The 56,570-nt window shown below is 75.0% G+C and carries 47 protein-coding genes and 1 pseudogene (2 of these 48 running past the window's edge); 24 read left to right on the forward strand and 24 right to left on the reverse strand.

Going from position 1 to position 56,570, the window contains the following annotated elements:
• A protein-coding gene (locus tag ACIF6F_RS08455) for a thiamine pyrophosphate-dependent enzyme (RefSeq protein WP_399943075.1) crosses the window boundary here: on the forward strand, positions 1-1,299 show its 3' portion. The gene continues 414 nt to the left of window position 1, outside the view; 1,299 of the gene's 1,713 nt are visible here — the last part of the coding sequence; the start codon falls outside the window, past its left edge; it ends in the stop codon at positions 1,297-1,299.
• 85 nt (positions 1,300-1,384) lie between these two features.
• Here the strand turns inward: ACIF6F_RS08455 and ACIF6F_RS08460 are convergent, their stop codons facing one another.
• Positions 1,385-2,116, reverse strand: a complete 732-nt coding sequence (locus tag ACIF6F_RS08460; RefSeq protein ID WP_399943078.1) for a hypothetical protein — start codon at positions 2,114-2,116, stop codon at positions 1,385-1,387.
• A 179-nt stretch (positions 2,117-2,295) separates the two neighbouring features.
• Complete coding sequence (locus tag ACIF6F_RS08465; protein ID WP_399943081.1) at positions 2,296-3,891, reverse strand: lipase family alpha/beta hydrolase; 1,596 nt, start codon at positions 3,889-3,891, stop codon at positions 2,296-2,298.
• Positions 3,892-4,200: 309 nt separating this feature from the next.
• On the opposite strand from ACIF6F_RS08465, the gene ACIF6F_RS08470 reads away from it, so the two are divergent.
• The 3 genes from ACIF6F_RS08470 (at position 4,201) to ACIF6F_RS08480 (ending at position 7,180) form a co-directional block, all read left to right on the forward strand.
• Complete coding sequence (locus tag ACIF6F_RS08470) at positions 4,201-5,478, forward strand: chloride channel protein (RefSeq protein WP_399943083.1); 1,278 nt, start codon at positions 4,201-4,203, stop codon at positions 5,476-5,478.
• A 116-nt stretch (positions 5,479-5,594) separates the two neighbouring features.
• The gene (locus tag ACIF6F_RS08475) at positions 5,595-6,002 is read left to right on the forward strand and encodes a YciI family protein (protein ID WP_399943086.1); all 408 of its coding nucleotides are present in this window, start codon (positions 5,595-5,597) and stop codon (positions 6,000-6,002) included.
• A gap of 8 nt (positions 6,003-6,010) precedes the next feature.
• On the forward strand, positions 6,011-7,180 hold the full coding sequence (locus ACIF6F_RS08480) for an RNA polymerase sigma factor (RefSeq protein ID WP_399943477.1): 1,170 nt from the start codon (positions 6,011-6,013) through the stop codon (positions 7,178-7,180).
• Positions 7,181-7,193: 13 nt separating this feature from the next.
• Here the strand turns inward: ACIF6F_RS08480 and ACIF6F_RS08485 are convergent, their stop codons facing one another.
• The 4 genes from ACIF6F_RS08485 to ACIF6F_RS08500 all read right to left on the reverse strand — a co-directional run bounded on the left by ACIF6F_RS08485 (position 7,194) and on the right by ACIF6F_RS08500 (position 11,121).
• Positions 7,194-9,002, reverse strand: coding sequence for a methyltransferase (locus ACIF6F_RS08485; RefSeq protein ID WP_399943089.1), 1,809 nt, complete (start codon positions 9,000-9,002; stop codon positions 7,194-7,196).
• 172 nt (positions 9,003-9,174) lie between these two features.
• On the reverse strand, positions 9,175-10,386 hold the full coding sequence (locus ACIF6F_RS08490; RefSeq protein ID WP_399943091.1) for a 4-hydroxybenzoate 3-monooxygenase: 1,212 nt from the start codon (positions 10,384-10,386) through the stop codon (positions 9,175-9,177).
• Positions 10,387-10,480: 94 nt separating this feature from the next.
• The gene (locus ACIF6F_RS08495) at positions 10,481-10,795 is read right to left on the reverse strand and encodes a calcium-binding protein (RefSeq protein ID WP_399943094.1); all 315 of its coding nucleotides are present in this window, start codon (positions 10,793-10,795) and stop codon (positions 10,481-10,483) included.
• Entirely contained in the window at positions 10,792-11,121 is a 330-nt protein-coding gene (locus tag ACIF6F_RS08500) for a hypothetical protein (protein ID WP_399943096.1), read from the reverse strand. Before ACIF6F_RS08500 ends, ACIF6F_RS08495 begins: the two co-directional genes overlap by 4 nt.
• A 256-nt stretch (positions 11,122-11,377) precedes the next feature.
• Here ACIF6F_RS08500 and ACIF6F_RS08505 point away from each other — a divergent pair, with 256 nt between their 5' ends.
• On the forward strand, positions 11,378-11,770 hold the full coding sequence (locus ACIF6F_RS08505) for an amphi-Trp domain-containing protein (protein WP_399943098.1): 393 nt from the start codon (positions 11,378-11,380) through the stop codon (positions 11,768-11,770).
• Positions 11,771-11,811: 41 nt separating this feature from the next.
• Here the strand turns inward: ACIF6F_RS08505 and ACIF6F_RS08510 are convergent, their stop codons facing one another.
• Entirely contained in the window at positions 11,812-12,651 is an 840-nt protein-coding gene (locus tag ACIF6F_RS08510; protein WP_399943101.1) for a class II glutamine amidotransferase, read from the reverse strand.
• Between the two features lie 195 nt (positions 12,652-12,846).
• A complete protein-coding gene (locus ACIF6F_RS08515; RefSeq protein ID WP_399943103.1) occupies positions 12,847-13,578 on the reverse strand; it encodes an SDR family NAD(P)-dependent oxidoreductase in 732 nt (243 codons plus the stop codon).
• 245 nt (positions 13,579-13,823) lie between these two features.
• On the opposite strand from ACIF6F_RS08515, the gene ACIF6F_RS08520 reads away from it, so the two are divergent.
• Positions 13,824-14,468, forward strand: a complete 645-nt coding sequence (locus ACIF6F_RS08520; protein ID WP_399943105.1) for a dihydrofolate reductase family protein — start codon at positions 13,824-13,826, stop codon at positions 14,466-14,468.
• A 76-nt stretch (positions 14,469-14,544) separates the two neighbouring features.
• On the opposite strand, the gene ACIF6F_RS08525 is transcribed toward ACIF6F_RS08520, so the two are convergent.
• Positions 14,545-16,857, reverse strand: coding sequence for a bifunctional serine/threonine-protein kinase/ABC transporter substrate-binding protein (locus ACIF6F_RS08525; RefSeq protein WP_399943107.1), 2,313 nt, complete (start codon positions 16,855-16,857; stop codon positions 14,545-14,547).
• A gap of 228 nt (positions 16,858-17,085) precedes the next feature.
• Here ACIF6F_RS08525 and ACIF6F_RS08530 point away from each other — a divergent pair, with 228 nt between their 5' ends.
• The 3 genes from ACIF6F_RS08530 to ACIF6F_RS08540 all read left to right on the forward strand — a co-directional run bounded on the left by ACIF6F_RS08530 (position 17,086) and on the right by ACIF6F_RS08540 (position 19,566).
• Positions 17,086-17,430 (forward strand): hypothetical protein, encoded by a 345-nt coding sequence (locus ACIF6F_RS08530; protein ID WP_399943109.1) that lies wholly within the window; start codon positions 17,086-17,088, stop codon positions 17,428-17,430.
• A gap of 106 nt (positions 17,431-17,536) precedes the next feature.
• The gene (locus tag ACIF6F_RS08535; RefSeq protein WP_399943112.1) at positions 17,537-18,514 is read left to right on the forward strand and encodes an MBL fold metallo-hydrolase; all 978 of its coding nucleotides are present in this window, start codon (positions 17,537-17,539) and stop codon (positions 18,512-18,514) included.
• Positions 18,511-19,566 carry an RNA ligase family protein gene (locus ACIF6F_RS08540; RefSeq protein ID WP_399943114.1) on the forward strand — a complete coding sequence of 352 codons (1,056 nt, stop codon included), beginning with the start codon at positions 18,511-18,513 and terminating at the stop codon, positions 19,564-19,566. Before ACIF6F_RS08535 ends, ACIF6F_RS08540 begins: the two co-directional genes overlap by 4 nt.
• A gap of 93 nt (positions 19,567-19,659) precedes the next feature.
• Here the strand turns inward: ACIF6F_RS08540 and ACIF6F_RS08545 are convergent, their stop codons facing one another.
• Positions 19,660-20,751, reverse strand: coding sequence for a PP2C family protein-serine/threonine phosphatase (locus ACIF6F_RS08545; protein ID WP_399943117.1), 1,092 nt, complete (start codon positions 20,749-20,751; stop codon positions 19,660-19,662).
• A gap of 413 nt (positions 20,752-21,164) precedes the next feature.
• Between ACIF6F_RS08545 and ACIF6F_RS08550 the strand changes: the two genes are divergently transcribed.
• Positions 21,165-21,770: a chorismate pyruvate-lyase family protein gene (locus ACIF6F_RS08550; protein WP_399943120.1), complete on the forward strand. Its 606-nt coding sequence runs from the start codon at positions 21,165-21,167 to the stop codon at positions 21,768-21,770.
• Positions 21,767-22,984: an FAD-dependent monooxygenase gene (locus tag ACIF6F_RS08555; protein WP_399943122.1), complete on the forward strand. Its 1,218-nt coding sequence runs from the start codon at positions 21,767-21,769 to the stop codon at positions 22,982-22,984. Before ACIF6F_RS08550 ends, ACIF6F_RS08555 begins: the two co-directional genes overlap by 4 nt.
• 173 nt (positions 22,985-23,157) lie before the next feature.
• On the opposite strand, the gene ACIF6F_RS08560 is transcribed toward ACIF6F_RS08555, so the two are convergent.
• On the reverse strand, positions 23,158-23,595 hold the full coding sequence (locus ACIF6F_RS08560) for an OsmC family protein (protein WP_399943125.1): 438 nt from the start codon (positions 23,593-23,595) through the stop codon (positions 23,158-23,160).
• A gap of 326 nt (positions 23,596-23,921) precedes the next feature.
• Between ACIF6F_RS08560 and ACIF6F_RS08565 the strand changes: the two genes are divergently transcribed.
• Positions 23,922-24,761: a hypothetical protein gene (locus ACIF6F_RS08565; RefSeq protein WP_399943127.1), complete on the forward strand. Its 840-nt coding sequence runs from the start codon at positions 23,922-23,924 to the stop codon at positions 24,759-24,761.
• 7 nt (positions 24,762-24,768) lie between these two features.
• On the opposite strand, the gene ACIF6F_RS08570 is transcribed toward ACIF6F_RS08565, so the two are convergent.
• From ACIF6F_RS08570 to ACIF6F_RS08580, 3 genes are all read right to left on the reverse strand, one after another.
• Positions 24,769-26,304 carry an AMP-binding protein gene (locus ACIF6F_RS08570; RefSeq protein WP_399943130.1) on the reverse strand — a complete coding sequence of 512 codons (1,536 nt, stop codon included), beginning with the start codon at positions 26,302-26,304 and terminating at the stop codon, positions 24,769-24,771.
• Positions 26,305-26,639: 335 nt separating this feature from the next.
• Positions 26,640-29,093, reverse strand: coding sequence for a PIG-L family deacetylase (locus tag ACIF6F_RS08575; RefSeq protein WP_399943132.1), 2,454 nt, complete (start codon positions 29,091-29,093; stop codon positions 26,640-26,642).
• Positions 29,094-29,270: 177 nt separating this feature from the next.
• Positions 29,271-29,447 carry a hypothetical protein gene (locus ACIF6F_RS08580; protein WP_399943135.1) on the reverse strand — a complete coding sequence of 59 codons (177 nt, stop codon included), beginning with the start codon at positions 29,445-29,447 and terminating at the stop codon, positions 29,271-29,273.
• Positions 29,448-30,131: 684 nt separating this feature from the next.
• Between ACIF6F_RS08580 and ACIF6F_RS08585 the strand changes: the two genes are divergently transcribed.
• Positions 30,132-30,635, forward strand: coding sequence for a YbaK/EbsC family protein (locus tag ACIF6F_RS08585; protein WP_399943136.1), 504 nt, complete (start codon positions 30,132-30,134; stop codon positions 30,633-30,635).
• A gap of 5 nt (positions 30,636-30,640) precedes the next feature.
• Here the strand turns inward: ACIF6F_RS08585 and ACIF6F_RS08590 are convergent, their stop codons facing one another.
• The 3 genes from ACIF6F_RS08590 to ACIF6F_RS08600 form a co-directional block, all read right to left on the reverse strand.
• Positions 30,641-30,730, reverse strand: coding sequence for a hypothetical protein (locus ACIF6F_RS08590; protein WP_399943139.1), 90 nt, complete (start codon positions 30,728-30,730; stop codon positions 30,641-30,643).
• Positions 30,731-30,836: 106 nt separating this feature from the next.
• A complete protein-coding gene (locus tag ACIF6F_RS08595) occupies positions 30,837-31,796 on the reverse strand; it encodes a helix-turn-helix transcriptional regulator (RefSeq protein ID WP_399943142.1) in 960 nt (319 codons plus the stop codon).
• A 138-nt stretch (positions 31,797-31,934) separates the two neighbouring features.
• On the reverse strand, positions 31,935-33,065 hold the full coding sequence (locus tag ACIF6F_RS08600) for an NADH:flavin oxidoreductase (RefSeq protein WP_399943145.1): 1,131 nt from the start codon (positions 33,063-33,065) through the stop codon (positions 31,935-31,937).
• A gap of 178 nt (positions 33,066-33,243) precedes the next feature.
• Here ACIF6F_RS08600 and ACIF6F_RS08605 point away from each other — a divergent pair, with 178 nt between their 5' ends.
• Positions 33,244-33,723, forward strand: a complete 480-nt coding sequence (locus ACIF6F_RS08605) for a MarR family winged helix-turn-helix transcriptional regulator (protein WP_399943480.1) — start codon at positions 33,244-33,246, stop codon at positions 33,721-33,723.
• A gap of 229 nt (positions 33,724-33,952) precedes the next feature.
• Positions 33,953-34,471, forward strand: a complete 519-nt coding sequence (locus ACIF6F_RS08610) for a pyridoxamine 5'-phosphate oxidase family protein (RefSeq protein ID WP_399943147.1) — start codon at positions 33,953-33,955, stop codon at positions 34,469-34,471.
• A gap of 30 nt (positions 34,472-34,501) precedes the next feature.
• Here ACIF6F_RS08610 and ACIF6F_RS08615 read toward each other — a convergent pair whose 3' ends face one another.
• Positions 34,502-35,134, reverse strand: a complete 633-nt coding sequence (locus ACIF6F_RS08615; RefSeq protein WP_399943150.1) for a hypothetical protein — start codon at positions 35,132-35,134, stop codon at positions 34,502-34,504.
• Between the two features lie 80 nt (positions 35,135-35,214).
• Complete coding sequence (locus tag ACIF6F_RS08620) at positions 35,215-36,783, reverse strand: carboxylesterase/lipase family protein (RefSeq protein WP_399943152.1); 1,569 nt, start codon at positions 36,781-36,783, stop codon at positions 35,215-35,217.
• A 261-nt stretch (positions 36,784-37,044) separates the two neighbouring features.
• Here ACIF6F_RS08620 and ACIF6F_RS08625 point away from each other — a divergent pair, with 261 nt between their 5' ends.
• On the forward strand, positions 37,045-37,266 hold the full coding sequence (locus tag ACIF6F_RS08625; protein ID WP_399943154.1) for a hypothetical protein: 222 nt from the start codon (positions 37,045-37,047) through the stop codon (positions 37,264-37,266).
• 22 nt (positions 37,267-37,288) lie between these two features.
• Here the strand turns inward: ACIF6F_RS08625 and ACIF6F_RS08630 are convergent, their stop codons facing one another.
• Both ACIF6F_RS08630 and ACIF6F_RS08635 read right to left on the reverse strand, forming a co-directional pair.
• Positions 37,289-37,870 carry an NAD(P)H-dependent oxidoreductase gene (locus ACIF6F_RS08630; RefSeq protein WP_399943157.1) on the reverse strand — a complete coding sequence of 194 codons (582 nt, stop codon included), beginning with the start codon at positions 37,868-37,870 and terminating at the stop codon, positions 37,289-37,291.
• A gap of 2 nt (positions 37,871-37,872) precedes the next feature.
• On the reverse strand, positions 37,873-38,883 hold the full coding sequence (locus tag ACIF6F_RS08635; RefSeq protein ID WP_399943160.1) for an alpha/beta hydrolase fold domain-containing protein: 1,011 nt from the start codon (positions 38,881-38,883) through the stop codon (positions 37,873-37,875).
• Positions 38,884-39,167: 284 nt separating this feature from the next.
• Between ACIF6F_RS08635 and ACIF6F_RS08640 the strand changes: the two genes are divergently transcribed.
• Positions 39,168-39,587 (forward strand): VOC family protein, encoded by a 420-nt coding sequence (locus tag ACIF6F_RS08640; protein WP_399943162.1) that lies wholly within the window; start codon positions 39,168-39,170, stop codon positions 39,585-39,587.
• 138 nt (positions 39,588-39,725) lie between these two features.
• Complete coding sequence (locus ACIF6F_RS08645; RefSeq protein WP_399943165.1) at positions 39,726-40,376, forward strand: hypothetical protein; 651 nt, start codon at positions 39,726-39,728, stop codon at positions 40,374-40,376.
• A 181-nt stretch (positions 40,377-40,557) separates the two neighbouring features.
• Here ACIF6F_RS08645 and ACIF6F_RS08650 read toward each other — a convergent pair whose 3' ends face one another.
• Complete coding sequence (locus ACIF6F_RS08650; protein ID WP_399943168.1) at positions 40,558-44,121, reverse strand: S8 family serine peptidase; 3,564 nt, start codon at positions 44,119-44,121, stop codon at positions 40,558-40,560.
• A 167-nt stretch (positions 44,122-44,288) separates the two neighbouring features.
• On the opposite strand from ACIF6F_RS08650, the gene ACIF6F_RS08655 reads away from it, so the two are divergent.
• Together ACIF6F_RS08655 and ACIF6F_RS08660 are read left to right on the forward strand one after the other, a co-directional pair.
• A complete protein-coding gene (locus ACIF6F_RS08655; protein ID WP_399943170.1) occupies positions 44,289-44,954 on the forward strand; it encodes a hypothetical protein in 666 nt (221 codons plus the stop codon).
• A gap of 388 nt (positions 44,955-45,342) precedes the next feature.
• Positions 45,343-48,465: an FG-GAP-like repeat-containing protein gene (locus tag ACIF6F_RS08660; protein ID WP_399943173.1), complete on the forward strand. Its 3,123-nt coding sequence runs from the start codon at positions 45,343-45,345 to the stop codon at positions 48,463-48,465.
• A gap of 105 nt (positions 48,466-48,570) precedes the next feature.
• Here ACIF6F_RS08660 and ACIF6F_RS08665 read toward each other — a convergent pair.
• Positions 48,571-49,375: pseudogene (locus ACIF6F_RS08665) on the reverse strand (PP2C family protein-serine/threonine phosphatase); the annotation flags it as partial.
• A 153-nt stretch (positions 49,376-49,528) separates the two neighbouring features.
• Here ACIF6F_RS08665 and ACIF6F_RS08670 point away from each other — a divergent pair.
• The 4 genes from ACIF6F_RS08670 to ACIF6F_RS08685 all read left to right on the forward strand — a co-directional run bounded on the left by ACIF6F_RS08670 (position 49,529) and on the right by ACIF6F_RS08685 (position 54,370).
• On the forward strand, positions 49,529-50,986 hold the full coding sequence (locus tag ACIF6F_RS08670) for a hypothetical protein (protein ID WP_399943175.1): 1,458 nt from the start codon (positions 49,529-49,531) through the stop codon (positions 50,984-50,986).
• A gap of 199 nt (positions 50,987-51,185) precedes the next feature.
• Entirely contained in the window at positions 51,186-52,463 is a 1,278-nt protein-coding gene (locus ACIF6F_RS08675) for an AAA family ATPase (protein WP_399943177.1), read from the forward strand.
• A 185-nt stretch (positions 52,464-52,648) separates the two neighbouring features.
• Positions 52,649-53,854, forward strand: coding sequence for a VWA-like domain-containing protein (locus tag ACIF6F_RS08680; RefSeq protein WP_399943483.1), 1,206 nt, complete (start codon positions 52,649-52,651; stop codon positions 53,852-53,854).
• 165 nt (positions 53,855-54,019) lie between these two features.
• Entirely contained in the window at positions 54,020-54,370 is a 351-nt protein-coding gene (locus ACIF6F_RS08685; protein ID WP_399943486.1) for a DUF2255 family protein, read from the forward strand.
• On the opposite strand, the gene ACIF6F_RS08690 is transcribed toward ACIF6F_RS08685, so the two are convergent.
• Positions 54,367-56,570, reverse strand: partial view of an ATP-binding protein gene (locus ACIF6F_RS08690; RefSeq protein WP_399943180.1) — the 3' portion only. Its footprint extends 487 nt past the window's final position; 2,204 of the gene's 2,691 nt are visible here — the last part of the coding sequence; its start codon lies off the right edge, out of view — the gene reads right to left on this strand; it ends in the stop codon at positions 54,367-54,369. The genes ACIF6F_RS08685 and ACIF6F_RS08690 overlap by 4 nt on opposite strands.

A 56,570-nucleotide genomic window follows, 5' to 3' on the forward strand; every position in this document is an offset into this window, starting at 1 on the left:
CGGGCGCTCGAAGCCGCCGTGCGCGCGGCCGTCACCCGCGGCGGCGTGGCCGTCCTGACCGTGCCCGGCGACATGGGCGGCCAGGAGGTACCGGAGGACCGGCCGCCCCGCTTCGCGCTCGACCGGGCCGTCACCCGGCCCGACGACGCCTCCCTCGCCCGCGCCGCAGCCCTGCTGAACTCGGCCTCGCGCGTGACGCTGCTCGTCGGCGCCGGTGCCCGGGGCGCCCGTACGGAGGTCCTGGACGCGGCCGACCGGCTGGCGGCGCCCATGGTGCTCACCCTGAAGGCCAAGGAGGGCTTCGAGGGCGACAACCCCCACCAGGTCGGCCAGACCGGCCTCATCGGCAACCCGGCAGCCGTCCACGCCCTCGACGCCGCCGACGCGGTCCTGATGCTGGGCACCGACTTCCCGTACCGCGACTGGTACCCGAAGGACGTCCGCGTCGTCCAGGTCGACGCGCGCGAGGAGCACCTCGGCCGCCGCACTCCCGTGGACGTGGGCCTGGCCGGCGACGTGCGCGTCACCCTGGAGGCCCTGCTGCCGCTGCTCGACCGGGTCGCCGACCGGAAGCACCTGGAGGACGCCCGCGAACGCTTCGCACGGTGGCAGGAGCGGCAGGCCCGGCTGGCCGACCCCGCCGCCGACCGCCGGCCGGCCCGGCGGCTGCGGGCTTCCCTGGACAACCCCGGCCACGCGGTCCGCCCCGAGGCGCTGGCCGCCGCCGTGGCCGATTTCGCCGCGGACGACGCCGTGTTCACCTCCGACACCGGCATGGCCACCGTCTGGCTGTCCCGCCACGTCCCCATGCGCGGGACCCGGCGCCTGATCGGTTCCTACAACCTCGGCTCCATGGCCAACGCCATGCCCCAGGCGCTCGGCGCCCAGCTGTGGGCGCCCGACCGGCAGGTCATCGCGTTCTGCGGCGACGGCGGCCTGAGCATGCTGCTGGGCGACCTGCTGACGATCCGCACGTACGGGCTGCCCGTGAAACTGGTGGTGTTCGACAACCGGAGCCTCGGCATGGTCAAGCTGGAGCAGGAGCAGACGGGGCTGCCCGCGTTCGGCACCCGGCTCGACAATCCCGACTTCGCGGCCGTCGCCACCGCCGTCGGCCTGACGGGCATCCGGGTCACCGACCCCGCCGACCTCCGCGACGGCGTGCAACGCGCCCTCGAAACGCCCGGCCCGGTGCTCCTGGACGTGCTCACCAACCCGGACGAGGTCGCCGTTCCGGCGAAGCCCACCCTGGCCCAGGGCTGGGGGTTCGTGCGGGCCAAGGCCAGGGAGCTGCTCTGACCACGGGGGCTTTCCGGCCGCCGGTCCACCGGGCCACGGCGCGGGTGACCCCGCCCGGGACCCGGCGCTGCGGGCCCATCCGGCGTCAGCCGCTCGCCTCCCAGGCCGAGGTCAGCCCGTCCAGCCACGCCGGCGGCAGCTCCGCGGCGTCCCACTCCTCGCGCAACGCGGGCTCCGCGACGGCGAGCCGCTCCAGTACGGCCACGCTGGTCGCGGAGTGGACGAGGGAGTACCGGCCGTGGACCGCCACGGCGCCGCCGGGCCCGTACGCCGCGTACAGCCGCTCCAGACGGGCCCGGTGCCGCGCGGCGAAGTCCTCCAGGCGGCCGGCGTACGTCGCCCGCTGCCGGGTGTCCATGGTGCCGAGGGCGGCGGTGAGCACCTCCTGGGTGACCTCCGGGTCGAGGTCGGAGGCGGTGGTGAACGAGAGATAGAGGGCTGTGACGGCCACCTGCGTCCGCTCCACCTCCATCTTCCGTACGGGAGGGAGCCGGTCCGGGTCGGCCTCGGCGAGGCTCGTGGCCAGCGCCCGGCGCAGGGCCGTTTCGGCCAGCTCCCCGAGGGCGTCCGCGGCGGCCCCCGCCCCGTCGAGCCAGCCGTGCGCGTACAGCTCGCCCTTGTCCTGCGGGGCGTCCGGGGTGCCGCCGAGGATCTCCTCGTGCGCGAGGGCCAGGGAGCCGGCCTCGACGAGACCGATCAGCTCCTCCGCGTCGCCGGGGACGACGCCGGCCCTGGCGAGGAGCATCAGCAGGGTCCTCCTGGCGTTGACGACGCTGGCCGCGTCCAGCTGCTGCCGTCCCTCTTCGGCGGCGTTCATCAGGTTCATCCTCCTCGCGTGGCAGGTGGCGCCCCACGAACGTATGCGATGACCCCCTCCCGGCGGATCATCAGGGGGCCCTCAAGCCGCCTCGCGCCCCTCTTCACGCCCGTACGCCCTCTCCGCGACGCCGCGACGGGGACCCGGGTGACGACACCGCCGCGCACCACCTTCCCCGGCTACGCCTCCCGCTCCAGGGACACCTCCAGATCGGCCTCGAACCCGGTGCCCGCGACGTGGAACGTCCACGTGCCGGGCGCGCCCCCGGCGCCCGGCGCCATCCGCTGCACCTCCGCGCCCTCCGCCGCCGCGGCGGCGGCCACCATCGCGGGCGTGATGTCGGGACCGAGGAACGTCTCGCCGGTGTGGAGGTAGAGCGACGGCGTCCCGTCGGCCTCGGACACGGCCTGCACGTAGTACTGCTTGCCGAAGACCAGGTTGTCGGAGAAGCCCACTCCGAACGAGTCCCGCTCGCCGACGTACACCTCCAGGCGCAGCACCAGGCTGTGGTCCAGGGCGCCCGCCGGCTTGGCGGAGGCGTCCACCCACCCCTCCCAGACCAGCCGGCCGGGACCGGCCCAGCCGGTCGTGGCGTCACCGGACTCCGACAGCGGGCGGGACAGCTCCGTGGCGAGGTCGGGGAGCGGGTCGGAGAAGTCGTCGGTGTGGAACGGGCCGTAGCAGTTCTCGGCCTCCTTGCTCTGGTGGAACAGCTCGAAGTCGACGTACCGGGGCTTGATCGAGACCCCGAAGAAGAACTCGCTCTTCCCGAAGATGTCGTGTCCGCGTTTCACCTCGGCCCGCGCCAGCCGCAGCCGGACGCGGTGTGTGCCGTGGAAGAAGCGCATCGCGATCTCGTACGCCTCGCGCGAGGTGACGAGCGAGTCCTGGCCGCCGTGGCACTTGTTGACGAACGTGCGCGGCGCCCCCGGGATCTGCGCGGAGGCGTGCTTGACCAGTCCGTCACTGCGGTTGTAGGCCAGGGTGCCCTCGTCGATCAGGGTGGAGAGCCGGTTGCCCAGATTCGCGAACCCGTTGGCGTACTGCTCGTAGTTGGTGCCGACCACGGTCAGGATCCGGTGCGCGGGAAAGGGGATGCCGAGGATGTCCGTGCGGCGCGGGTCGAACGCGGCGATCTCGTCGGCGACGCCGAGCGGCAGGCTCCGGGCCAGGGCCGCGGGCAGGAGCTGGAAGGCGATGCCCCGGTGCGGCGTGCCCAGGGTGACGATCCGGTGGATGAGGTCCTCGCTCCGCCCGCCCAGCCGGGTCAGCGCCGCGCGGAGCACCAGCCCGCCCATGCTGTGCGCGACGACGTCCACGCCGGTGAACTCCTCGCCGGCCCGGCGCGCGCCCTCCTCGATGATCTTCAGCAGCTTGACGAGTCCCTCGCCGTAGCGCTCCAGCGTCCGGGGGACCAGGTCGTAGAAGCGGTACACCCACATGGTCCCGGCGACCCCCTGCGCGAGGACCGAGCGCGCCATGGGCACGTCGACGATCACGCTGCCGCGCAGCAGGTCCTCGGGCCAGCCCTCGGTGTCAGGGAACGGCTTCTGCTCCTGCTTGTAGTAGCCGACGACGTTGGTGGCGTCCCGGTACGGGTGCCGGGCCGACTTGAGGCACCGCAGCACGAAGCCCTCGTAGAGGTAGCTCTCGCCGCGGCGGCCGGGATAGCAAGTGCCGTCGTTGAAGCCCTGGTAGACGTTCCTCTGCTCGTCCTGCAGGTCCGGGCCTCCGAAGCCGCGGATCAGGATCAGTGGGCGAGGACGGTTTGTCATCGGGACCACCCCGGGTGTTCGGTGCACGCGTGGCGCGGCCGCCGGCCGCACGGACGGGCATCACTGTGCGCGAGCCTCCCGGGAGGGCCGGGGCATTATCGTTTCCACAGGCGTGTCGCGTCGCGGCCCGTGCCCTCGTGCCGCCGGATGCCGCCACTGCCACCCGGCGCCACCCCTTCCCGCCTTCACCCGCTCGGGGCGCCTGTGCCCTTCCCTCGGTGAGGCGCGCCGCCCCGGGCCCCCGCCGGGTCCAGGCTCGGGGCCTGGCCGTCCCGGACCGGGGCCCGCACGGAACGCAGGAGGCGATGGATGCCCGGACGGCGGATCGGTGCCCGTGCCTTCGTCGTCGCGGCCCTCGGCGGCGTCCTCGTCGGGCTGGTCGGCGGCGCCTTCCGCTGGTGCCTCGGGCACGCCGACGCGCTGCGCGCCGACCTCCTGGAGTCCGGTGCCGGTCTCGGCCCCGCGGGCCGGCTGCTGCCCGTCCTGGTCACCGCCGCCGGCGCCGCCCTCGCCTGTGGGATCGCCCGGCGCGTCCCGTATGCCGCCGGCAGCGGCATCCAGCACGTCGAGGCCGTCTGGCGCCGGCAGTCCGACGCACCCGCCCTGTGGCTGCTGCCCGCCAAGTTCGCCGGCGGCGTCGTCGCCATCGGCTCCGGACTCGTCCTCGGCCGCGAAGGGCCGATCGTCCACATGGGCGCCGCCGTCGGCGCCCTCGCGGGCCACCACACCCGCCAGGACCCCGAGGACACCCGGATCCTGCACACCGCCCTCGCCGGCGCGGGCCTGGCCGCCGCGTTCACGGCACCGCTGGGCGGCCTGCTGTTCGTCTGCGAGGAGGTCACCCGCAGCGTGCGGCCCCGCCTGGTGCTGCTCACCATGGTCGGCACCGTCGCGGCCGCGCTCGGCTGCCGGCTGGTGGTCGGCGACGCCCCCGTCCTGCCGATGCCGGACCTGGCCCTCCCGCCCATCTGGAGCATGCCGCTCTTCCTCCTGCTCGGGGTCGCCGCCGGGGTGCTCGGCCCCGCGTACAGCGCCCTCGTGGTGCGCGCGCTGGAGGCCGTCGAAGGGGTCACCCGGATCCCTCCCGTCGCCAAGGCCGCCGCGATCGGAGCCGTGGTGGGCGCGCTGATGACCGTGGAGCCGCTGCTCGGGGGCGGTGGGGACGAACTGAGCGAGCGGCTGCTCACCGGCCACCTCCCCGCCGTCGGCGCCCTGGTCCTCTACTTCGCCGTACGCTTCGTGGCCGGGCCCCTGAGCTACGCCGCCGGCACCCCCGGCGGACTCTTCGCCCCGCTGCTGGCCCTCGGCGCCCTCCTGGGCACCCTGACCCAGTCGCTGGCCGCCCCCGTACTCCCGGCCGGGGCGCCAGGACCGGCCGCGTTCGCCGCCGTCGGCATGGCCGCGCTGTTCACCGGCGTCGTCCGCGCCCCGCTGACCGGCGTCGTCCTCGTCCTGGAGATGACCGGGTCCGCCCCGCTGCTCATCCCCCTGCTGCTGGCCTGCTTCGCGGCCGCCCTCACGGCGACCCGGCTGGACAGCACCCCCCTCTACGACACCCTGCGCCACCGCATGCTGCAACGCCCCTGACGTCTTCCGGAGCGAAACCCGGAAGAGAATCCCGCCGGAGATGTCGAGAACCCGTGACCGGCTCCGTCCCCGGTGTGAACGCGACCAGAATGGTCGTACCAGCGAGGAGAACCACGATGGCCAAGTACCTGCTGCTCAAGCACTACCGCGGCGCCCCGGCGGCGGTCAACGACGTGCCGATGGACCGGTGGACGCCCGAGGAGATCTCGGACCACATCGCGTACATGAGGGACTTCGCCGCCCGGCTCGAGGCGACCGGCGAGTTCGTCGACGGCCAGGCCCTCGCCCCCGAGGGGACCTGGGTCCGCTACGACGGGGAGGGCCGCCCGCCGGTGACCGACGGGCCGTTCGCCGAGACCAAGGACCTCATCGCCGGCTGGATGGTGATCGACGTCGACAGCCACGAGCGCGCCGTCGAGCTGGCCGGAGAGCTGTCGGCCGCGCCCGGCGCCGGCGGGAAGCCGATCCACGAGTGGCTCGAACTGCGTCCGTTCCTGGCCGAGCCCCCCACCATCACCGAGTGACGCCCCCGATGGACGAGGTCCTGCTCCGCAGCCTCACGCCGGGCGTGCTCGCCGTCCTCGTCCGCCGCGGAGCCGACTTCGCGGCGGCCGAGGACGCCGTCCAGGACGCCCTCGTCGAGGCGCTGCGCGTCTGGCCGGCCGACCCTCCGCGCGACGCGAAGGGCTGGCTGGTCACCGTGGCCTGGCGCCGGTACCTCGACGCCGTGCGGGCGGACGCCGCTCGCCGCCGGCGCGAGGACCTCGTCGACGAGGAGCCGGAGCCCGGACCCGCCTCCGCGGTGGACGACACGCTCGCGCTCTACTTCCTGTGCGCCCATCCGTCGCTCACGCCGTCGTCCGCCGTCGCGCTCACCCTCCGGGCCGTCGGCGGACTGACCACGCGCCAGATCGCCCGGGCCTACCTGGTGCCCGAGGCGACCATGGCGCAGCGCATCAGCCGGGCCAAGCGCACGGTGGCCGGCGTGCGCCTCGACCGGCCCGGTGACGTCGCCACCGTGCTGCGCGTCCTCTACCTGGTCTTCAACGAGGGCTACTCCGGCGACGTCGACCTCGCCGCCGAGGCCATCCGGCTCACCCGGCAGCTCACGGCCGCGGTCGACCACCCCGAGGTGGCGGGGCTGCTCGCCCTCATGCTGCTCCACCACGCCCGGCGCGCAGCCCGGACCGCACCCGACGGCAGCCTGGTGCCGCTCGCCGAGCAGGACCGCGGGCTGTGGGACACCGCGCTGATCGCCGAGGGCATCGGCATCCTCCGCAGGGCCCTCGCCCGCGACCGGCTGGGGGAGTTCCAGGCCCAGGCCGCCGTTGCGGCGCTGCACGCCGACGCGCCCACCGCCGAGGAGACCGACTGGGTGCAGATCGTCGAGTGGTACGACGAACTCGCGCGCCTGACCGACAGCCCGGTCGTACGGCTCAACCGGGCGGTCGCCGTGGGGGAGGCCGGCGGACCGCGGGCCGGCCTGGCGGCGCTCGCGGCGCTGGACGCGTCCCTGCCCCGCCACGCCGCCGTGGCGGCGTACCTCCACGAGCGCGACGGCGACCTGGTGACGGCGGCCCGGCTGTACGCCGAGGCGGCCCGCAGGGCGCCGAACCTCGCCGAGCGCGACCACCTGAACCGCCAGGCCGCCCGGCTCAACGTACGGCTCGACGCCCGTCACGACCGCGGCCGTGACAGCTGACGGCCCCTGCTCCCTAAGCCCTGCGGGCGTGGAGCGTGTGCGCGCCGAGGGGCAGCGGGGTGTGGCCGACGAGTTCGAGGCCGGATTCGCCGAGCAGCCGGGCGTAGTGGCCTGCGGTGCGCTCCCTCCCACCGGTGTTGCACAGCATGTGCAGGTCCCACGCGGTGGCGAGGGACGGGGTGCCGTCCTCCGGCAGGAGTCGTTCGACCACGAGGAGGTCCGCGTGCTCGGGCATGGCCTGGGCACAGTGGCGCAGGATGCTGCGGCACCGGTCGTCGTCCCAGTCGTGCAGGACGCGGGAGAGGACGTATACGTCGCCGCCCGCGGGTACGTCGGCGAACGTGCCCGCACGGAAGGCGCAGCGCCCCGCGGCGGTGGTGCCCGCCAGGCCCGCCCGGGCGGCCTCGGGGCGCTCCAGCAGGATCCCGTGCAGGGAGGGGTGGGCGGTGAGGATGCGGCCGAGGAGTTCGCCCGTCCCGCCCGCGACGTCGACGACGGTACGGGGGGTGCCGGCGGCGGCCGCGTCCGCGGCGGCGGTGAGGACGGGGTGGTCGGGCAGGGGCTCGAAGATGGCGGCGCTCGACGCCATGGACCGGTCGAAGAGGGCGGCCAGTTCGGGATGGCGGGCGAAGTAGTCGAAGTGGTTCTCGCCGTAGAGGTGGTCGAAGCCGGGGCGGCCGGTGCGCACGCTGTGGGCCAGGTGCGCGAACGACTGGTAGAAGGCGCCGCCGTACATCAGGGCCAGCGGCCGCATCGAGGCGGGCGCCGCCGTGTCCAGCAGCGCGCCGACGGGGGTGAGCCGGAAGCCGTCCTGGTCCTCGGACACCACGCCCAGCATGGCGAGGTACCGCAGCAGTGTCGCCAGGCTCTGCGGGTGGGCGCCGACGGTGCGCGCCAACTCCGCCGTGCCGGTGGCGGTGTCGAGGTCCATCGCCTCGGGCAGCCGGAGCCGCGCGCAGGTGGCCAGGGCCTGCGTGGTCCAGGCGCCGGTGAGCAGCCGCAGCAGCGTTTCGGCGGGCTGGGAAACGTCCGGTTGCCTCGCGGCGGGCCCGGCGGCCGGGCGGTGGGCCCGCCCGGCCGCCGGCTCGCCGGACCGTCCGCCCGGCAGTGCCGCGTACCGCCCGGCGAGGTGCTCGGACAGCACGTCGCGGTGGTCGCCGCCCGCGTAGAGCTCCACCCGCCGGTACGTCGTCTTCGTGCCGGCGGGAGCGGTGAAGTAGAACACCGTCCCGTCCTCGTGCGGGTTGTAGCCGCCACCGTCGGCCGCGGCCCCGTGCCGTACGAAGCTGGCGAGCAGCCCGCGCAGCACCAGCGGGTCGGGCCGGGTGACGTCGAAGGCCAGGTGCGCCTCGTGGTCCGCGCCGCGCTCGTGGGCGGCGACGCCGGACAGGCCCGAACCGGTCGGCGTGGTCAGCGCGAAGACCTCGACCGCCCGCCGCTCGCCCGCCGGACCGTGGACGACCGGGCGGAGAATCCTTACGTCAAGATCGGCGGCGTCGAGGCGGTGACGGGCGGCCAGTCGTTGGCGGACGACGACGCTCGGCTGCGGCCTGGCGTCCGGCGCCAGGCCGCACGCGGTCAACTGCGCCCGCAGCGCGGGCTCGTCCGGCGGGAAGACGAGCACGGCGGCGTGCGCGAAGGAGCACTGGTCGGTCAGCGCCCGGAGTTCGGGTCCGTCGAGGCCGGGCAGTACCCGCGACAGCAGGGCGGAGGTGTCCTGCTCCCGGACGAATCCGGCCGTCGCGCGCAGCCGCGCCGCGTCGTCGCCGGCGCTCGCCGTCGACGACGGCGCGGGAATCGTGGAGGTATCCATGGAACGCATTCACCGTCCGTATAGGGAGGAAAAGGGGACAAGCCGTGTAAGGAGGAAAATGGGGTGCGGGAGAACAGCGCGGGCCGCCGGGCAGGCAGCGGTGAGCGGCCACGGCGCGCTCCGCGAGGTGCGGGGACGCCGGGCGGCGAGAAAGGAGGGGACGGGTCGGCGGGGGAGGGGCTCAGACCCCGACGTAGTGCTCCGCGAACCAGTCCTGCCGGCTGCGCGAGTCGCGCAGCGAGGCGATGCGGGAGCGCCGCAGACGCTCCAGGAAGGGCGAGGACGCGTCGGCGTCCGGACCTTCGTGCAGCAGGCCGATCATCCAGTGGGAGAACTCCTGCGCCCGCCAGATGTGCGCCAGGCACCGGCCCGAATAGCGGCCCAGCGGCTCGGGATCGCCCTGGAGAAGGGCGGCGGTGAGGGCCTGGGCGAGGATCTCCGCCTCCAGTACCGCGAGGTTCGCGCCCTTGGCGGCGGACGGGCTGATCAGGGCTGCGGCGTCACCGACGAGGAAGAGGGAGCCGTGCCGCAGCGGTTCGAGCACGTCGGACTCGTGGTGGACGACGGCGCGCTGCGCGACGGGGCCGCGCAGCAGCGGACCGTACTCGTCCGCTCGCATGCGCAGGGCGAGTTCGTCCCAGATGCGGTCGTCGCCCCAGTCGTCGGGGCGGGCGTCGCGGGGGACCTGGAGGTAGTAGCGGGTGACCTCGGCGGAGCGGGCCATGTGCCCGGCGAAGCCGCGGGGGTGGACCGCGTACCCGACGGCGTCGATGCTCGGCGGGGCCTCGGCGAGCAGGCCGAGCCAGGACACGCCGTGGTCGCGGTGGTGGCGGCGCACGGTGCCCGGCGGGAGAGAACGCCGGCCCGCGCCGTGGCGGCCGTCGCAGGCGGCGACGTACCGGCCGCGCCACCGCTCCGGGCGCCCGTCCTCGCCGCGTACCGTGACGGACGGGGCGGGACCGTCCGCGTCGGACACGGCGACGGCCTCCGCCCCGAAGCGGATCCGGCCGCCGGCGCCGACGTAGGACGACAGCAGATCGGTGACCAGTTCGTGCTGGGGGTACACGGTGTGCGGCTCGCCGCTGCCGAGCCGGCGGTAGTCCAGGCGGAACCTGCCGTCCTCGGTGCGGAACTCGCAGACGCCGTGCTGCCGTCCGCGTAACCGCAGTCCCTCGTCGAGGCCGTTGCGTTCCAGGACGCGCACCGTGTGGGGAGCGAGGAAGCCGGCCCGCGCGCGGGCCTGGATCTGCTCGCGCCCGGCGCGCTCCAGGACCACGCAGTCGAGCCCGGCCCCAAGTAAGAGGTTCCCCAGCACCAGCCCCGCGGGCCCGGCCCCGAGGATGACCACATCTGCCGAGTCCTGGGCGACCCGGTCGTACTGACTCTCTGTCACAACAGTGGATCATAGGCAGCGAATCCCACCCACCCAGACCAAGATCACCCGTATGCCCCACAGCAAGAGAAAAGGATTCTTCCACCAGGGACGGCTACGGAACTCCCGTGACGGTTTCGCAGGCGACGGCCTTGTCGCCCGCTCCGCCGTCGCAGGCGTCGTACTCCGGCCCGCCGTCGAGGAGGTCGTTCCCGGGGCCGGCATGCAGCGCGTCGCTCCCGGTGCCGCCCGAGAGCCGGTCGTGTCCACCGGCCGTGCCCGCGGGCGCCGCGCCGGTGGGGTCGACGTTGTCCCCGAACAGCGTGTCGTTCCCGCCGAGCCCGGTGATCCGGTCGTTCCCGGCCCCGAGCGAGGTGCCCGCCCAGTTGTCACCGACGAGGCGGTCGCCACCGGTGCCGCCGCGGATCACGTCGTTGCCCGCGCCGCGTCGATCCAGTCGTTCCCGGTGCCGCCCTGGAGGACGTCGCCCCCCGCAAGACCGCAGATGAGGTCGTTGCCGCCGAGGCCGTCGATGGTGTCGGAGCCCGGAGAGCCGATGATGACGTCGTTCCCGGGGGTGCCCGTGAGGACGCCGGCTCCGGTGATCGTGGCGGGCACGCCGAAACAGGCGGGGGCGGCTGCCCGGGCCGGTGTACAGGGCACGGTCAGTACCAGGAGGGCGGCCGCCGTGAGCAGGGGCCGCAGTGGACGGCCGGTACGGGGCCCGGCCGGGCGAACGGAGCGGGCGGACTTCATCTGGCTCCCGAGGGCCGTCCCAGAGGCGGGTCTCGAAGCGAGCATCCGCACAGGTCGTGCCGCCCGGGCGCGATGCCCGTCGTGTGTCGGAGGCCTTTCCACCGGATGGCCCACCGCGTCCGGGCTGCGCGGGGCGCGGGACCCCGTCGACGGCGGAGCCCGACCGCGCGGCCACGGTGTGCGGAACGGCGGCGGGGGGCAGAGCATGGCAGGGGTCGCCCGTCGGTCAGATGCTCCCGCGCCCTGGAGGAACCCCATGTCGGACCTCAAGTTCGAGCAGAAGCGCTCGCTGTCCCGTGTCGAAGCCGCCGACCAGCTCGCGGCGCTCGCCCAGGCGCTCCGGGAGGGCGGGAAGACCGACGTCCCGATCGGCTCGGGCGTGCTGAGCCTCCGCGTCCCCGACGAACTCCGCAGCGAGGTGGAGATCGAGGTGGACGGCGACGAGATCGAGCTCGAGATCGAGCTGAAGTGGAGCACCGGCCGGCCCCGGACCTCCGCAGCCGCCCCGGCGGCGGACAAGGCCGAGGAGCCGGCGTCCGACGCCGCCCCCGCGAAGCAGAAGCAGACACCGACGCAGACCGGCGCCGCCAGGACCAAGAAGGCCACCGCGCCGTCCAGGGCCAGGCGCTCCGCGGCGAAGCGCACCTGAGAGGGACGCCCGAGGAGCGCACCGCAAGAAGGCCCGGTGCGTCAGACCGGGAGCGGTGCGAAGCGGTGGAGCGAGTCGGCGCCCGGGTGCACCACGCCGTAGCTGTGCTCGGGCACCTCGTTCCACGCCCCGGGAAGGTCGCCGAGCGGCTCCGACACCACGAGCCGGGTCTCGTCGGACACCTCCTGGAGGAAGGTGAGGTCGGGGTGCAGCGCACGCAGGGAATCCACCCGCGTGCTGTAGTAAAGCGACCTCGCCTTGCCCGCGCTGGCGTAGCGGAACGCCCAGACCGTCGTGCCGTCCGTCACGGCCACGGTCATCTGCATCGGGCTCTCCACGCCGTGCGCCCGGCCGGTCTTCTCCACCAGCCCGACCATCCGGGCCACCGCGCCCGGCGGGTCCTCCTCCAGGCCGAAGGTCAGGGCGAGGTAGAACATCGCCTCGGAGTCGGTGGTCCCCTCCATCTCCAGGTAGAGGGCCGGGTCGACCGCCATGTTGAGTTCCCTGCGCATGCCGTGGAAGCCGGCGATGGAGCCGTTGTGCATCCACATCCACCGGCCGTGCCGGAAGGGGTGGCAGTTGGTCTGCTGCACCGCCGTGCCCGTCGACGCCCGGATGTGGGCGAACATGAGGGGGGACTTCACGTGCTGCGCGATCTCCCGCAGGTTCCGGTTGTTCCAGGCCGGGCCGACATCCCGGAGGATCGCGGGTGTGTCCAGCTCCGCTTCCCGGGCGTACCAGCCGATGCCGAACCCGTCCCCGTTGGTCGTCTCGACGCCGAGCCGCGAGTGGAGGCTCTGGTCGATCAGGGAGTGCGCGGGTTTGTAGAGGATGGTGTCGAGGAGGACGGGCGTACCCGAGTAGGCCAGCCATCGGCACATGGGCGATCACCTCTTCCTGGCACGTTGCGCCGCGCGGGCAGGAGCTCCCCTGCCGTGTACGTCACCCATCGAGCGTAACCGCCGGCGCCGGGGCCGGCTCGCTGCGCGGTCGGGGCGCCGGTGTGTGGGCCGGGGCGCCGCAGTGCGGGCGAGCGAGCCCGCACCCGCCACCCGCCACCCGGACCGGCACCGTGGTCAGACCTGGCGGGCGCCGCCGTCCACGAAGAGCTCGGTGCCGGTGACGTAGCTGCTTTCCGACGAGGCGAGGAACAGCGCGGCGGCCGCGACCTCCTCGGGCCGGCCGGGGCGGCCGAGCGGGACCCGGCGCGTCGCCTCCTCGACGGCCCCCGCGGGGGCCCGTTCCAGGGACGGGGTGAGGATCGGACCGGGGCTGAGGGTGTTGACCCGGATGCCGCGGCCGGCCAGCTCCAGGGCCAGGCTGCGGGCCAGGGACCGTACGGCGGCCTTCGCGGCGGCGTAGGCGCCGAAGCGCGCGGACCCGCCGGAGCCGGCCGCCGAGCCCAGCAGGACGATCGAGGCGCCGTCCGCGAGGAGGGGCAGCGCACCCTGGACGGTGAACAGGGTCGCCTTGAGGTTCAGGTCCGTCGTCGCGTCGAACCCGTCGCGGGTGACGTCGGTGAGCGCGGCCGGACGGCCCCCACCCGCGTTCGCCACCAGGACGTCGAGGCCGCCTCCCGCAGCCTCCACCACCCCGTAGAGGCGGGCGAGGTCGGACTCCCGGGTCACGTCCCCCGGGACGGCTGTCACGGCGCCGCCCAACTCGTCGGCAGCTTTGCGGAGTTCGGCCTCGCGGCGCCCGCAGGCGAAGACCCGGGCCCCTTCCCGGACGAAGCGCCGGGCTATCGCCAGACCGATGCCGGCCGAAGCACCCGTGACCACCGCGACCTTGCCGTCGAGCTGACCCATGCCTGCCTCGTCCTCCGCGTCGTGTGGGCCCCCGGCACAGCGGGCCGGGCGGGTGCGCCGAGGGTCGGGCAGCGGCCCGGCGAAGTCAAGGAACACGCAGCACCCGCGCCCGGCGGGCCCGCAGCCGGGCAGCCGGGGCTCTTCCGGCCGACCGGGTGAAGCCGGGAGGCGGCGCGGCGATGAGTTCGCCCGCCCCCGTCGGTCTACGCCTTGATGGAGGACGACCAACGTCTCGGGAGCACACCATGGGCCTCATCCACATCGCGCTGTTCGCGACCCTCGACCTCGTCGGGCAGGCACCCGGCGGCCCCGACGAGGACCCCGACGGGTTCCCGTTCGGCGGCTGGCAGGCGCCCCTGCTGGACGAGGTGTCCGGCGCGCAGATCGCCGCCGCGTACGAAGGCACGGACGCCCTCCTGCTCGGGCGGCGTACGTACGACATCTTCGCCTCCTACTGGCCGCACCAGGAGGGCGGCGAGGACGACGAGTTCGCCAGGCTCTTCAACCGGATCCCCAAGTACGTCGCCTCCCGCGGCCGCCCCGGCCTGAGCTGGGCCGGGTCCGTGCAGCTCGGGCCGGACCTGGCGGGCTCGGTGCGCGAGATCCGTGACCGGCACGAGCACGTGAAGGTCGTCGGCAGCCTGGACCTGGTGCAGAGCCTGCTGCGCGAGAAGCTCTTCGACCGCCTCGACCTCTGGGTGCACCCGATCGTGCTGGGCGTCGGGAAGAAGGTCTTCGACGGCGGCGAGGTGCCGACGAACCTCACCCTCCTCGAACCCCCGGCGGCCGGCCCGAAGGGCGCCGTGCACCTCCGCTACGGGCTCGCCGAGGGGACGCCCGCGACGGGGGACATGAGCGCACCGGACCGCGGGCTCGGGGGCGGCGCCTGAGGCACCGGCAGGGACGCCGGCCGCCTCACCGGCACCGGCGCGGGGCACGGTCGTCGGTGGGCCGCAAGCGGGGGCCTCAGCCGGCGGCCGGTCCGCTCGTCACGTGCGTCCAGCGGCTGCCGCTCACCGCGTACACGGTCAGCCGGCGGTTGACCGTGTCTCCGCTCGCATCGAAGGCCACGGGGCCCGTGACGCCGTCGAACCGCAGCCGTGCCACGGCCGGGGGCAGCTTCGCACGGGCGTCCTCCGGAAGGGTGCCGCCGTGGGCCGCCACGACCGACTTCACCGCCTCGATGAGGGCCCAGGCCGCGTCGTAGGCGTACGGCCCGTACCAGCCGGCCCCCTCCGCGTAACCGGCCTTCCGGTACCGGGCGAGGAAGTCCTGCCCGGCCGTCGATTCCTCGGGGGCCACGCCGATGTTCGTCGCGAGGTCGCCGTCCGCCGCCGGGTTCAGGGTGAGGTACTGCTGGTCGTAGATGCCGTCGCCGCCCATGAAGGGGACGCGTACGCCCGCCTGCTTGAGCTGCCGGGAGAGCGCGGCAGCCGTGTCGTAGTAGCCGCCGAAGTAGACCGCGTCGGCCCCCGAGGAGCGCACCTTCGAGGCGAGGCCGGCGAAGTCGCGTTCCGCGGGGTCCACGTGCTCGGCGCCGACCACGCGCCCGCCCAGCCTGGTGAGCTCGGCGGTGAGGCCGGAGGTGAGGGCGGTGCCGTGCGCGCTCCCGTCGTCCACCGCGTACACCTTGGACTTCTTCGCCTCGCCGTGCAGGTACCGGGCGGCGAACGGCCCCTGGTCCACGTCCGTGGCGACCGTGCGGAAGTACGAGGAATGGGGACGCGACGTGGTGCCGGCCGCCCAGTCGGGCCCCAGCGTCAGCACGGGGTCGGTGTTGCCGGGTGACACGACGGCCAGGTTCGCGCGCACGAGCGGCGCCACCATGGTCTTGGCGACGCTGGAGTTGAGCGGGCCGACCACCCCCAGCACCTTCTCGTCGTCCACGAGGAGGGCGGCGTTGGACGCGCCCTTGGCGGGGTCGGCCCCGTCGTCCAGGGCCTTGATCTCGAACGTCACACCGGGGACGTGCCGGGTCTCGTTGGCGGTCCTGGCCGCCAGCTCCGCCGAGTTCCTGATCCCGACGCCCATGGCGGACATCCCACCGCTCAGCGGCGCGTCCACGCCGAGCACCACCGTGGCGGAGGAGGCCGGCGCGCCCTTGCCGGCGGCTCCGCCCCCGCGGGGCGAGTCCCCGTCACCGTTGAGGGTCCACGCCAGGACGGAGCCGGTGGCGAGCGTGGCCAGCACCGCGGCCGTCGCCACGGCGCGCCGGGCGAGGGGCCGCCGCGGGGCGGAGGCCCGCCCGCCGTCCGTCATCCGCCGGGTCGCCTTGAGCGTGACCGGCTCCTCGGCCGGGGGCACGGTCACGGGCGGGACGGTCGGCCGGCCGGGCACGGGGAGCTCCGGCGCACCCGCGTCGGCTGCGCCGGGGTCCAGGACCGTCGGCGTACGCGAAGGAACCGGCCCGTCCTCGGCGGGGGCGTCAGGGCCGGGCGGGGCGGGCTCGGACGTGGCGGCACGCAGCACCGCCGCCAGCATCTCGGCCGCCTCCGCGGCCCCGACGCGCTGCGCCGGGTCCTTGGTGAGCAGCGCGTCCAGTACGGGCGCCAGCGGGCCGGCGTGGACGGCCGGCCGGTGCGGCCGGGTGAAGACCGCCACGGCGAGGGCGTGCAGGCCCTCCGCGTCGAACGGCGGGTGCCCCTCGACCGCGTGGTAGAGCGTCGCTCCCAGCGCCCACAGGTCGTTGGCGGGGGTGGGGCGCTTCCCCTCCAGCTGCTCGGGCGGCATGTAGTGCGGCGTGCCGATGACGCTGCCGCTGTGGCTCAACCGGGTCGTGGCGTCCGCGAGGTGGGCGATGCCGAAGTCGGTCAGGACGACGCGGTCCCTGGTCAGCAGCACGTTGTCCGGCTTGATGTCGCGGTGGACGATCCCCGCCGCGTGCGCCTCGGCCAGTGCGTCGAGCACGGCGGCACCGATCTCGGCCACCCGCCGGACCGGGAGCCGGCCGCCGGCGCGGACGGCGGCGGCCAGGGACTCGCCGCGGACCAGCTCCATCACGATGACAGGGGCACCGTCGTGCTCCACCACGTCATGGATGGTGATGATTCCGGGATGGCTGAGCGTGACCGCCGCGCGGGCCTCGCCGACGAACCGGCGGACCAGCGCGGCGCGGTCGTCGTCGTCCATGCCCGGCGGGAAAAGGATCTCCTTGACCGCGACCTCGCGTCCGAACAGGTGCCGGTCGAGGCCGCGCCACACCCGGCCCATTCCGCCCTGTCCGATGCGTTCCACCAGCTCGTACCGGCCGGCGACGAGTTCGGGATTCTGCTCGCTCACGCGCACACTCTAGGTCCTGCTGGCCCGATCGGGTGACGGGAGCCTGGCTTGAACACGCCTACGGGTCCAGGCCTCGGGCGGCCCGCGGCGACCCGTTCCGATCCCGGCGACGCCGCAGCCGCGACCCACCGGGAAATCCGGCCCCCGGGCCGGGCAACCCGCACCTGGAGGCCGGCGTCCTCCCCCCTGCCGGACACGAACACAACAGGGGCAGGGGAGCGGCGGACGATGCGGGACAGGGTGGCCGACGAGAGCGCGCCGGTGGGACGGAACGACGCAGGAGACGGGACCGGACCGGCCCGGCCCGCCCGCGAGCCGTCCCTCGGCGGCAACACCTGGCCGGTCCTGTTCCTGGCGCCCGCCCTGGCGCTGCTCCGCTTCTTCGGCGAGCAGTCCTGGGCGTACTGGAGCGCCGTCGCCCTCGCCGCTGTGGGGGTGCCGGCCGCCGCGGTCGGCGTCGCCGTCACCGTCCGGGCCCTGTCGCGCGGGCGGCAGCCGCTCGTGGCGCTGTGGGTCATCGGCCTGCTGGCCGGCGGGTCCTGGGTCCTGCTCCACCGGCTCGTCACGGTCTGACCGGCCCGCCCGAGGCCTCCGTGACGGGGCGAAAACGGCACGCCGTCGAGGGCGCCGCCCGCTAGCATCGGCACCCACCCGATCACCCGGTCCGACGGAGGCACCGATGACCCAGGCCCCGTCGCGGCCCCCCGCCCACCCGGCTCACCCCGAACTCCTCGACGCCGGGCACCCCTTCCGGCAGTGGAAGACCTGGCGGATGCCCGGCACCGGGCTCACGCTCACCGGGTACTCGCGGGCCAACGACAAAACGTTCTTCCACATACCGGAACTGCGCTGCGCGCTCGACGCCGGACTGGCCGAGGGCCGCCGGCCGGAGACCGTCTTCCTCACGCACACCCACCACGACCACGCCAAGGACCTCGACTACCTCGCCGCCCGGCCCGGCGGAGTCGACGTCCACCTGCCCACGGCCGCCGTGCCCTACGTGGAGGCCTTCCTCAAGGCCTCGGCCGAGCTGAACCACGGCCCCGGCTACGACCCGGGCCTGGCCGCCGGTTGCCGGCTCCACGGGGTGCGCGGCGGCGACGAGTTCACCTTCGGCCGCAACGGGCACCACGTCCGCGTGGTCGACTGCGTCCACAAGGTGCCGTGCGTGGGCTACGCGTTCTCCGAGCGGCGCAAGGCACTGCTGCCCGAATACGAGGAACTCCGCCGCTCGCTCGTCGCGCAGGGGAGGGGCGGGGAGTTCGGCCGCCTCGTCGCCCAGCGCCGCGCGGAGGGAGCCGAGACCGAACGCGAGGTCCGCAGACCGCTGTTCGCCTTCCTCGGCGACACCCACGTCAGCGTCTTCGAGGACAACCCCTGGCTCTTCGACTACCCGGTGATCGTCACCGAGTGCACGTACCTGGACGACGCCGAGGCGGAGCGGGCCGACCGCGTCGGGCACACCGTCTGGAACCGGCTGCGGCCCGTGGTCGAGTCCCACCCGGAGACCCTCTTCGTCCTCACCCACTTCAGCCTGCGCCACTCGGACCGGGACGTCCTCGACTTCTTCGGCGACGACCGGCCCGCCAACGTCCTGCTGTGGGCCCACCCCGAGAGCCGGCTGCCCGAACAGCACCAGCACGGCGGCCCCAGGTGAGCGGCGGGCACGGCCGGTGGCAGCCGTACCCGAAGATCCCCTCCCGCGTCCGCCTGGCCGAGTCGGCAGGGGTACGGGAGTGGGTCGCGCTGGAGAAGGTCCACGGCGCCAACTTCGCCGTCGTCTGCGACGGGACCGGCGTACGCCCCGCCAAGCGCCGCGAACTGCTCGGCGAGGGCGCCCTCGACGACTTCTTCGGCGTGGCCCGGATCTGGCCCGCCCTGGCCGTCGCCGCCGGCCGCTGCGCCGACGCCCTGCGCCGCGGGTACGGTGCGGACCCCGCCGCACCGGTCACGGTCTACGGCGAACTGGCGGGCGGCCGCTACCCGCACCCCGACGTACCGCCGGAGCCGGCGGCGGAGCCGGTGCAGACCGGCGTCTGGTACGCACCGGACCTGCTCTGGCTGCCCTTCGACGCCGCGGTCACGGGCGCCTCGGACGCCCCGGACGGTGTGCTCTGGGCCGGCGACCGCGACCTGCGGCACGCCGCCGCGGCGGCCGGCCTGCACTGCGCCCCGCTGCTCGGGCGGGGGCGGCTCGGCCGGCTCCAGGAGGAGAACCCGGAGTTCCCGACCCGGGTACCGGCGCTGCTGGGGCTGCCCGAGCTGTCGGGCAACCTTGCGGAGGGCCTCGTGATCAAGCCGGCCGAGGCGTGGTCACCCGCCCCCGGCACCTCCGCTCCCGCGGCCCGGCCCGTGGCCAAGCTCAAGCACCCCGCCTTCGCCGAAGACGCACGCTACGACGGTGCCCGCCCCTACCGCGCCCCGTCCGGCGGTGCGGCGGGCGTGCCGGGCTGGCTCCTCGGCGAGGTCACCGCGCTCCTCACCCCGAACCGCGCGGCGGCCGCCGTGAGCAAACTCGGCCCGCGCGTCCCCGCCGAGCAGCTGGCCGCCGAGATCGCGCAGGACGTGGTCGAGGAGATCACGGCGGCCCTCGGCGGCCTGGAGGACGGCCTGGCCCCGGCACTGCACGAGGCCGTCCGGGCCGGAGCCCTGGCACTCGCCCGCTTCGAACTGGCCGACCGCCGCACCCCCGCCCGCCGCAACCGCTGACCTGCCACCCGGCCGGGGCGCACTCACGGCGGCCGGTCCGGCTGCGCAGCACCGTGCGGGCCTGCGCGGCCGAGACGGACCCGGGAAGGGAGATCAGTGTTCGTCCAGGCGGACGGCCAGGGCGGCGATGTCGTCGTCCAGACGGCCCCGGCTGTAGCGGAGGAGGTCGCGGTGGAGGGCCGCGAGGAGTTCGCGCGGCGGCGTCGGGGGCTGCCTGCCCATCCAGGCCGCCAGCGGGAAGAACTCCCCGTCGCGGGCGCGGGCCTCGGCGATCCCGTCCGTGTAGAGCAGCAGTACGTCGCCGGGACAGAAGTCGAAGGAGTCGACGTTGTAGTGATCGCCTATCAGCTCCGCGAGGCTCAGCAGCGGGGAGGGGGTGGCGGACTGGAGGATGCGGACCCCGCCGGGACGCAGGAGCAGCGGCGGGGGATGGCCGCAGTTGAGGATGTCGATGCGCCCGCCCCCGTGCGGGATCTCGGCGAGCAGGGCGGTGGCGAAGCGCTCCATCGGCCCCTCGGGAGGAAAGGCGGAGTTGTAGCGCATGCTGCTGGCGTCCAGCCTGCGCGCGACGTCGACCATGCCGGCCTCGCCGAAAGCCGCTTCCCGGAAGGCGTTGACGATCGCCGCCGCGGCCCCCACCGCGGGCAGGCCCTTGCCCCGCACGTCGCCGATGAGCAGCCGTACCCCGTACGGCGTGTCGACCACCTCGTAGAAGTCCCCGCCGATCCGCGCCTCCGCCGCGGCGGCGAGGTACAGCGACTCGATCTCGACGTTCCCGATCCGGCGCGGCATCGGGCTCAGCACCACCTGCTGCGCCGCGTCCGCGACGAGCCGCACCTGGAACAGGGTGCGCTCGCGCTGGAGCCGTACGTGGCTGCCGTACGCCGCTGCCACGGTGACCGCGATGATCCCCGCGGCCGTCCACCACGTGCCCAGGTCCGGGAAGACCAGGCTGAGTCCGATCATCAGGAGGAGGCAGACCGTTCCGAGCAGCACGGTCGGCAGGACCGGCCACATGGAGGCGGCCAGGGCCGGCGCCGCGGGCAGGAGGCGGCTGAAGGCCATTTCCGGCGGCGTGGTGTACGCCAGGCTGGCGATGACGACGGTCAGGATCACCGGCGACAGCCGCACGAGCGTTCCCGGGCCGGGGTGCCGACGGTGCCGCGGCCGTCCGGACTCGATCACATGTCACAGAATATCCAGGTAATCGGGTCATAGCGCCCCGACGCCTGCGCACACCCCGCCCCTCGGGCCTCTGACCAGCGACGATCTCCGCCGAACCCCTCGTTGGTCAAACATGCGATCGAAATCCGGGTCGTCCTGACCCACCGGGCCGTGCACCGGACCGCCCGGCGGGTCCCTCCCCGAGGGGCGGGACCCGGCCGGCGGCACCCTGGTTCTCCGAGTCCGGCCGCCGTGCCGCAGCCGACGGGACTTGACGACCTCCGGCAGGGCCGTTCCTTCCGGGAACCACACTGCCTTTAACCTGCGTGTTCACAAGGGCTTTGAGGGGGAGCGCGGCCGGGTGCGGCTGTGTCGGGTTCCCCGTCACACCTGACTCTCACGTCTCTCCCGTCCTCTAGACCCACGAGGTGTTCATGTTTCCGCCGACGTCGCGTTCCGCTCCGCATCCGGTACCCACACCGGACGGCACCGCCGTCCCGGGCGCCGGGACGGGCCGCGGGAGACTCGACGGTTTCGCCGATCCCGCCACGCGGCTGCTCCTGTGCAGCGACGGCCTCACCACCCCCCTCCTGGAGGCCTGGGTCGGCGCCGGCGTCTCGGTGCGCGAGATGAGCACCCGCCTGGTCCGGGCGGACGAGGCTCCGACGGAGTCGGTGGAGCTGCTGGCGGCCGACCCCGGCGAAGTCCTGCTGGAACGCCGCTCCGTTCTGGCCTCGTCGGCCGGCGTGGACCTCTCCCGGAACGTGGTGCTGGCCCGGTGCGGGCTGACCGACGCCGTGGAACGCTGCCTCACCGACGGTTCGGCGACCATAGGCCGGCTGCTCCGCGAGGCCGGGACCGGCCACCGCCGCACCATAGTCGAGGCCGGACTGGGCAGCTGGGGCGGTGAACCCGCGGCCTTCAAGACGTACGTCCTGTGGCACGGCGACCAGCCCCTCGCCACCGTGACCGAGCTGTTCAACCCCGAGGTCGTGCCCGCCGCCCTCCGGTCCGTCCCGGCCCTGGCAGGCCGGTCGTGAGCGCCCCCCGCCGCCGCGTACGGGTGGCCGTCGTCGGCGCCGGCCCAGCCGGACTCGTCCTGGCCAACGTGCTGCACCGGGCCGGGATCTCGGTCGAGGTGCGCGAACGCCTCGGCCGGGCCGAGCTGGAGCAGCAGGCCCGCGCGGGCCTCATCGAGCACCGCGTCGTCGACTACCTGCGTGAACAGGGCCTCGCCGACCGTCTGCTGGCCGAGGGCGGCCGCCACGGATGGTGCGAGTTCACCGTCTCGGGCGAGCGGATCCACATCCCGTACGGCGAGCTGTCCGGCGGCGCCGGGCACTGGGTGTACCCGCAGCAGCTGCTGGTCCGCGACCTGATCGCCTCGTACGAGAAGGCGGGCGGCGCCCTGCGGTTCGAGTGCCCCGTCCTCGACGTGGACACCTCCGGCCCGGTCGCGCTCGTCCGGTGCGAGGACGACGTCCTGGAGGCCGAGCACGTCGTGGGCTGTGACGGGCCGCGCAGCACCGTCGCCCGCGCGTTCCCCGCCGAGCTGGACGGCGCGCTCGAACGCCGTTACCCCTACGACTGGTTGACCGTGCTCGCCGAGGTGGACCGGCCGGTCGAGGGCATCCGGTACGCCCTCCACGAGGCGGGCTTCGCGGGGATGATGCCGCGGACGTCCCGGCTGGCGCGCTTCTACCTCCAGGTGCCCGCCGACGCGGACCCGGCGCAGTGGCCCGAGTCGCGGATCCGCGAACAGCTGGCGCTCCGGCTGGGGCTGCAGGCCGAGGCGGGGGACCCGGAGTTGGGCGCGCTGACCGAGGTCGGCATGCTACGGCTGCGCGGCCGCGTCCGGCACCACGTACAGGCCGGCCCGCTGCTGCTGGCGGGCGACGCGGCCCATGTCCTGACCCCCTCGGGCGCCAAGGGACTCAACCTCGCGGTGGCCGACGTCGCCGACCTCGCCGACAGCCTGCTGCGGTACCACCTCGACGGCGACGCGCAGACGCTCGCGGGCTACCAGGCGCGTCGCCACGAGGCCGCCTGGACGACGCAGGAGTTCTCCGACCGGCTGCTGGACCTGATGCACCTCCCGCCGGGCGGTGCGGCGGAGTCCGCCTTCGGCCTGAGGCTGCGCCGGGAGCGGCTCACCCGCCTGGCCGCGCCCGGCCCGGAGGGCGAGACGTTCGCCCGCGCCTACGGCGGCGCGGGCCGCCTGCACACGGGGCCGGCACCCGCGGCAGCCCCGTAGGACGGCCGCCCGCAGTGCCGGAGCCCGGGGAGAACGGGGGCTCCGGCACGCGGGCCGCACCGGCCGGGACGCGCACCGTACGAGCGTGTGCGTCCGGCCGGACGCACACCGTACGTGCGCGCGCGTCAGGCCCGGCCACGCGCCACGCGAGCACGCGTCCGGCCCGGCCGCGCTCAGTCCGTGTCGACGACCTTCACGGAGACCGGCGTCCCCGCCTCCACGGTCCGGCTCACCGTGCAGAGCCTGTCGTGCGAGGTCTTCACGGCGCGCGGCAGGATCGCCCGGGCACGGTCGCCGCCCTCGCCCTCGGGGAAGGCGACCGCGAACGCGACCTCCAGGTCCGTCATGGCGTTGCCGCCGTCGTCCTGGACCTTGTGGCCGCTGGCGACGAGCGAGAACGTGCTGGGTTCCGCATGCCGGCCGGTCGCGGCGTCCACGTCCGCAGCGGAACATCCGGCGATCGCCGCGAGGAAGAGCTCCACCGGGGTGAAGCCGTCTCCGGAGCCGGTGCCGAAGGTGAGCTTTTCGCCGCGCGAGTTGGTCGCGGTGAACCGGCCGGGGCCGGTCCGCTCGACGGTCACGGAGCGGAGGGATTCGGAGTCGGTAGTCATGGACCTGACGTTAACCCGCCCCCCGCCTCCGCGCCCGCCCCTGCCGCCCCGCGTCACGGCCCGCGCGAGTCCCGCGCCGACCGGCCGCCCGGCAGGCGCAGTGCATGTGCGGACGGCCTGCCGGGCTGCCGGGCTCCGCGGTGCGGAGGCAGAGAGCCCGGTCGGGGCCATCGGGCACCCTCCACGTGCCACACCGGCGGCGGAGCCCGTCACCGGACCGGACACCGCGGCTTCCCAGAGGACCGGCGCGGTGGGAGCATGTGTCCACCGGCGGCACCCGCCAACGTGGGGGTGTGCCCGCCCGGAGTCACCGTCCTGGAGTCCCCGTGAACCTTCGGCTCCGGCCCACCCGTCCCCTCCACCTCCTCGTGGCCGCCGCCGCGGCGGCCGGGCTGCTGCTCACCGGCTGCGGCGGCACCCCGGAGACCCCGGCGCCGACCAGCGCGCCCCCCGCCACCCCGCGTACCCCCTCCGGACCCGGTACGGCAACCCCACCGCCGGCCAGCCCCTCCCACGCCCCCGCCACGGCGGCGCCCGGGGCCGCCGAACCGGCCCTGGGACCGGGGCTGCAACCGGTCTGGCCGTTCACCACGCTCGCGCAGGCGCAGGGCTGGCAGCGCTCCCACCGCGAGGGCGGCCACCAGCCCTGGCACCTGGACGCCGAACAGACCGCCCTCTCCTTCGTCCGGGGCTACCTGGGCTTCCGGGAGATCGACCGCGTCTCCTCACGCTCCGTCAGCGGCCGGCACGCCCGGATCGGCGTGGGCCTGGGAAACCCCGAGGAGGCGCGCCGCGGCACCGCCGCGGTCATCCACCTGGTGCGGTACGGCACCGGGGCGGACGCCCCCTGGGAGGTCGTCGGCACCGACGACACCACGTTCTCCCTGACCCTGCCCGCGTACGGCTCCCGGGCGTCCTCCCCGCTCAGGGCGGGCGGACGGATCACGGGAGTGGACGAGAGCATCAGGGTGGAGGTGCGCCAGCCGTCGTCGCCGCGTCCCCTCGGCACCGCCTGCTGCACCCCCGCCGGGGGCTCCGGCACCCCGTGGAACGCCACCGTCTCCTACACCCGCCCGACCGATCCGGTCCTGACCGTGGTGGCCTCGACCGGCGGCCACCTCGCGGAGGTCGAGCGCTTCACCATCACCGCCGTACGCACCCGCTGACCCGGGATCAGCCGGCCGCGGCGCCTCCCGCCAGTTCCTCGCGGAGCCGGTTCCTGTCGGGTTTGCCCGCCGGCGTGAGGGGGAGGCGGGGGACGGCGTGCAGGAACGCGGGGGCGTGCACCGCGCCCGTGCGCTCGGCGACGAACTGCCGCAGTTCCGCGGGATCGGCCCGAGGGCCCGGGGCGAGGACGACGGCGGCGTGCACGTGCTCCGCCTCGTCCGCGTCGCGGGCACCGAACACCGCGCACTGGGCCACGGAGGGGTGGGCCAGGAGTACCTCCTCCACCTCGGACGGGTACACGTGCCCGCCGGGCACGATGATCACGTCCGAGAGCCGGTCGACGAGGTACAGGTAGCCGTCGTCGTCGAGGTACCCGACGTCCCCGGTGCGCAGCCAGCCGTCGCGCAGGACCCGGGCGGTCAGCTCCGGCTGCTTCCAGTAGCCGCGCATGACGCCCGCCGAGCGCACCTGGATCTCGCCCTCCCGGCCGGGCGGCAGGTCCTGGCCGGCCGGGTCGCGGATGGCGATCTCGACGCCGGGCAGGGCCCGGCCCACGGTGATCCGGCCGCCCGCCCCGGTGTGCGTGTGCTCGTGCGGGGCGAGCGCGGTGATGCTCTGCGCCTCCGACTGCCCGTACCCGCCCGTCAGGACGGGACCGAAGACCTCCAGCGCCTCGCGCAGCCGGCGCGCCGAGGCGGTGCACCCGCCGTACAGGATCCGGCGCAGGCTGGACACGTCCGTCCCGGCCAGGGAGGGATGGTCGAGGAGCTGGTGGAGCAGCGGCGGCAGCAGCCAGGTGTGGGTGATCCGCTCGCGTTCGACGGCCGCGAGGACATCGCCCGCCTCGAAGCCGTTCCGCAGCACGACCGAACCGCCCCGGTACAGGTGGAGGTCGGCGTAGAAGCCGGCGAGGTGGGCCAGCGGCGTACAGGCCAGGAAGCGGGACGGGCCGTCCTCGGCGAGCGGCGAGTCCAGGGCCCTCCGGTACGGCCCGTGCAGGCTGAGGATCCCCTTGGGCAGGCCCGTGGTGCCGCCCGTGTGGCGGATGGCGAGGTCGTCGTCGGGACCGATCCGCACCTCCGGGATCCCGGCCGGCTGCCGGGCGGAGGCGGCCAGCACGTCCGGGCCCGCCGGCCCCGGGCCCAGCCCCAGCACGGCCGACACGTCGACCAGCGGCAGCAACCGCCGGGCGGCTTCCTGCCGCCCCGCGTCGACGAGCAGCATCCGGGTCTCCGCGCCGCGCACGACGGCGGCCATCGCCTGCGGGCCCATGCCGTCGTGAAGGCCGACGACCCGGGCACCGGTGAGGCTCGCGGCGTAGCGGGCACTGAGCCCCTCGGGCGTGTTGCCGGTCAGCAGGGTCACGGTCAGGCCCCGCCCGGCGCCGTGCGCGGCGAGCTCCCCGGCCAGCCGGCAGGTGGTCCCGTGGAACTCGCGCGCCGTGATGCGCCTTCCGTCGGCCGCCGTCAGCACGGTGCGCTCCGGCGTCGCCGACAGCCTCTCCAGTACGGCCGCGGCGTACGGCGTGAACCCGGGGGTCACCGCCCGCACCCCGCCGCCGCACCGGCCGGGACCGCCGGCCGGGTCACCGGTCGTCCGGACAAGCCCTGCGCCGCCTCCGGCGCGGTGTGCCGCGGCACGGATACCTCCACGCAACCCTCCCACGGGAACGAGCGAGCCTGCGGGCCCGGCCGGAAGCGTCCGCCGGGTCCTTGAGTCGCCTTCACCATGCCCAGCGCGACGGCGCCCCCAACCCGGGGGCGTGGACCGGCCGCCGCTCGCCGGCCGTGTCGAGCCGGCCCGTCGGGCGTGCGCCGCCGTTCCGGCCGTACGCGGGCGGCGGGCCCGCCGTACGTGCGCGGCGGTCCGGCCGTACGTCAGCGGTCGAGCGGCCCCACCGGACGCCACGGGGACAGGGCCGCGCCGGGACCGGGGGAGGCGGTGGCCCAGTACAGCCGCGCGTCGGGGCCGACGGCGGCCACGCCCACCGAGCGGTCCGCGCCCAGGGCGGCGGACGGCGAGCCGTCGAACAGCACCACCACCGGCGCCTGCCGCCAGGGCAGGCCCGCGCCCAGGGAGGCGCCGAGACCGCCGCCGGACGAACGCCCGGCCACCACGTCGCCGGCCGCGGTGACCGGCCCGTAGCCGCCCGCGCTGCCGGCCACGTCCGTGACCGGCGAGAGCGCCAGGATCCTCTCCACGACCGAGGCCACCGCGGTACGGACCGTCCCCGAGCCGGGTTTGCGGAACCACAGCCGCACCCCGGAGGCGTCGGGCACCGCCGTCAGCGGCAGGGTCGTCGCCGGCAGGCCGGTCGCCCCGGGCCCGGCGAGCCGCCCCGACTCCCCGTCCGAGACCCAGCCCAGCACCGTCGCAGGGGTGTTGACGAACACGTAGCTCCGGCCGTCCGCGCCCACCGCGGCGGCCGGGTTGCCCTGGAGGCCCTCGCCGCCCAGGTGCTCCCAGGGACCCCACGTCCCGTCCGGGGCCTCGGTGGCCGCGCGCAGCGTGTGGGCCCCGTCGCGCACGTACACCGTCGGCCGGCCCGAGGCGTCGAGCGTGACCGCGGGGGCGCTGATGTCGGAGGTCCACTTCGCGTCGTCCGGCTCCGGCGACCCCAGGGACCGCCAGTCCCCGAACGTCCCGCCGGGCGCGGTCTGCACGGCGGTCACCACCTCGCGCCGGTAGTCGGCCCCGGTGAGCCCGAGGACCGTACGCGTCCCGAACACCGCGATCCGCCCGTCGGGGAGCCGTACCGCCGTCGCGCCCTGGTCCATCCCGGCGCCGGGGAGGAACGACGGACCAGCCCAGCGGTCGCTCGCGTCCGCGGAGTCGGGGCGCTGCCAGACGGCCATGCGCCCGTCGAGGACGGCGAAGGCCGTGGCGGACCGGCCGGGCCCGGGGACCAGCCAGCCGGTTCCGTTGTCGCGCGCGTAACGGATGGTCTCCGCCCAGCGGCTGCCGCCCGGACGCGCGGCGACGTTCAGGTCCCCGCAGCCCGAGGGGCTGTGGCAGTAGTTGCGCCGGTCCATCCAGGCGTACGTCTTGAGGACGTCCAGCTTGCTCCGGTGCAGCTCGGGGGCGAGCGCGCCGGGCAGGGAGCCCGTGAGGTAGCCGAGGTAGTTCTGCACCGTGAAGTGGGTGCGCCGCCCGGCGGCCGCCGCGTAGCGGGCCAGCGCCGCCTGCAGGAAGCGCGCCCCGTACATGTGGTCCTGGTGGTCTGTGAGGCGCCCGGTGTCCGGGTGGCGGCCCGGGGTGGGGTCCTGGGAGCGGACGAGGGTGGGCCGGAACCGTTCCAGGAGGCCGACCAGCGTGCTGACGACCTGGTCCTTGGTGTACGAGAAGGTGCCGGTCACCGGGGTGCCGGCGGAGAGCTGCGTGCCGAGCGAGCCGGTCGTGCCGTCCCAGAGGCCGGTGAGGCTCTCCGGCTTCGGCAGGTACGGGTCGCCGGCCTCGCGTATCTGGAGCCACACCAGCTGGACCGTGGGCTTCGCGGTGAGGACGTCCAGCTCGGCCTGTCCGCCCCCCGCGGTGGGGATGACGGTACGGGTCCAGCGCGCGGCGCGGTCGCCGGTGGCCATACGGGCGTAGGCGGCGCGTATGCCGTTCTGGCGGGCCTCGGCGTACGCGGCCTTGTCGGCGGCGGGCCGGACCGCGACGGCCCCGCCGGTCTGCCGGGCGCCTCGGGCACCCGCCTGGCGGGGTATGCCGGCGGCGCGTCCGCCCTCCTGCGTGCGGGCGGCTCGGGCATCGGGCTGCGCGGAAGCCTGGGGCTGGGCGGGGACGGAAGCCTGGGGCTGGGCGGGGACGGAAGCCTCGCGCTGCGGGGGGACGGAAACCCCCGCCTCCCCGGAACCGGCGGCGTCCGCAGCGCCGGCGTCCCCGGAACCGGCGTGTCCGGAGCCGCCGTCCCCGGACCCGGCCGCTCCGGTCCCCGCGTCCCCGGCACCGGCCTCCGCGGCGTCGGCCGGCGGCCTGCCCGTCTCGCCCGCATGCCCGTTGATCCCGTCCGACTCGCCCGCGGTCAGGAACACGGTGGTCAGCGCGTGGCCGGCGTCGATCGAGCGCTCGATGTCCGGGTTCATGAAGTACAGGTCGTCGTCGGGGTGGGCGACGACCTGGAGCACGGTCCCGGTGCCGGGTATGCCGTCGGGGGAGTCCTGCGCGGCGCGGGCGTCGGCGCCCGCCGCGGTGTCCGCCGCCCCGAGACCACCGGTGGCCGAGGCGACCACCATCGCGGCCGCCCCCACGCAGGCGGCGGCAGTCAGCGCGGCGGTTCGCGTGATGCGCTTGCGCCGGTCGGCGGCGGCGCGCTCGCGCCCTGTGGTCATGACGGGTCTCTCCTTGCGGCCGACGGGACCTGTTCCGTCTCCTGGCACCGCAGAGGGCGCACCGGTATGGGCGTCACACCATATGTGATGTTCGGAACCGGTCATTCCGGCCGCAGGGCGGGCGGACCGGACCTCCCCGGTCAGCACTGGCCCCCGGCCCGGACCGTGTGACCGCTTTCACGCGCCGACCGCCCCGCGCGGGGGTTCCTGTGACGCGCGGGCGACGGCCGTCAGGGAGTCGCGTGCGGGCTGCCCGACGTACGGCGGCCGCCCGGTCGACGGCATCGCGGACGGTGTCGCGGAGGCGGCGGTCAGCGCATACAGGCAGTACGCGGCGAGGTCCGCGGCCGGCACGTCGCCGCCTCCGCGCGGACCCGCGCGGGCAGCGCACGAACGTCCGCGACCTGAGGGCCCGCCGCGCCACGGCGACGCGGGGTTCCCCTCCAGGCCACCGGCCGCCGTGGGCGCCGTCCGGCGACTCTGCTCGCGGTCATGGCGGGCGGCATCACGCCTCAGGCCGGCACCCACCGCGGCGGGTGCCCGGGGTCGGTCGGGCCGGTGAAGACGTGCAGGTCCCGTTCCCGGTCCCGGCCGAAGCGGAGCCTCGTCGGTCGGACGACGGACGAGCGTCGTCTCGGCGAGCCCCGCGAACGGCACCCGTCCGCCCCTTCGCCGGGCCACGGCCGACTCCGCGGAGGCCCGCCGGCAGCCCGGGCCCGGGGTACAGGCGCGTCGTCCGGCCGCGGTGGGCGGCCCGTTCGGGGGAAACGGCCTGCGGGCACCTGCCTGGCCGGCGTGGTCCTGGTCATCCGCAGGCCGTACGCGGGCGGCCGATCAGCACGCGATCGCGTTCCCGCGCCGCCCCTCGGCACGGCCCGCCCGGAACTCCGGAGGACAACCGTCCCCCGTACGCGGCACGATCGGGCATGATCGGCAGACGGCTCGCCCCCCCGCACCGAGGTGAGCCGCTCCGCCGGAACAGCCTCAACTGCCCCCGGCGACGCCCGACCCGCCCGGCCTCAACCGCCAAGGAGCCCCATGGAGTCCGAGCCGTACACGCCCGCCCCGCTGCCCGCCCGAAGCCGGGAGGTGGCGCGCGCCCTGGCGGCTGCGGGCATCCCCGGTGAGGTACGGGAACTCGCCGAGTCCGCCCGTACCGCGGCGGAGGCCGCCTCGGCCCTGCAGTGCGAGGTCGGGGCCATCGCCAACAGCCTGGTGTTCCTCTCGGGCGACCAGCCCGTCCTGGTCCTCACCAGCGGCCGCCACAAGGTGGACACCACCGCCCTCGCCGCCCGCTGGGAACGCCCCGCACTCCGCCGCGCCACACCCGAACAGGTCCGTGACGCCACGGGCCAGGCCATCGGAGGCGTCGCCCCCGTCGGCCACCCCCGCCAACTCCCCACGGTCGTGGACCAAGCCCTCACGGAGTACCCCCGCGTCTGGGCGGCGGCGGGCACCCCGCACACCGTGTTCCCCACCACCGCCGAGGAACTCCTCCACCTCACGGGCGGCCTCCTGCTCCCGGTGGGCCCGGACAACTGACCCGTCTACAGGTCGACGAGCTCGACGGTCACCGTCGCGATGTCGCCGATGTCAAGGGATTCGGCCCTGCGCACGGCACGCGTGACCGGCAGCACGAAACACCCGCGCGCTGTCCGGAAACACGGACGTCAGCCAGGTGCTCCCCCCGACCGTGACGCGGGCCGGGGACCGCGTCAGGTGAGTGACCCCGAGGCCGGTGTATCAGCCGGTGGCGCGTAGGGCGCGTTGGGCCGACTCGCGGAGGTGGTCGAGTACGTCGGGGTCGGCGTCCAGGGTGTAGTCGGCGGGGAGGCCGGCCAGGGTGCGGGCGATGCGGGGGAGCGAGTCGTCCGAGGCGTCGACCAGGCAGGTGGTCCCGTCGAGCGGGCGGATGCGGGTGGCCGGGTGGCGGGCGTGGGCGCGTACGTCGTCGGCCGGCGCCCGGACGGTGGCGACGGCCCGGTGACGGGTGGGGGCCGCGGCCAGCCGGGCGGCGACGAAGGCGCCGGGGTCGGCGCCGGGCAGCTCGCGGGCGGGGACGCGGTGGCCGGTGGCCGCGACGCCGGCGGCGCGGTCCAGGCGGAAGACGCGCCAGTCCTCCCGGCCGGTGTCGTGCGCCAGGAGGTACCACAGGCCGCCGGAGGCCACGAGGTGCTGCGGTTCGACGCGGCGCGGCGAGGTCGCGCCGGTGCGGGTCGTGTAGTCGAAGGTGACGATCTCGTGGTCGCGGCAGGCGACGGCGAGGGCGGCCAGGAGGGCCGGATCGGCGCGGGGGCCGCCGGTCGTCCACGCGATGCCGGTGACCCCTCGCTGGAGCGCGGTGACCTGGCCGCGCAGGCGGCGGGGCAGGACCTGTTCGAGCTTGGCCAGGGCGCGCAGCGCCGTCTCCTCGATGCCGGTCAGGCCGCCGGCGGCGGTCCGCAGGGCGACCGCGACGGCGAAGGCCTCGTCGTCGGCGAGCAGCAGCGGGGGCAGGTCGGTGCCGGCGGCGAGCCGGTAGCCGCCGGCGTGGCCCCGGGCGCTGTCGACGGGGTAGCCCAGGTCGCGCAGCCGGTCGATGTCGCGGCGCACGGTGCGGACGGTCACCCGGAGGCGGTCGGCGAGGTCCGCGCCGGACCACTCGCGCCGGGTCTGCAGCAGCGACAGCAGTCGCAGCATCCGGGCCGTCATGTCGGTGCTCATGACCTCCACTATGACGGGCTCAAAGGACAGCTCCTGTCCTGAAAAAGCCCTCTGTGGATCCGTCCGCCCGTCCCGCGGTCCGGCCCGGCTGCCGCCCGTGACTCCGGACGGCAGCCGACCTCCTGCGGAAGCCGCCGGCTACCGGCTGAGCGTGCCCAGCGCCGCCGCGTCGTACGGCTTCAGCTCGTCGAAGCGGTTGCCGAGGACCTTAGCCGCCCACTGCGGGTCCTGCAGCAGCGCCCGGCCGACGGCGACCATGTCGAACTCCTCGCGCTCCATGCGGTCCAGCAGGTTGTCGATGTCGCCGAGCGCCGCCCCCTCGCCCGCGAAGGCGCGGATGAAGTCGCCGTCGAGGCCGACCGACCCGACGGTGATGGCCGGCCGGCCGGTGAGCTTCTTCGTCCAGCCCGCCAGGTTCAGGTCCGAGCCCTCGAACTCCGGCAGCCAGTAGCGCCGCGTGGAGGCGTGGAAGGCGTCGACGCCGGCCGCCGCCAGCGGCGCCAGGATCGCCTCCAGCTCCTCCGGGGTCTGTGCGAGCCGGGCGTCGTACGCCTCCTGCTTCCACTGCGAGTAGCGGAAGATCACCGGGAAGTCGGCCGAGACGCGCTCGCGGACCGCCGCCACGATCTCCGCCGCGAACCTGGTGCGGGCCACCGCGTCGCCGCCGTAGCCGTCGGTGCGGCGGTTGGTCCGCTCCCAGAGGAACTGGTCGAGCAGGTAGCCGTGGGCGCCGTGCAGTTCGACGCCGTCGAAGCCGATGCGCTCGGCGTCCGCGGCGGCGTCGGCGAAGGCGCCGATGACGTCGTCGAGGTCGGCGCGGGTCATCGCCCTGCCGGTCCCCTCGGTGCCGTCGACGCGGATGCCGGAGGGGCCGATCGCGGGCGCGTCGGCGTACGGCTCCTGGCCCTGCTTGCGCACCATGCCGATGTGCCACAGCTGGGGCACGATCGTGCCGCCCGCCTCGTGCACGGCCGCGGCGACGCGCGCCCACCCCGCGAGCTGCTCCTCGCCGTGGAAACGCGGCACCCGGTCGCTCTGACCTGCGGACTCGTGGCCGACGTAGGTGCCCTCCGTGACGATCAGGCCCACGCCCGCGGCGGCCCGGCTGGCGTAGTACGCCCGCACGTCCTCGCCGGGCACGCCGCCGGGGGAGAACATCCGCGTCATCGGAGCCATCGCGATGCGGTTGGGAACGGTCAGCCCGTTCAGCATGACGGGCCGGGACAGGATCTCGGCCGCGCGGGAGGCGGTGGACGTGGTGACGGTCATGCGGGTCCTCCGGGTTGAGGCTGTGGCTCGTCGGGTGGCAACGAGAAGTGCATAGTACACACGCTGTGTATCATGCATATTGCCGCACCCGGAGGGGTCCCCTGGCCGCCCGGTCGGCGATAATGGGGCGCCGGAAGGAGCGGGAGGCGGAGTGCTGGAGAGACTGGAGCGGGAGCTGATGCTGCTCTCGCGGCACCAGGTGCTGGCCCGGCGCGAGCGCGACCCCGAGCGCCTGGAGCGGTCGGCGTACCTGCTGCTGAGCCGGATCGACACGCAAGGCCCCATGTCCATCGGGCAGTTGGCCGACGCCTTCGGACTCGACACCTCGACCGTGAACCGTCAGACGGCCGCCCTGCTGCGCTGCGGGCTGGCCGAGCGTGTCGCGGACCCCGACGGCGGCATGGCCCGCAAGCTGCGGATCACCGACGAAGGCGGCCGCCGGCTCGCCGGAGACCGCGAGGTGAACCAGGCGTGCCTGGCCCGGGTGGTCGCCGGGTGGTCCCCCGAGGAGGTGCGCGAGCTGGAGGACGTGCTGGTCCGCCTCAACCGCAGCGCCGAGGGCCTGGAGGGCCGCTACTGGCCCCGCTCGGAGGACGCCGAGCCCTGCACCGTACGCCCCGTGCCGGACCGGCAGGAACCCGCGACGCCCGCGCCGTAGGCGCGCCGCGCGCATCCCGTTGCGGGCCGCGGCAGTTGCCGTGTACCGCTGCACAGCAGTGGCTCTCGCCACCACGGCCGCCGCCCGAGCCCGGTCCGCCCCTGACGGCGGCCGCCCCCGGGGCCGAACCGCCGACCCGGGGGCCGGCCGCGCGGGCATGCTGTTCAGCCCCTCCCGCGCACCTCATGGGGCTGGAGGTGGCGAGGCGGGAGAGGTGGGACACTTGATCATGCCCACGACGAACCCTTGGCTGGCGGGCCCGCCCCCGAAGAAGCCCCTCGACCGCGACCGCCTGGAAGAACGGATACTCAACCTGCTGTCGTCGCAGAACATGTGCGTGCTCGCGACCGCCGGACCGGACGGGCCGCTCGCCACCCCGGTGCGGTACTTCCACCTCGACTTCGCGGTGATGTTCTCCACGGCCCCCGGCTCGCCGAAGATGCGGAACCTGGCCGCCGATCCCCGTGTGTCGGTGGGAGTCTTCGCCCCCCTGGTCGGCCAGGCGAGCAGCCGGGGCGCCCAGCTCTTCGGCCGGGCCCGTGTCCTGTCCGAGACCGACCCGGAGTACGAGCACTACTGGCCGGCCTTCCGCTGGCAGTCCGACCACGTCGAACGGTCGCGCTCGCTGGACCAGCCCCCGACCGGCCCGCTCGTCGTCATCGAGGCCGAGCGCATCGTCTACACGGAGCACTGGCTCCGGCGCGAGGGTTTCGCGCCGCGCCAGTTCTGGACCCGAGCGGAGGGGTAGCCGGAACCCTCCGGCCGATCGCGCGGGTGGTCAGGGGCAGGTCTCGTCGGTCTTGACGACGGTGAACGCGACGGGCTGCCCGTTGAGCTTCGTCCCCGCCCTGGGGTCCTGCGTGCAGACCTTCCAGTTGGACTCCTGAAGGACCATGCGGCTCTCCAGCGCGTCCGTCACCATGATCGACGCGTTGGAGGGCAGGGAAGCGCGGACGGCCTTCATGCCCTGGCCGACGAAGTCCGGCATGGTCGCGCCGACGGGCTTCGGCCCCGGCGCGTCCACGGCGGGACAGGTCTCCTCCAGTTTGACGGCGCCGAAGTCGATCGTGGTGTCGGTGTCCACGGCGCCGCCGCCGGGTGGGGTCTGCGAGCAGACCTTCCAGTTCCGGTCGAGGGCCTGGAGCCGGTCGCGGCCGAGCGCGTCGTGCGACGTCAAGGCGTGGAAGCCGGCGGCCTGCGCCTCGTCCTGAGCGGTCTGGAGCCCCTTCCCGACGAGGTCCGGCAGTGTGGCCGCCTTCGCGCCCGGCGTGGCGGCGCCGGGTGCGGAGGCGGTCGGAGAGGGCGAACCGGGCGCGGGGGCCTTGCCGTTCCCGTTGGCCTGCGGGGTGCAGGCGGTGACGGCCAGGGCGGCGGCCGCGACGAGCACGCCGGCGGTGTGGTGTGTGCGCATCGCGCCATGGTCGCGGGCGCAGGGCGGCCGTGTGGTGTCCGTGACCGCTCTGTGACGGGGAAGAGGCCGGCGCGGTTGCGCTACTCGTCGCGCGCACCGGCCTCCCGCACGACGTGGCGCCCCAGCAACGGCAGCGCGCGGAACGTGTGGTCACGCCACAGCAGGCGCGAGCCCTCCTCCGGGTACGTGGCGAGGGCCGGCCGGGCGTCGAAGAGCTGTACGGGGCGCTGCTCGGCGTCGTACGCGGGCCAGCCGGGGTCGCCGTCGGCGGCGAAGGCCGTCCACGCGGCGCGCAGGCGGGCGGACAGTTCCTCGGCCTCCGGGTTCGGGCCCTCGCCGATCAGCATCGCGGGCTGGCCGCGGTCCAGGTTGCCGAAGACCAGCGGCACGTCGAGGCCGTGGCAGGCGCCGAGGGCGCCGCCCATGCCCGGGGCGGGCCAGGTCAGCTCGTAGACGTGGGCGCGGCCCCCGGCGGCGGCCTGGGCCTCGGCGAGGTGCAGCGACGGCATGCGGAACAGCCAGTCGGAGCCCACCAGTTCGTACAACTCCTCGGGACCCGCGTCGGGGAACGCCGCCCGGTAGCGGGGCGCGGCGTCCGGGCCGGGCCCGTAGACGCGCAGGGCGGTCTCCGCCTGCTCGGGCGTGACCTGGCCGAGCACTCCGTCGAGCGCCGCCAGCAGCCGGGTCTCGTGGCGGGTGTGGCCGACGAGGAGTTCGACGTCCCGGCCCGCGCCGTCCGCCAGGGCCTGCCACGGGGTGGTGCGCAGGGTGTCACCGTCGACCACCGGCGAGAAGGGGATCGCCCGGTGCGCGACCGGACCCCAGCGGTCCGCCCACTGCTCGGTCCTGGCGCCGACCGCGTCGCCGGCGGCGGCCAGCCGGGCGGGCTCCACTCCCGAGAGGTCGGCCGCGGCGGGCCGCAGCCCCAGCTCGGCGGCGCACGCCCTCGCGATGTCGGCGGCCAGTTCCGGCGTGAAGAACGTGCCCTGCACGCTCTGCGCCACGGCCCGTCGGAAGAGCCCGGCGGCGCGCCCGGTGGCCAGCAGGGCGGCGACCGACCCGGCACCCGCCGACTGGCCGAAGACGGTGACCCGGTCCGGGTCACCGCCGAACGCGCGGACGTTCTCGCGCACCCACTCCAGGGCGGCGATCTGGTCCAGCAGGCCCCGGTTGGCGGGCGCCCCGTCGAGCTGCCCGTAACCCTCCAGTCCCACGCGGTAGTTGAACGTCACCACCACGACGCCCTCCCGGGCCAGGCGCCCGCCGTCGTACTCGGGAAGGCCGGACATCCCGATCGAGTACGCGCCGCCCTGGATCCACACCATCACCGGCAGACCCGCACCGGGACCGGGATCGGCCGACCAGACGTTGACCGTCAGCCAGTCGTCGCCCGCAGCATCCGCCGCCAGCGCGTCCATGCCGAAGTGGCCCCCCTGCGGAGGCGGCGGACCGTACGACACCGCCGGCCGCACCCCGTCCCACCCGCGTACGGGCCGTGGCGGGGCGAAGCGCAACGCGCCCACCGGCGGCTCCGCGAACGGGATGCCGCGGAAGACCGCAACCCCCGCCTCTCGGCTGCCCCGCACCACACCGCCCGACACGTGGACTTCGGGCAGGCCCCCCGACGGCTCGGACGCGGCAACGCTCATCACAACGGTGCTCCCTCACTGGGCGGCGCGGTCGCCGGGATCATCCCCCTGCGGCCACGACCGGCGCCAGTCGATTAGGGACGTGTCACGGGCGCCGGGAAGGGCCGTCACGCGGGGAGCGGCTCCGCGGTGGACCCGCTGGAGACCGCTCCGGCGAGGCGCGGATGTTCGACTGCCGTTCGAGTGGGTATAAGGACAGGTTCGGCGCCGCCGACACGTCCTCCAACCCGCCATCCACTCGGTTCCACCAGGTGAGCAACGATGTCCCAGTGCAAGACCCCCGACTACCGCACCGGCCACCGCGGCCGGCACTGGACCCACGCCCTGCGCAGCGCCCAGAAGTCCGGCGCGGTGATCGTCACCGACGAGACGGGCGACGTGGTCGGCTACCGCCCCGAAAGCACCGGTCCCGGCCGCTTCCGCCCCTGGATCACCCCGGCAGGCACCCGCTACGACAGTCACGACGTCCACCCCGAGTGGTGACGCGCGAGGCCGGGCCACCGCGTCAGGCCAGGAGCGCGGCCGCCTGCTGCCGTGCGCGGGCCAGCCAGGTCGCGCGCTCCTCGCCGGACGAGTCGGTGACGGTGCGGAACACGAACCGCCGTACGTCGGAGACTCCGACGTACGGCAGGACGCATGCCGACCAGATGTGGTGCAGCGGGTCCCCGAACTCGCTCGCCTCACGGTCGGCGGGCGTGTCCGAGGTGTTCAGCACCAGCGCCCTGCCCGCCCTCAGGAGCCCGGCGGGCTCACCGTCCGCGGTGCCCAGCTTGTAGGCGACACCGGGCGCGAGTACGCGCTGCACCCAGCCGGTGAGGACGGCGGGCGGCATGCCCCACCAGTTCGGGTGGACGAACACCAGGGCGTCGAGCGTGGCCACCTCGGCCCGGTGCAGCGACACCTGCGCGTCGTGGGCGCGTGGCGCTGCCTCGACCGTCTCCGTCTCGTACGCGGACAGCACCGGTGAGAACCCTTCGGCGCACAGGTCGTGAGCCGACACCGTGGCTCCCCGTGCACGCAGCTCCGCCACGACGGCGTCGAACAGCGCGTGGTTGAAGCTCCCCGGCCGCGGGTGTGCGAGGTACACCCCTACGTGCATTGTTCCCCCCGGTTGACGCGGACATCGCCGGCTGGCGCGGGTACGAGCCTCTCACAGCCGCGTCGCCTCAGGTGGCGGGCGAGGAACGCGACGCTGCCGGTGACGATCGGGGCGACGTCGGCGGCGCCGAGGAAGATGTGGTCGGCGCCCTCCACGGGCCGCAGTTCCGACTCGCCGCCGGCCGCCGACAGAGCGGCGTGCAGCGCCTCGCTCTGGCTGTAGGGCACCAGCCCGTCGTGGGTCCCGTGGACCAGCAGGAACGGCGGCGGGGTGGCGGCCCCCTCCGCGTACGTCACCGGGCTCGCGGCCTCGGCCAGCGCCGGCCGCTCCTCCTCGGTGCCGCCCAGCAGGGCGTCGTAGGGATCGGGGAACTCGACGCCGGGGGGCATCGGGGGCATGCCGTGCTCGCGGATGGCGGGCAGGTCGGAGACCCCGTACCAGTCGACGACGGCGCGGACCGAGGTGTCGCCCTCCCCCACGCCCTCGGTGCCCTCCAGGCCGTCGGCGCCCGGGCTGTGGGGGCCGGTCAGGCCCGCGAGCGCCGCCAGGTGGCCGCCCGCCGACTCGCCCCAGACGGCGATGCGGTCGGGGTCGATGCCGAAGGCGCCGGCGAACCTGCGGACGTACCGGATCGCGGCCTTGACGTCGTGCAGCTGGGCCGGGAAGGGCGCTTCGAGGCTGTGGCGGTAGTCGATGGAGACCAGCGCGAGCCCGGCGGCCAGGACGGTGCCGTGCAGCAGCTCGGCGGGAACGGTCGGCGGCGGGTAGCGCCGGTCGCCCTCCAGCCAGCCGCCGCCGTGGATCCAGACGACGGCCGGCAGCGGCCCCTCGGCGGCGGGCACCAGCACGTCCAGGAGCCGGGGCCGGTACCCGGGCCGGGTGGCGTAGGTGACCCCGTCGAAGCGGCGGACGCCGTCCTCGGCGGTGACGGGCGGCACGGGTGCCCGGAACGGCGGGGGCGGCCAGCTCATGTCGAGCTCGGCCGGGAGCGACTGCGTCATCGGCGCCCTTTCGCAGGAGGGGTGGTGCCGGCCGGGATCCGTGCCGTTCGTCCGGATTCGCTGCGTCGGCCGGCGCGTGCTGCTTCACGCCTTACACGTGTAACCACGACTCTAGCGAGATGAATCCGGCCACGACAAGGTCACCGGCCGGCACGCCTCCCGGCTCATGACACGGGCAACGTCCGCCACGTCACGGGCCTCACCGCCACGCCTTGACCCCGCGGATGGCAGGATGCCGGTGCGGATGCCGGTGCGGACGCCGGCCGTCGGGGATGGGGAGACACATGCGACAGCGGCTCAACCTGGTCCTTCTGGGGGTGCGCGACGTCGCCGCCTCGGTCGCGTTCTACGAAGCGCTGGGCTGGCGGCGGTCCAAGGCGGGCTCGGAGGAGTTCGCGCTGTTCGAACTGGGCGGTGTCGCCATCGCGTTCCAGTCCCGAACGGCCTTCGCGGCCGACGCCGGCCTGCCGGACCGGGGCCAGGGCGGCTTCGCCGGCTTCGCCCTGGCGTACGTGGCCCGCAGCGCCGACGAGGTGTACGAGGTCATGGCCAAGGCCGCCGAGCTGGGCGCCACGGTCACCCGCCCGGCCGGCCCCAACGCCTGGGGACACAGCGGCTACTTCACCGACCCCGACGGCCACCTGTTCGAGGTGCTGTACGAGGACGGCTGGATCTTCGACGAACACGACGACCTGGTCCTCTGACCGCCCCCCGACGCGACGCCGAGGTCGGGCTTCGAGCCCCTGGGAGCCCGCCGGCTGCGGGGTACGGCCGTCGGAAGTCGTGCCCCATAGGCCGGATATGGTCGAGGCGCTCTTGCGGACCGGTCCTACGCTGGAGGCATGGCGACCGATCCCTTGCTGAGACAAGGCTCCGACTCGACGGATCTGGTCCTGCGCCTCGGCCCGGCCGGGCCGACGTGGAACGTGCTGACCTCGGCGGGGCCGGCGCTGTCCGTTCCGCTCGCTCTGGGCGCGCTGACCCTGCTCGTCGCCTTCGGCATGGCGCTGGCCGGGGCGCGGGCTTCGACCGTGTTCGTGGTGGTGGGGGTGATCGCCGGGCTGGAGTACCTGATCGGCTGGCTGGTGCTGGCCCTTTCCCGCGCCCGGGACATCCTGCGGGTGGAGTTCGCGCCGGCCGCGGTGCCCGAGTCTCTGCGGTTGGTCCGGGCCGCAGGGCCGGACGACTGGCTGCCCGTCAAGGCCCTGCGCGAGGTGCGGCTGACGCACAAGGTGGTGGAGCCGTACGAGGGGGACTACAAGCCGGCCGTCTCCACGCTTGAGCTGGAACTCGCCCTGCGGGGCGTCCGGGAGCGGATCGCGCTCCCGTTCGACGGCGACCCGAAGCGGCTCGCCGACGCCCTGAAGGCCCTGCTCGGCCCGGCTGGGGTCGTGGTGTGGCTGCGCACCGAGCGCAGCACGCGCGATCGGCCATCGCGCAACTCCGGCTGGACCTCCGGGGGTTCGGCCTCGGCCGGCTCGGGCGGCGGCTGACCCCGGGCTGCCCGTGGCGCTCCCCGGTTGGGCGCATGGGGCCGCCGGTGCGGAGGCCGGGTGCCCGGCCGGGGAGAGCGGGTGGACGGTCAGCGGGGCCCGGCCTGCGGCGCGCACCACGGCACACGGGTGGCGCGGGGCGAGGCCGCCCCGCGCCACCCGAGGGGAGCGCACCGTCCGGTCAGCCCTTGTCGGGCCGGTCCGTCACTCGCAGGGTGTTGACCAGGGGCTTGCCGAAGCCGCTGTGGGTGACGAAGCGGATGTTCAGCACGCCGTCGGTGACCGTCACCGTGTAACTCCGGTTGACCGCCGCGTACGAGCCCGCCTCCAGCGCGATGTCCAGGGAGGGCAGCACCTGCACGCCCTCCGCCAGGACGTCGAAGACCCGCTTGTCCGGCCTGGTGGACGAGAGCTCCGCGAAGCCCAGCTCCACCGTGTAGGTCCCGTTCGGGACGCCGTCGAAGCGGTACTCGTACATGCCCTCACGGGCGTTGCGGAACAGCCGCTGGTCGTCCGTGCCCGCGATCGCGCGGCCGGTGGACCGGACCGACGAGCTGCCCTGGTAACCGTAGGAACCGGCCTGGTACCTGCGGTCCGGGGACCAGCCGTCGCCGAGCGCGTCGGTGCCCGGGTAGTCGGAGCCGGCGTCCAGGGCGACCTGGTAGCGCGGCACCACGACCTTGACCGGGACGCTCAGCACCGGCGAGCGGCCACTGGCGGAGGCGATCTTCAGATCGGCCGTCAGGACCGTCCCCGGTGCCAGGCCCGCGGTGTCGACGGTGAGGGCGAGCGGTGCCCTGCCGCCCGTGGGCAGGTTCCCGGTCGCGGGCGTGGCCGTCAGCCAGGCCGCGTCCTCGGTCACCGTGAAGTCGGTGCCCAGCCCGGGGTTGGTGAGGTCGAGGGTGCGGGTCCGCCTCTGGTCCGGCGGCACCACCACCTCCACCGCGGGCCTGGCGGCCGTGACCTTGCCCGTCCGCAGGGACCGCGTCACCGCCGACACGTCGGCCGGCGCGATGTCCACGGTCGCCGCGGCGGACTCGTACGCCGGGGCCGAGAAGGCCACCGCCTGCGAGCCGGACGGGCTCTGGACGACGTAGCCGCCGTCCGCGGCCGTGACCGCGGACACCGCCGTGTCGCCGGTGCCGACGGTCACCGTGGCACCCGCGACGCCCTTGCCGTCGTTCGCGTCGAGGACGCGTCCGGCGACCACACCGCTCCTGGTGGTCCGGAAGGAGATGGAGAGGCCGTCCGAGATGACCGCGGTGTTGTACGAGTACTTGAAGGCGTCCGTGCCGGTCGCGTTCTCCACGCCCACCGTGGCCGTGGAGCCGCCCTTGATGCCGGTGCCGCCCGTGCCCTTGTAGGAGTACGTGACGGTGCCGTTCTCGCCGATCGCCGCGGAGAAGGAGAACTTGTCGTTCTGGGTGGACCAGTGCGCGACCTCGCGCCACTCGATCACGAGGCTGCGGTTCGGCGCGCTGCCGGTCACCGCCGTGAAGACGCCCGAGCCGCTGCCGGCCGCGCCGACGACGAGGTCGTCCCAGAACGGGTAGAGGGCCGCGTTCGGGGTGCCGGCGCTCGGGATGTCCCCGTTGATGTCACCGGTGTTGTTGCCGCCGAAGCTGACCGTGCCGTTCGTGCCGATCCACGCCTGCGCGTACGTCTTCCCGTACAGCGGCAGCGGGAAGGGCAGGTCGACTCGCTCGGTGGTGTTGTCGCCGGTCAGCGCGAGCTGCCGCTCGCCGGCCTGGTACGGGCGGTCCCCCGCGGTGGCGCAGGCGTAGCCGTAGCCGTCGGTGCGCGCGGGCAGCACGACCGCGACGGTGGTGTCGCCGGCGACGGTCGCCCGGGCCGTGCCGCCGGTGAGGCAGCGCGAGGTGTGGGCGGCCTTCACGTCGTACGTGCCGTACGGCAGGGTGACCTCGAAGCGGCCCTGCGCGTCCGCGGTGGCGGTCACCGGGGTGTCCACGATGGTGACGGTGGCGCCCGCGGCGGGTCCGGCGGCCGAGGAGACGGTGCCGGTGAGCTTGCCGGTGGGGGCCTGGGCCAGGGTGAAGTCGCCCGTGGTGGTGGCGTTCTCGGTGACCGTGGCGGTCGCCGCCTGCTGCCCGTAGCCGAACCTGGCCGCGGTCAGGGCGTACTCGCCCACCGACAGGGAGCGGAAGCTGTACGTGCCGTCGGCCGCCGTGGTCGTCGTACGGTCGATCGGGCCGTCGGCGGTGATTTTGGCCCCGGCGACCGGCTCGCCCGAGCCGGAGCGCACGGTGCCGCCGAGGGCGCCGGTCGCGCCACGGGGAGCGGCGGTCACCGCGGCGAGCGCGTCGAGTTTGCCCTCGCCGAAGACGTTGTTGTCGGCGGCGTTGCCGCCGCACTGGCCGTTGTGGGTGTCGAGGGCGGTGCCGTCGAGCAGCGCCTCGGTCTGCGCGACGTCGCCCTCCAGGGCGGGGGCGGCGGACCAGAGCAGCGCCACGGTCGCCGCGGTGTGCGGCGAGGCCATGGAGGTGCCGGAGAAGGACGCGTACTCACCGCCGGGGACGGAGGAGCGCACGTTGACTCCGGGGGCCGCGATGTTCGGCTTGACGATGCCGCCGGGGCCGGCTCCGCGCGAGGAGAAGGAGGCGATGGCGCCGTTGATGTCGAAGGCGCCGGAGCTGTAGGAGCGCGCGTAGTCGCCGGGCGAGCCGCTGGTCGCGCAGCCCGGGCCGGAGTTGCCGTTGGAGAAGGCCGGGAAGATGCCCGCCGCACGCCAGGCGTCGACGATCTGCTGGTACCAGTCGTCGTGCACTGCGCTGCCCCAGGAGTTGTTCACCACGTGCGGGGCGAGGTCGGGGCGGGGGTTGCGGCCGTTCAGGTCGGTCGGGGCGACGATCCACTGGCCGGAGGCGAGCAGCGAGGCCTCGGAACAGGTGCTGCTCTCGCACCCCTTGGCCGCGATCCACTTGGCGCCGGGGGCGACGCCGGTCTTGTTGGCGCCCCCGTCGTCGCCGACCATCGTGCCCATCGTGTGGGTGCCGTGGTCGTTGTTGTCGCAGGGCGCGGCGGTGGCGCACACGCCCGCGGGGTCGAACCAGTTGTGGTTGTGGTCGTACGACCCGTCCGCGTTCCTGCCCCGGTACTGGCCGTTGACCGCGGGGTGCGTGTAGTCGACGCCGCTGTCGATGTTGGCGACGACGATGCCCTCGCCGCGCACGCCGAGCTGCTCCCACACCTGCGGGGCCTTGATGCGGTCGACGTTCCACTCGACGGCGTCGGTGGCCTTCTCCCGGCGTCCCTCGGCGGGCTTGGGGAGGGTGACGGCGTCGTCGGTCTCGATCCGGGACACCTCGGGGCGCTCGGCGAGGGTCCCGGCGAGCTTGGCGCTGCCGACGACGCGGACCGCGTTGACGATCCAGTACGAGGTGTAGTCGGCCTTCGCGCCGTCCAGGGCCCTGATCACCTCGGCCTGGCTGCGCGTGGCGTGGTCCTTCTTGAGCCGCAGCACGGTCGCGGCCTTCGCCGCGCGGGTCTGCTGCTCGGCTGCGGCACTCAGGTCGGCGGCGCTGTCGAGGTAGACCCAGAAGGCGGTCTTGGCCGACTCGTCGAGCTGGGCGCGGAGTTCGGGTTCGATCTTGCGCTCGGCCGCGCTCGCGGCGGGGCCGGGGTCCGGCGCCGCCGCGGCGGCGCCCGCGCCGACGGGCAGGAGCAGGACGGAGGTGAGGGCGGCCAGCGCCGTCCGTAAGGATCGCCTTCTGTCGCGTTGGGGCAATGTCGTCTCCTCGTACGCAGTGTGCAGATGGTGAAGGAATGGAGTGTGCGACGTGCGCGGGTCATGGTGAGGGAGTGGTCATGCTCACTACAAGAGGGCCTCGTCGGCCAGGTCGGGACCGGGCAGGAGGAAGGGGGAGGCCCTCGGCTCCGCGCTACGGTGTCGGCATGTCCAGATCATTCGAAACCGGATCAGAGCCGTCTCCCGTCACCGCGGACGACGTCGACCTCGCCGTGCGGCTCGCGGTGGGCGTCCTCCGGGACGCACCCGCGCAGGGGTGGGGTGACAAGGCCGGTTCGCTGGAGTGGGATTGCTGGGAGACCGTCGAGCACCTCGCCAACGACCTGTTCTACTACGCCGTCCAACTGGGGCCGCAGTCCCCGCCGCTGGACACGCATGTGCCTTTCGCGCTGATCCGGAAGCGGCCGGAAGCGCCCATGGTCTTCGCCCACGCGGACCGTGACGCGGGTCCGGCCGGCCTGTTGCAGGTACTGGAGGCGTGCGGCGCGCTGCTGGTCGCCATGGTGCGTACGACGCCCCCGCAGGTCCGTGCCCACCATGCCGCCGGGGTGTCGGACCCGGAAGGCTTCGCGGCGCTGGGGGTGCAGGAAACGCTGGTGCACATGCACGACGTGGCGGAAGGCCTCGGGCTCGCCTGGACCCCGCCGCCCGCCCTCTGCTCGCGCGTTCTCACCCGTCTGTTCCCGGCGGCGCCGAGCGGCACGGCCCCCTGGCCCACCCTGCTCTGGGCCACCGGCCGCGCCGCGCTGCCCGGGCACCCTCGCCTCACCGCGTGGCGATCGGACAGCACACCGCGGTCACGGGTGAGCTGATCGGCCTCAGCCGGGGGCCCTGGAAGTCGAGACGTGGGAGTCGACCACACCTGGCCGAGAAAGCCCCCCAGGGGCGTTCCGGTGCCCTGTCCCGAGACTTCGGCAGGGGGCGGCCGTGGGTGCGCGGCAGCGGAGTTCGTCGTGTCCGAAAGTGGGCATCGCCCTGACCGAGGCCGTCGTTCCGGCCCCCGACACCACCGTTTCGACCGCCGGCGCGGCCCCGTCACCCGGCCGGCCGGGCCGGATCGGCTCCGTTCGAAAACTCGTCGGGATTTCCGTACAACCCTCCCGGGCGGGTGCGTGTCTCATGCGGTGGGTCCACACGGTGAACGTGATCGCATGCCTCCCGGCCGGGACCCGTGAACCACGTCCTGATCCTGGGGGGATCTTGTCCCGACGCGCCACCGTCCGACGCACCACCGCCCGCCGCAGCGTGACCCTGCTCGCCTGCCTCGCCGCCGTGGCCGGCACGGCCCCGCTGCTGGCCCTCCCGGCCACCGCCACCGCCGCGGACGCCGTCCCGGCACCCGAGCTGGTCCTCGACCTGCCCGGCAAGGCCGAGGCCCGCCGCGAGCAGGTCCTGGCCACCGACCACTACGGCTACACCCACCGGGCCATCGGCAGCGACGCCGTGCTCCGGACCGACTGGTCCACCGGCGTCACCACCCCGGTCACCCACGCGGACGGCACCCCCGTGACCGTGACCGGCGGCCCCTGCGCCGACGTGTGGGCGGGCTGCCTGCCCGGCTGGTACGGCCAGGCGGCGAACGGCGTCGCCGTTCCCGACGGCAGCGAGCCGAAGACCGTCACCCTGTGGCACGACGGCAACCGCAGCACCTTCGACCTCGCGGGCGGCCGGTACATCGGCCTCTACGGCTCCACCGTCCTCACCGGAGGCCCCGACGGCACCGGCGCCGCACTGCTCGCCAGGAAGGACGGCGAGCAGACCTCCCGTACCGTGACCGGCCTGCCCGAGGGCGCCCGCCTCCAGCGCGGCGCGCAGGGCGACGCCGACGGCGCTGCCGTCGTCTACCAGCTGGCCGACGGCACCTACGGCCTCGGGTACGTCGACTTCGCCACAGCCGCCCTGACCACCGTCTTCGCGGACCTCGGCACCGTCTCCTTCTCCCGCCCGCTGCCGCTGCTCGGGCCGGACGGCGTGGGCTACGCGTACGGCACCGGCGTCAAGGTCAGGCCGCGCGCGGACCTCGCCGCGCCCGCCCGCGAGACCACCCTGGTCGCCGCGGCCACCACCGCGGCCCTCAGCGGGGACTGGGTGGTCACCCAGTTCGCCGCGCGCGGCACCGCCTCCCTCTCCGCCACGTCCCTGGCCGACGGCACCCGCCGGGTGCTGCTGAGCAGCAGCCACATCGGCCTGGCCGCCACCCCCGGCGCCGGGATCCTGGCGACCGGCGGCACGGACGGCAACGACTGGTGGTTCCAGCACGTCACCCCGGGCGCCGACGGCCCGGTCGTGTACAACCGCGCGAAGATCGCCCCGTACCCGTACCCCAAGACGGCCATGAGCCTCAGCCGCGGCACCCTGCGCGTGGCCGAGAACGACAAGGGCACCGACCAGCACCGCACTTCGGTGTGGAACCTCACCGCGGCCGCCGGCGGCACGGTCACCGCCTCGGCCCGCGCCGACGGCCGGACCGCCCCGGCCGGAGCCGGCCTGTGGGGCAACTCCGGCACCGGCGGCGACGTCGTCCTCGGCAAGGGCGTCGTGGACCCGGAGGGCGCGCCGGCCGACACGGACGAGCTCCAGCAGCTCCGCGAGAACCCGAACTCCAGCGGGCACCGGCTCAACTGGGGCACCACGGGCGGCCGCATCGTCGACGTCGCCGACGGGTACGCCGTCTACCGCTCCGGCGGCGCCACCCCGGCCCAGTACGCCGACCGGTTCGGCTACCAGCAGACGCCGGCGGTCAAGCGCACCCCCGGCGCGGCCGCGCTGAACGGCCCGCTGATGTGGAGTGCCACCGCCACACCGGGCCGGTTCACCACGTACCACCTGGACACGAAGAAGACGGCGACGGTCGACGTCCCGGCCGCCACCTGCGTCCCCACCGAGCTCCAGGCCGCCGGCCGCTGGCTCTACTGGAGCTGTGGCACGGTCACCGCCGGCGTGTACGACACCGTGTCCCGCACCACGCGCACCGTGACCGGCGGCGACGTGCTGCTCGGCGACGGCTTCACCGTCCGGCACGACGAGGCGACGGACACCCTCGTGCTCACCGATGCCGTGACGGGCGAGTCCCGTACCCTCGCGTCGGGCGTGCCCGACGGCGCCGCGGGCGAGGACCGGCGCCGCACCTGGACCGTCGACGAGTACACCGGCCTGGTCGCGTGGAACGGCGCCGACGAGCGCATCCGCGTCAAGGCCGTGGCCCTGACCCCCACTGCCCTGAACGTCGTCAACTCGGACGTGGACGCCGACATCCGGCTCCGCAGCACGTACCCGACCTGGCACGCCGTCTGGACGGTCAGCCGCCCGGTCACCGACTGGAAGCTCACGCTCACCGACCCGGCCGGCACGGTCCTGCGCACCTTCACCGGCGGACCCTCCCAGGGCCAGCTCGGCAGCGTCTACTGGGACGGCAAGACCGCCTCGGGCGCCCACGCCCCCAACGGCCGGTTCACCTGGACCCTCACCGCCACCCCGCTCGGCGCCGCCTCCCCGGTCAGGCTCGCCGCCGGCTCGGGCACCGTGCGCGACGGGTCCGCGGTCCGCGGCGACTTCGGCTACGCGGGCGGACCGCCGGACGGCATCGGGGACGCGATGGGCCTCACCTCCGGCGGCACCCTGCGCACGATCTACGGCAACTCCGCCTCCGGCGCCTGGAACGGCACCACCAGCAGCACCGGCTGGCCGAGCGGGACCCGCGTCGTCCCCTTCGGCGACCTCACCGGCGACCGCTGCAACGACGTCCTGGTCCGCACCCCGGCCGGAGAGCTGCGCCGCTACGCCCCGGCGTGCGGCAAGCAGCTGACCACCGGCACCGCGTACAAGGTCCTCGGCCCCGGCTGGAACCAGTACGACGTGCTCACCTCGCCCGGCGACGTCACCGGGGACAAGCGGCCCGACCTGATCGCCCGCAACCCCTCCACCGGCGCGCTCTACCTGTACCCGGCCACCAGCACCGGCATCCTCGGCACGCGCACCCTCCTGGGCAGCACGTACAAGGGCTACAAGCGCATCACGGGCGCCGGCGACCTGAACGGCGACGGCCACGGCGACCTGATCCTGCACGACACGGGCAACGAGCTGTGGCGCATGAACGGCCTGGGCGGCGGCAAGTTCGCCGCCCGTGTCAAGCTCGCGGACGACTGGGGCACCGCCTACAACACCCTGGCCGGGGTGGGCGACCTGACCGGCGACGGCCGGCCGGACCTGATCGCCCGCGACACCTCGGGCGTCATCTGGCGCTACACCGGCCGCGGCAACGGCACCTTCGCCTCCCGCGTCCGGATCGCGACGGGCTGGCAGGTCTACAGCACCGTCTCCTGACCGTCACGGCACCTCCGCCCGCCCCCCCGCAGGGCCGGCGGGCGGAGGTGCCGTGCCCTACTGCCGGCGGCCGGTATCGGGTACCACGTACGGGAGTTCATGGGGAGCGGACTGCTCTGCGACCGCGCCGACGACGACGGGGACGTCCGTGACGTAGGGGGCGGGGGTGTGCGCGGTGCCGTGGTCCAGGAAGTCCGCGACGATGCAGGTGATGTTGTCGGGCCCGCCGCCGCGCAGGGCGAGCTGGATCAGGGACTGCACGGTCACCTGGAGGCCGTGGTAGGCGTTGAGGGTCTCCTCCAGCATCTGGTGGGGGACGACGCCGGACAGGCCGTCGGAGCAGATCAGATAGCGGTCGCCGGCGCGGACCCCGCGGATCGAGAGATCGGGCTCCACGGGCCCGCCGCCTCCCACCGCGCGCATCGACAGGGAGCGCTGCGGGTGGGCGCCGGCCTCCTCCGCCGTGATCCGGCCCTCGTCGACCAGCCGCTGGACCCAGGTGTGGTCCTGCGTGATCTGCGTCAGGACGCCGTCGCGCAGCAGGTACGCGCGGCTGTCACCGACGTGCACCAGGCCGAGGCTGTGGCCCGTCCACACCAGGGCGGTCAGAGTGGTCGCCATGCCCTCCAGCCGGGGGTCTCCTCGACCATGGCCCGGAGCCGGTCGCCGGCGCGCTGCACAGCGGTGCCGAGCGCGGTGAGGACGTCCGTGTCCGGGGTGGTGTCGTCCAGCCGGACGAGGGCGGCGATGACTTCGGAGCTGGCGACCCGGCCGGCGGCCTGACCGTCCATGCCGTCGGTGCGTCCGTGCGGAGCCCGGCTCCCGCTCCGCCCCGTCGGTCCCCTTGACGGCGGTGATCCGCATGCTGGCCGCCCCCCGGTCTCACGCTGCCCCCACCCTGGCACAGCACCGGGCGGACCGCGGGTCGTTCGGACCGGAGGGCTGAAGGGCGCACCCCCGGAAATCACGGCTGACAGATCAACGAGAGCGTGCCTATGATGCTGTTGATGATGAACTTCACCTCTTCCGGATTGGGGGAATCGTCCACGCAAGGTGAGTGCTGATGGCACTTCACTCCGCGGAAGCGATTTCCACCCACCTGCTGATGTGGCGGCGCGTACGTGAGTACGCCGTCCCACCGTCCATGATCGAGAAGGCGGCCGCACGCCGTGCGGCCGGCGACTGGGCGGGGGCCTGTGCCGCCGCCCGGATCGACGTCGATCTCGACCTGCGCGCCGTGCGCCACCGCCACGGCACCGACCTCACCACCCGCCTCCGGGCCGACCTGCGCCGGCTGGCGCCCGATCTGCTCCGCTGGCACATGCCCCGGATCGCCCCCGACGGGCGCCTCCGGCCCGGTCTCACCCTCACGCTGGCCCGCTACGGCGGCCCCGGCACCGCGGCCGTCCAACTCGTGGTGCGGACGCCACCGGCCTGGGCGGACGCAGGCCAGCGGATGTCCCTCACCCTCTGGGAGGAGCACGGGGACGACGCCTCCGGGCAGCATCCGCACCCCCACCCCGACCGGCGCTTCCGGCTCGACCTGCACCGCCACCTCTGGGACGGCACGCGCAGCGGCGATCTGGCACGACGGCACGCGGCCGCAGGGGATCCGTACGCGGCCGGCGGCCCGGAACGGCCCGCCGGTCACGATCCCTGGCCGCCCGCACACTGGGCGGCCGAGGCGGAGCTCCTGCTGCGCGCCGAAGGCCGCCCCCGTGGGGCCCTCACCGCACGCACCGGCGTACGCAGCCTGGCCGTACTCGAACTCGTCGCCCCGGACGACAGCCACGTCCCGGAACTGCGGCCGGTACGCGACGCCCCACCGCGGCAGGAGACGGCGGCGCTCCCCGTCCTCCCCGAAGCCGCGGCACGGCCCCTGCCGGACCTGGAACTGCTGCGGGCCGGCCTCCTCACGGCCGACCGGCTGCACCCCCTGGTCGCGGCAGCGCTGCCGGGCCATCCGGACGCAGCGGGGGACACGGCCGCGCGTACGCCACCCGCTCCTCCCGGAGCGGCCGACGTGCTGTTCGGCGGCATGGACCCGCACCGGGTCGCGTGCTCGGGGCAGCTCCACCGGCTCGTGCTGCGGGACGGCGTACTCGCCGCAGTCGACCACGACCCGGCCCAACTGGCCCGTGAGGAACTCCTCATGGCGCTCGGCGGCCCCGGTCTGCCCTGCCTGCGGGCGATCGACACGGCGCACCGCACCCCCGAAGCGCTGCCCGCGGTCCGCGAGCGGCTCGGCCACGGCGACGTGACCGGGGCGCTGGCCGTGGTGGAAGGGCTGCTCGGTCCGGCTGCGGTCCTCCGGGAAGGGCCCCTGCGTGACGCCCTGGACGAGGCGCTGACCGGCCGCATCGACTACGGGCGGTTCCGCTCGGGTCTGGTACCGCTGCACCCGGCCGCGGACGTGGGGGAGGACGCCGGCCGCAGGCCACGGACCCACTGGCGGCTGCCGCGGGCGATCCTCGGCAAGCGGGGTGCCCGTACCCGGCCCCGGACGGGCCTGCCCGGCTGACGGCCCGCCGGGCCCGAGCCTCCGACCTCACCCAGAACTCCCCGCGCTCCGGCGCGAACCGCACGGCGCCGCACGGCGCCGCACGGCACCGCACGGCACCGCACGGCACCGCACGGCGCTGCACGGCACCGTGCCACACCGCGCGCCTCGACCTCCACACACCCAGGACGGCCCCTGCCGTCCCCGCATGCACCAGGTGATGCCCATGACTCCCAGCGCCCTCCTCTCCGAGCCGGCAGCGCTCCCGGCCACCCGCACCCAGCTCGCCCTCGCCGGCGACCTGCTGACCCTCCTGCGGACGACGACCACCGAGCCGCGCCCCGACGAGCAGTTGGAGGCGCTCACCCTGGCCGTCGCCGCCGACCTGCCCGTCCTGCTGTGGGGCGAGCCGGGCATCGGCAAGACCGCGGCGCTGACCCAGCTCGCCGCCTCCCTCGACCTGCCGCTGACCACCGTGATCGCCAGCGTCCACGAGCCGACGGACTTCTCCGGCCTGCCCGTCGTCGGCGACGACCCGGCGGTGAACGGGGTGCCCATGGCCCCGCCGCAGTGGGCCGTGGAGCTGGTGCGCGCCGGGCGCGGACTGCTCTTCCTGGACGAGCTGTCCACCGCGACGCCGGCCGTCCAGGCGGCCCTGCTGCGGGTCGTACTCGAACGGAAGGTGGGCGCCCTCCAGTTGCCGCCCGGCGTACGGATCGTGGCCGCCGCCAACCCCCGCGCGTCGGCAGCGGACGGCTGGGAGCTGAGCCCCCCGCTGGCCAACCGGTTCGTGCACCTCTACTGGGTGCACGACCGGGACGTGGTGGTGCGCGGCCTCGGCGGGGTCTGGCCGCGTGCGGAGCTGCCCGGGCTGGATCCGGCGGGGCTGCCGGAGGCGGTGGCGTTCGCCCGGCGCGCGGTGTGCGGCTTCCTGCACGCGCGGCCGACGCTGATCCACCGGCTGCCGACCACCGAGACGCGGCGCGGGGGTGCCTGGCCCTCGCCGCGCAGCTGGGAGGCGGCGATGACGCTGCTGGCCTTCGGCACGGCGGCGGCCGTCTCCCGGGAGGTGCTGGCGCTGCTGGTACGGGGCGCGGTCGGGGACGGGCCGGGGCTCGAACTCCTGGCTCACATCGACCGGATGGAACTCCCGGACCCGGACTCCCTGCTGGCCGACCCGGCCCGCGCCGAACTGCCGGAACGGGGTGACCTGCGGCAGGCCGCCCTGGAGGCGGTGGTGGCCGCCGTCGGTGCCCGCCCGGAGCGGGAGCGCTGGGACGCGGCCTGGGCGGTGCTGGTCAGGGCACTGGAGACCGGTACCCCGGACCTGCTGGTCGGGCCGGCGAAGGCGCTGGCCGGACTGCGGCGCGACGGCTGGGAGGTGCCCGAGGCGGTGGAGCGGCTGGCCGGCGTGGTCGGTCTCGCCAAACGTGCGGAGGAATCGGTGGCCCGGACCGCGGCAGCCGCCGCCTCGCGTGCCGCGGGTGGGCGCCGATGACGGGGAACGCGCGGAAGCCGGTGCCGAGGACGGCACAAGCCCGCAAGCCGGCGGTGTCGGCGACGGGCCACGCGCGCGCGGCGGTGCCGCGCCCGCTGCCGCGCCCGATGGCCCCGCCGCCGCCCCCGCGTCCGGTTCAGGCGTCGGACCCGTGCCGGCCGCCCGGCCCCGATCTCCCGCTCGACCTGGAGAAACTGCTGGCCGCCCGGCTGTATGCGGCCGAGGTGCGCCCGTACCTCGCCGGCGCGCTGTTCGCGCTGCACGTGGTGGAGGACCGGTCGGTGCCGACGATGGCGGTGGACGCGTACTGGCGCTGCTACGCGTCCCCGTCCTTCGTGGCGCGCACCCCGCTGGAGGAGCTCGCGGGGGTCTGGGTGCACGAGGTCTCGCACCTCCTCCGAGACCACCACGGGCGCAGCGAGCGCTACGCACGGGAGCACGGGGAACACGGACCGGGCGACCGGCTGCGGCAGAACATCGCGGCCGACTTCGAGATCAACGACGACATCTACGGCGACGGTCTGCCGAGCCCTGCCGGGGCCGTGCGGCCGGGCATGATGGGCCTGGAGGACGGGCTGCTGATGGAGGAGTACCTGCGGATGTTCTCCACGGCCGGCCGCACGCCGAGGCTGGCCTGGCTCGACTGCGGCAGCGGCGCCGACGGCCGGGCGCGGCCCTGGGAGCTGGGGCCCGACGGGTCCCACGGCCTGACCCGCCAGCAGCGGGACGCGGTGCGCTTCCGGGTCGCCGAGGCGATCACCGGCCGCCCGGGCGACGCCCCGGAGGGGTGGCGGCGGTGGGCCGACGAGGCCTTCCACCCGCCGCAGCCGTGGCGGCAGCTGCTCGGAGCGGCGGTCCGCGCGGCCGCGGGCGCCCCGGGAACGGGGGAGGACCACAGCTACCGGCGTCCCTCCCGGCGCTCCGCCGGCGTCCCCGGCGTGGTGCTGCCGAGCCTGCGCCGGATGCCGCCCCGGGTGTGCGTCGTGATCGACACCTCCGGCTCGGTCAGCGACGCCGAACTGGGCAGCGCGCTGCTGGAGGTGGCGGCGATCTCGCGGGCGGTGGGCGGGCGGCGCGACCTGGTCTCGGTGATCTCCTGCGACGCCGCCGCGGGGGTCGCCGTACCGCTGTGCCGCGCGGAGAACCTGGAACTCGTCGGCGGCGGCGGTACGGACCTGCGCTCGGGGTTCGCCCGGGCGCTCCGCGCGAACCCCCGCCCCGACGTCATCGTGGCCCTGACCGACGGCCAGACACCCTGGCCCTCCTCACAGCCGCCCTGCCGCACGGTCGTGGGCCTCTTCCCCCGACCCGCCCGCGCGGCGGACGAGGACGACCCGGACTACGTCCCCGACACCCCGCCCCCCTGGGCCCGCGTGGTCCACATCGGCTGACCCGCGGCGAGTTCGAGGACTGCTCCGTCCAGGGGCACAGGGCCCGGTACGCCGCCTACTACGCGTAGGCCGAGTGCTCGCCCGCGCGGCCCCGGCGGGCCCGGATCTAGGCGATGACCGCCGACGCGTGCACCTTGCCCGGGGCGCGAGGGTGGTCCCGTGGACATGCTCACGGATCCCATGGAGATCATCCTGTGGACGCGGCACGCCGACGACGGCCGCTGGTCGGCCAGGCCCGTCTGGCTGGTGCTGGTCGACGGACACGCTTACGTCCGCTCGGCGTTCGGGCGGCGCAGCGCCTGGTACCGGCGGGTGCTGGACGGCGCCGCCGTACGGGTCGAAGCCGACGGAGCCCAGGGGCCCGTCACCCTGCGGCCGGTGACCGACCCCGGGCTCGTCCGGCGCGTCTCCGACGCCTACCGGGACAAGTACGGACTCGGCTGGCCGGGTCCCGTGGAGTCGATGAACCTCCCGGGGACCGCCGCCACCACCATGCGCCTCCACGCACGGGGCTAACCGATGTCCGGCAGGTCCCGCAGCTGCCTGCGCGAGGTGAGCTGGAGCTTGCGGAAGATGTTCCGCAGGTGGGCGTCGACCGTCCGCGGGCTGAGGAACAGCTTCGCCGCCACCTCCTTGGAGGTGGCGCCGTCGGCGACCAGGCGGGCGATGTGCACCTCCTGCATCGTCAGCTGGTCAGACGCCTTGGCGGTACGGCGGCGGGCCTGCTCACCCGTGGCGCGCAGTTCGCCGGCCGCCCGGTCGGCGAAGGCCTCCATGCCGAGCCCGGTCAGTGACTCGTGCGCCTGCCGCAGTTCGGTACGGGCCTCCCGCCGCCGGCCCTGACGGCGCAGCCACTCCCCGTACAGCAGGTGGGCGCGGGCGCGGTAGACGACCAGGGCGTCGTCGCCGAGCAGGGCGATCGCCTCCTGGTACGCGCCCTCGTCCTCGGTCACCAGCGCCCGCGCGTACGCCTCGACGCCGAGGCCCCACGCGTGCCCGCCGGCCTGCGTGCGCTCCGTGAGCGACGCCAGGGCCGCGGCGGCGGCCTCGGTCTCCCCGCAGCGCACCGCGGCTTCGACCAGTTCGGGCAGGGCCATGCCGGCCATGCCGACGACGCCGGAATCGACCGCCCGCCTCGCCGCCTCCAGCGCGGCCGCGTAGTCGGCCAGGCCGTTGTTCAGCACGGCCGTCGCCCACTGCACGCTGAGGCTCATCCGCGGTCCCACCGTCCCGAAGAGCTTGAGGGCCTCCTCGCGCCGCCCGCGCAGTGCCGCCAGGTGCAGGCGCGGGTAGACCAGCGGTGCCGCCCCGGTGGCGTCGGCGATCGCCTCCTCCTCGGAGATCAGCTCCACCGCGGTACCGAAGTCGCCGCTGTGCGCCTTGGCCGTGGCCTGCATGGCCAGTCCGATGGGCAGGAGGTGGAAGGACCCCGACTCGCGGCCGGCCCCGACCGCGCGGGCGGCGACACCGTGCAGGGTCCCGAAGTTCCACAGCTCGGTCGCCAGCATGAAGCCCAGCGACGGCCGGCGTCGCCACACCTCGTCGCCGGGCTCGGCGACGACCGGCCCGAGGACGGGTGCTGCGGCCCGGTGTCCGTCCCGGACCAGGCAGACCAGACCGGTCAGCACGGCCGCGGCGCCGCCCGCTCCCGCGCTGCCCGCCGCAAGGCTCGCCGCTTCCTCCGCCGGCGGGGTCTTGGTGACGGCGTCCACCACCTCGTCGAGGCCGCCGAGCAGCAGGCCCATCTCGAAGGCGTCCAGACAGCACTCCCGGGCCCGGGCGGGGTCGGCGTCCGCCAGGCGGGCGGCGGCCCGCAGCAGGTGCGCGGTGGGGCTCTCGTCGCCCCGGCGGCGTACGAACGACAGCCTGCCGCGCAGCAGGTCGGCCCTGGCCCCCTGGCCCGGATCGTCGGTGCGTACGGTGGTCAGGAGGTCGGCCGCCGTCTCGAACTCGCCTGCCGACAGCTTCGCCTGGACCGCGGCGAGGACCCGCTCGGTCCGCGGGGCCGGGCTGACGGTGAGCTCGGCCGCACGTTCGAGGAAGGCCGCCGCCGCGGCGACCCCGCCGCGTTCCCGGGCGCGGGCGGCGGAGATCTCCAGCTGGGCCGCCACCTCCTCGTCCGGGCCGGGGCTGGCCTGGGCACGGTGCCAGGCCTTCCGGTCGGGGTCGGCCTCCGGGTCGGTCACGGCGGCCAGCGCCTTGTGCGCCCTGCGGCGCTCGTCCGGGGTCGCGGCGCGGTAGGCCGCCGAGCGTGCGAGGGGATGGCTGAACCGGATCCGGGTGCCGAAGTCGACCAGCGCAACGGCCTGCGCCACGGCGGCCGCGTCGATGCCGAGCAGCTCCGCGGCACGCCACAGCAGGCCGGGGTCGCCGATCGGCTCGGCCGCTGCGAGGGTGACCAGCAACCTCGCGGCCGGCGGCAGGAGTTCCAGCCGGGACCGGAAGCTCTGCTCGATCGCACCGGGCACCGAGCGGGGCTGGGCGAAGCCGCCCGCCATCCCCGTCGGCCCGGCGGTCCTGGGCAGCTCCACGAGTGCCAGGGGGTTGCCGCGCGCCTCGCCCAGGATCCGGTCGCGCACCCGCTCGTCCAGCGGGGCGCGCACCGCCGCGGTCAGCAGCGCGCGGGCCTCCGCCTCCCCGAGGCCCTGGAGCGTGTGGCCGGGCAGCTGCTCCAGTTCGGGCAGCCGGCTCGGCTCGCGCGCGGCGAACACGAGGG

The sequence above is a fragment of the Streptomyces sp. NPDC086023 genome (assembly GCF_044540325.1).
Classification (GTDB): Bacteria; Actinomycetota; Actinomycetes; order Streptomycetales; family Streptomycetaceae; genus Streptomyces.

Coding starts and splice junctions, on each gene's coding strand:
- ACIF6F_RS08670 (WP_399943175.1), top strand. CDS start 49,529: ATGGCACTTCACTCCGCGGAAGCGATTTCCACCCACCTGCTGATGTGG.
- ACIF6F_RS08615 (WP_399943150.1), bottom strand. CDS start 35,134: ATGCGCACACACCACACCGCCGGCGTGCTCGTCGCGGCCGCCGCCCTG.
- ACIF6F_RS08600 (WP_399943145.1), bottom strand. CDS start 33,065: ATGACCGTCACCACGTCCACCGCCTCCCGCGCGGCCGAGATCCTGTCC.
- ACIF6F_RS08585 (WP_399943136.1), top strand. CDS start 30,132: ATGGAGTCCGAGCCGTACACGCCCGCCCCGCTGCCCGCCCGAAGCCGG.
- ACIF6F_RS08470 (WP_399943083.1), top strand. CDS start 4,201: ATGCCCGGACGGCGGATCGGTGCCCGTGCCTTCGTCGTCGCGGCCCTC.
- ACIF6F_RS08480 (WP_399943477.1), top strand. CDS start 6,011: ATGGACGAGGTCCTGCTCCGCAGCCTCACGCCGGGCGTGCTCGCCGTC.
- ACIF6F_RS08620 (WP_399943152.1), bottom strand. CDS start 36,783: ATGAGCGTTGCCGCGTCCGAGCCGTCGGGGGGCCTGCCCGAAGTCCAC.
- ACIF6F_RS08560 (WP_399943125.1), bottom strand. CDS start 23,595: ATGACTACCGACTCCGAATCCCTCCGCTCCGTGACCGTCGAGCGGACC.
- ACIF6F_RS08500 (WP_399943096.1), bottom strand. CDS start 11,121: ATGAAGTCCGCCCGCTCCGTTCGCCCGGCCGGGCCCCGTACCGGCCGT.
- ACIF6F_RS08655 (WP_399943170.1), top strand. CDS start 44,289: ATGTCCAGATCATTCGAAACCGGATCAGAGCCGTCTCCCGTCACCGCG.
- ACIF6F_RS08605 (WP_399943480.1), top strand. CDS start 33,244: ATGCTGCTCTCGCGGCACCAGGTGCTGGCCCGGCGCGAGCGCGACCCC.
- ACIF6F_RS08595 (WP_399943142.1), bottom strand. CDS start 31,796: ATGAGCACCGACATGACGGCCCGGATGCTGCGACTGCTGTCGCTGCTG.
- ACIF6F_RS08510 (WP_399943101.1), bottom strand. CDS start 12,651: ATGTGCCGATGGCTGGCCTACTCGGGTACGCCCGTCCTCCTCGACACC.
- ACIF6F_RS08645 (WP_399943165.1), top strand. CDS start 39,726: ATGGCGACCGATCCCTTGCTGAGACAAGGCTCCGACTCGACGGATCTG.
- ACIF6F_RS08505 (WP_399943098.1), top strand. CDS start 11,378: ATGTCGGACCTCAAGTTCGAGCAGAAGCGCTCGCTGTCCCGTGTCGAA.
- ACIF6F_RS08520 (WP_399943105.1), top strand. CDS start 13,824: ATGGGCCTCATCCACATCGCGCTGTTCGCGACCCTCGACCTCGTCGGG.
- ACIF6F_RS08675 (WP_399943177.1), top strand. CDS start 51,186: ATGCCCATGACTCCCAGCGCCCTCCTCTCCGAGCCGGCAGCGCTCCCG.
- ACIF6F_RS08485 (WP_399943089.1), bottom strand. CDS start 9,002: ATGCGTTCCATGGATACCTCCACGATTCCCGCGCCGTCGTCGACGGCG.
- ACIF6F_RS08515 (WP_399943103.1), bottom strand. CDS start 13,578: ATGGGTCAGCTCGACGGCAAGGTCGCGGTGGTCACGGGTGCTTCGGCC.
- ACIF6F_RS08610 (WP_399943147.1), top strand. CDS start 33,953: ATGCCCACGACGAACCCTTGGCTGGCGGGCCCGCCCCCGAAGAAGCCC.
- ACIF6F_RS08465 (WP_399943081.1), bottom strand. CDS start 3,891: ATGACAAACCGTCCTCGCCCACTGATCCTGATCCGCGGCTTCGGAGGC.
- ACIF6F_RS08685 (WP_399943486.1), top strand. CDS start 54,020: ATGCTCACGGATCCCATGGAGATCATCCTGTGGACGCGGCACGCCGAC.
- ACIF6F_RS08460 (WP_399943078.1), bottom strand. CDS start 2,116: ATGAACGCCGCCGAAGAGGGACGGCAGCAGCTGGACGCGGCCAGCGTC.
- ACIF6F_RS08640 (WP_399943162.1), top strand. CDS start 39,168: ATGCGACAGCGGCTCAACCTGGTCCTTCTGGGGGTGCGCGACGTCGCC.
- ACIF6F_RS08535 (WP_399943112.1), top strand. CDS start 17,537: ATGACCCAGGCCCCGTCGCGGCCCCCCGCCCACCCGGCTCACCCCGAA.
- ACIF6F_RS08635 (WP_399943160.1), bottom strand. CDS start 38,883: ATGACGCAGTCGCTCCCGGCCGAGCTCGACATGAGCTGGCCGCCCCCG.
- ACIF6F_RS08575 (WP_399943132.1), bottom strand. CDS start 29,093: ATGACCACAGGGCGCGAGCGCGCCGCCGCCGACCGGCGCAAGCGCATC.
- ACIF6F_RS08530 (WP_399943109.1), top strand. CDS start 17,086: ATGCGGGACAGGGTGGCCGACGAGAGCGCGCCGGTGGGACGGAACGAC.
- ACIF6F_RS08475 (WP_399943086.1), top strand. CDS start 5,595: ATGGCCAAGTACCTGCTGCTCAAGCACTACCGCGGCGCCCCGGCGGCG.
- ACIF6F_RS08625 (WP_399943154.1), top strand. CDS start 37,045: ATGTCCCAGTGCAAGACCCCCGACTACCGCACCGGCCACCGCGGCCGG.
- ACIF6F_RS08550 (WP_399943120.1), top strand. CDS start 21,165: ATGTTTCCGCCGACGTCGCGTTCCGCTCCGCATCCGGTACCCACACCG.